Raw genomic sequence first — 57671 nt, forward strand, 5'->3', positions numbered from 1 at the left:
GTAGGAGCGGGTTCACCCGCGAATGGGCCAGGCCTGCTGGCCAATCTCCACCAGCCGCTCGCCGTTGCCGCCGCCACCGTATTCGCGGGCAAACCCGCTCCTATGTATCCTACTGTTCGCGGCGAAATTTCCTACTTGATTATCAGGTCAAGTCCTACAGCTCCGCAGCCGATGGGCAGAGATGTGATGCCAGCCATGCGCCTGCATCCTTTCTCTCACTCGCTCGGAGATTCCCCATGCTTGGCTCCCTCAACCGCAAGCTCGGCAACATCAGTGTCGCCGCCAAGCTGGCCCTCGGCTTCGCCGTGGTCCTGCTGCTCACCCTGGCCACCACCATCACCGGCTGGCGTGCCCTGGATGGTGCCATCGTGCGCTCACAGCAACTCAGCGAAATAGGCCTGATCAACGACCTGACAAAAGACCTGCGCGCGGAACGCATCACCTACCGCGTGCTCAACGACGATGCCAGCAGAGCGCGCATCAGCAACATCCTCGACCAGCTCAACAGCATGCTGTCCACCCTGCAGCAACGCAGCAACGTCGATGAGTCACGGCAACTGCTGACGGAAAAAATGGCACTGTTACAGCGCCTGCGCGACAACTTCAGCGAACTGCAGCGCAGCGTCGCCAGCCGTGTGGCCCTGCGTGAAGCCCTGCAGTCGCAGGAACATGCACTCAGCGAGGCGATTGACGAACTGCAGACCCAGGCCTTGCTGAAAATGCCTGACGACAGTCAGCAAAGTGGCGTGCTGGGCCTTATGGACACCCTCAGCCGGCATGTCGAAGGTGCCAATCAGCAAAGCCTGGTTCCAGCCTACACCTTCGTCCCGGTCGAGGATTTTGCCAAAGTCGGTGATAGCGCCCTGGACGCCGCCGACAGTAGCCTTGCGCAACTGCTTGAAGGCCTTGCGCCGCTTAGCTTGCCACGTGCCATCAGTGAGCAATCTGGTGCCGAGCTGAGCAAGTACCGCGCCAGCCTGGATCAGTACCGCCGCGCCGCCGTACGTGTCGAGCAGTTGCAGAACAACATGGAAAACATGGGCAACGAGCTGCGAACGGTGAGCCTCGAACTGGGCAAACGCAAGGTCGAACAACGCGACAGAGAGGCCCTGGCCGCCCGGTCGCTGCTGACCAGTGTGGCACTGCTGGCAATGGTGGTAGGGGCGCTGGCCGCCTGGCTGATCACCTTGCAGATCACCCAGCCGCTGCGCCAGACGCTGGCTGTGGCCGCCCGCATCGCCAAGGGTGACCTGAGCCAGGTTGATACCGTGCAACGCCGCGACGAAATGGGCCAGCTGCAAACCAGCATGCGCGAGATGACCTTGAGCCTGCGCGAGCTGATCGGTGGCATCGATCAGGGTGTCGGTCAGCTGTCACAGGCCGCCACGCAGTTGGCGGCCAGTAGCGAAGACACCAAGCTGCGCATCAATCAGCAGCGCGAGGAAACCGACCAGGTGGCCACTGCCATGAACCAGATGAGCGCCACCGTGCAGGAAGTGGCACAGAACGCCGAACAAGCCTCGCTGGCCGCGACCAACGCAGACCAGCAGGCGCAGGTGGGTGACCAGGTAGTCTCCGAAGCCATCGGCCGTATCGAACAACTGGCCGGGCAGATGGACCATTGCCTGGCGGCCATGCAGCACCTGGCAGGCGAGAGCCAGCGGATTGGCAGCATCCTCGATGTGATCAAGTCGGTGTCTGAACAGACCAACCTGCTGGCGCTGAACGCAGCGATCGAAGCCGCACGGGCCGGTGAGGCCGGGCGCGGCTTTGCCGTGGTGGCCGATGAGGTGCGTGGCCTGGCCCAGCGCACGTCGACGGCGACCGAGGAGATCGGCCAACTGATAGACAGTCTGCACAACGGTACCGACGAAGTGACCCGTTTGCTGGACAGCAGCAAGAGCCTGACCGAACAGAGCGTGGATCTGAGCCGTAGAGCCGGGCACGCGCTGAGCCAGATCACCGACACGGTGTCGAGCATTCAGGGCATGAACCAGCAGATCGCCACCGCCAGTGAAGAGCAGAGCGTGGTGGCCGAGCAGATCAATCGAAGCGTGATCAATGTGCGGGATGTCTCGGATCAGACCAGTGCCGCCAGTGAGCAGACGGCAGCCTCGAGTGGAGAGCTGGAGCATCTGGGGCAGCAATTGCGGGGGATGGTGGGGCGGTTCAGCATCTGACATCACGTCGCCCTCTTCGCGGGCAAGCCCGCTCCCACAGGTACAGCACCCCCTTCAAGGCAGTGATGGACATGCAGGGGCGGGCTTGCCCGTGAAGAAACCGGCGCGGTTACAGCACCTGACGCAGGAATGCCTGCGCACGCGGGTCTTTCGGCGCAGCGAAGAACGCGGCCGGTGCCGAGTCTTCCAGCAGTTTGCCGTGGTCGAAGAACAGCACGCGGTCGGCCACTTCACGGGCAAAGCCCATTTCGTGGGTGACGCAAACCATGGTCATGCCTTCCTGGGCCAGGGTCTTCATCACGTCCAGCACCTCACCGACCATTTCCGGGTCGAGCGCTGAGGTCGGCTCGTCGAACAGCATCACTTTCGGGTCCATGGCCAGGGCTCGGGCAATCGCTACCCGCTGCTGCTGACCGCCGGAAAGCCGGGACGGGAATTCGTTGGCCTTCTGCGCAATACCGACCTTTTCCAGCAACGCCCGGGCCTTGGCCTCGCGGTCAGCCTTGTTGCGCTTGCGCACCACCTTCTGCGCCAGGCACAGGTTTTCCAGCACGGTCATGTGCGGAAACAGGTTGAAGTGCTGGAACACCATGCCGACTTCGCGGCGATAGGCATTGATGTCGGTCTTGGGGTCGGCCAGTTGCAGGCCATCGATGGCCACATGGCCTTGATCGAAATGCTCCAGGCCGTTGAGGCAGCGCAGGAACGTCGACTTGCCCGACCCCGACGGGCCGAGCACCACCACCACTTCGCCCTTGGCGACCTGAGTGGTGACGTTATCCACAGCCCTTACCACCTGGCCACGGGTGTCGAAGACTTTCAGCAGGTCACGGACTTCAATCACTTTGCGCAAGCCTCCGCTCGAGCCGGCTGGCAATGTGCGACAGCGGCAGGTTGATCAGCAGGTACAGGCCTGCCACGCAGAACCAGATCTCGAAGGTTGAGAACGAGGTGGTGATGGCCTCACGGCCACTCTTGGTCAGTTCGGTGATGGCGATCACCGACACCAGCGAGGTGTCCTTGACCAGGCTGATGAACTGGCCGGCCAGGGGCGGCAGCACGCGCTTGAACGCCTGCGGCAAGATCACATGGCGCATCGACTGGCCAGCGTTCAGGCCCAGCGACCGGGCAGCCTCGTTCTGGCCCTTGGCGATCGACTGCACGCCAGCGCGGACGATTTCGGCCACGTAAGCACCGGTGAACAATGCCAGTGCCGCCACCCCGGCAAACTCGCGGGACAGGTTGAGCACGGTGCCGATGAAGAAGTAGAAGATGAAGATCTGTACCAGCAGCGGCGTGCCGCGCACCAGTTCGACATACACGGTCGACAGGTCGCGCAGGGTCGGGTTGTTGGACAACCGGCACAATCCGGCGAACAGGCCGATCACCAGGCCCAGCGCCCCGGACACCACCGAGATCCACAAGGTGGTCCACAGGCCCCACGCAAGCGGGCCAGCGGCCCAGTGGCGGGTTACGCCAATCTGGTCGCCTTCGGCAACATCGTCGCCGCGGCTCAGTTGCAGGCTGTCCTTGGCCACATCGAGCACTTGCTCGGCACCACTTTCATCCTTCAGCGTGACGCGGGCGTTGTCACCGGAGATGACGATTTCCTGCACAGTGCCGTAACCGGCAGCGCGTTGTGCGTCCTCGGCCTTGTAGGCGAAGTACTGCGGTACGCGGTTCCAGCGCCACTCGTAGGAAATCATCGAGGTGGCCATGTAAAGGCTGAGCGCCAGGCCCACCAGGACCAGGGCGGTCAACCCATGCCAGGGCCACTGGGCTTTCTTGTGTTTGATCACGTGGGGTACTTCCGTAAATGCGAACGCGCAGGGTTTGCCTGCGCGTCGGGGTCATAAAGCCGGGCTTGTGGCCTGGGCCTTATTCCATTTCCTTCAGCCAGTCCTTGTTCTTGAACCACTTGTCGTGAATACGATCGTAGGTCCCGTCGTGCTTGATCTGGTGCAGGAAGTTGTTGATGAAGTTGATGCTGTCGTAGTCGCCTTTCTTCAGGCCGAAGGCCAGCGGCTCGTAGGTGAAGGGCTCGTCGAGGAACAGCAGCTTGCCGGCGCCAGCTTTATCTACCGCCACCACGTTGTACGGCGCGTCATAGACAAAGGCGTCAGCCTTGCCGTTGACCACGTCCATGACCGCTTCCTGTTCGTTGTCGTAGCCGTGGTACTTGGCTTTGCTGATCAGCTTCCTGGCGACCATTTCACCTGTGGTGCCCAACTTGGAAGTGAGGCGGTACTTCTCGTTGTTCAGGTCTTTGTACGACTTGATCTCGCCAGCCAGTTCCTTGCGGATCAGCAGGGTCTGGCCAACCACGATGAAGGGTTCGCTGAAGTTCAGGCGCAGGTTGCGCTCCTGGGTCAGGGTCATGCCGCTGCCGATCATGTCGAACTTGTCGGTCAGCAGGGCCGGGATGATGCCGTCATAGGCGGTGGACACCGCCTCGAACTTGACGCCCATGGACTTGGCCATGGCCTTGAGGATATCGACTTCGAAGCCGATGATTTCGCCACGTTTGTTGGTCATCTGGAACGGCATGTAAGTCGGGTCCATGCCCACCCGCAGGGTGCCGCGCTTGACCGCGTCATCGATGGCGCCCGCCTGGGCCGCAGTCACGGCGACCAGGGCGGTCACACCGACCAGCAGTCGCGAAAGGTATTTCTTGATCATCACCAAGTCCCCTAGCAATAAAAGTAGCGAATCTTATTGTGTTGGCACGGCCGTACTGGCCGAAGCGTCGTATCGGAGAGGGATGCTAACGCATGGCGGCCCGAGGACCTAGAGCCGCGGGGGGACTTTGTTGGCCAAAATGGGGGGCTAGGGCAAAAAGCTTCGCGGGTGAACCCGCTCCTACAAGGGAATGCGTATCCCTGGTAGGAGCGGGTTCACCCGCGAAGAGGCCCTGTCAGGTACCCTTTAGGATCAGGTCCATCGGGGCGTCGATCCGCCGCGAACAGGCCCGATCAGGCGCCGACGAGGCTCGGTTGGCCTGCGTTTTCCGGATGCAACGGCAACAGCGGCGAATGCGGGTCATTGTTGATCGACGCACGCCACACATCGATCCATGCCGCATTGTGCTCGGCCCACACCTGCTCGTGCAGGCGGCTCAGTGCCACCGGATCGCTGAGCAGGGCCAGGCGCGTATTGAGGTCCAGGCCTTTCGGCCCGACTTCAATCGCCTTGGCAACGCGCTCGGCACGCAACGCTTCGATCGGTGCCGCCTGGCCATGGCGGGCAGTGGCCATGGCGCAGGCCAGGGCATTCTGCCGCGGGTCGACCACGGCCCGCACGAAGCCATCATGCAAGGCATGCCAGCGGTTTTCGTGGGTGTACTGGTCGGTCGCCAGCAGCTCTTGTGGGGTGGCGTATTCCTCGGGGATGAGGAACAGCTTCTCGTCCTTGGCCGCCAGGCCCAGGCGGGTGCGGCTGGAAATCACCGATACCGGGATCGACAGCACCAGCGAACCGACGATAGGCGCCAGCCACCACAGGAAGCTCGGGTTCAACCACGCCACCAGTGCGGCCCAGGCAATGCCCAGCAGCGTCTGCGGGCCATGCCGGCGCACGGCTTCGCCCCACGGCGTGGAGTCGTCGTCACGCTGCGGCGAATTCCAGGTCGCAGCCCAGCCGAGGAACGCGGCCAGCACGAAGCGGGTGTGGAAGATCATGCGGACCGGTGCCAGCAACATGGAGAACAGCATCTCCATCAGCATCGACAAGGTGACCTTGACTCGCCCACCGAACTCGACGGCGCCCTTGGCCCAGATCAGGATGACGCTAAGCAGCTTGGGCAAGAACAGCAGCACGATGGTGGTGGAGAACAGCGCCACAGCCTTCTCCGGGTGCCACTGCGGCCACAGCGGGTAAAGCTGGTACGGCTCGATGAAATACTGCGGCTCCATCAGCGTGTTGGTCGCCAACAGCGCTGTCGACAGCACCAGGAACAGGAACCACAGCGGCGCCGACAGGTAAGACATCACCCCCGTGAGGAACACCGCACGGTGAACCGGGTGCATGCCCTTGACCAGGAACAGGCGGAAGTTCATCAGGTTGCCGTGGCACCAGCGGCGGTCGCGCTTGAGCTCGTCGAGCAGGTTTGGCGGCAGTTCTTCGTAGCTGCCCGGCAAGTCGTAGGCAATCCACACGCCCCAGCCGGCACGGCGCATCAGCGCAGCTTCGACGAAGTCATGGGAAAGGATGGCACCGGCGAACGCGCCCTTGCCCGGCAACGGCGCCAGGGCGCAGTGCTCGATGAACGGCTTCATGCGGATGATCGCATTGTGGCCCCAGTAGTGCGACTCACCCAACTGCCAGAAGTGCAGACCGGCAGTGAACAGTGGGCCGTACACGCGGGTAGCGAACTGCTGCATACGTGCATACAGGGTGTCCATGCCCGAGGCTTTCGGCCCGGTCTGGATGATGCCGGCGTCCGGGTTGGCCTCCATCAGGCGCACCAGGCTGCTCAGGCACTCGCCGCTCATGACACTGTCGGCGTCGAGTACAACCATATACTTGTACTCGCCACCCCAGCGACGGCAGAAGTCGTCGAGGTTGCCGCTCTTGCGCTTCACCCGGCGCCGACGGCGGCGGTAGAAGATGCGACCAAAGCCTTTGGTTTCGCGGCACACATCCAGCCAGGCCTGTTGCTCGGCCACGGCAATGTCAGTGTCGTTGGTGTCGCTGAGCACAAAGAAGTCGAAACGGTCGAGGTTGCCGCTGGCGGCCACCGACTCGAACGTTGCGCGCAGGCCGGCGAACACCCGCGGCACGTCTTCGTTGCAGATCGGCATCACCAGCGCTGTGCGCGCCTCGGGCGCGATCGGCTCGTTGCCTGCACTGCTGCCCGAAATCTTGTATTTGTCGCGCCCGGTGAGCAGCTCGAGGAAGCCCATCAGCGCGGTCCAGAAGCCCGCCGACACCCAGCAGAACAGGATGCCGAAGAGGATCAGGATGGAAGTCTGCAGGGCATACGGCCACACCTGCACCACCGTGTCCCACAGCGACTGGCTGAGGATTTCGTCGAGGTCGACGAACGACCAGCCCTGATACGGCAGGATGCCTTTCATGTACCAGCCGGCGACGATAGTCTGGCCGATCATCAGCGCCAGCAGGATGTAACGGCGGATCGAGCCGACCGTGCGCCAGCGGGCCGGTGGCAGTTCGCGTTTGGGCGGCTGCGGGGCGTTGGTGCGGCCGGTCATGCGTCGCCACATGCGGATCAACACATTGGTGCGCCACGGCTCGGGCACAACCTTGGTGCGCTTGATCGGCGGGGCGATCTTCAGGCACAGGCGGCCGCTGCCATCGACGCCGAGCATTTCGGCGTCTTCAAGTTCGGCGGCGCTGCCCACGGTCAGGCGCGGGCCCACCGAGGCCTGCACGGCCTCGGCAGAGCTGGCGGCCGGTTTGGCCGCCAAGCGTTGGTGCAGCTCACTGAACGAAGTGCAGCTGGCAAGTTCAGCCCGCTGCTCGTCGGTCAGAGGTAGGTGGGCCAGGTACTCGCCAAGCGACTCCGGCCTTGCGCTTGAGTTACTCATCGGCAGGCAACTGATAGCTCCAGGTCTCGGTCAACACCTTCTCGGTGGTGGCCGGTGCCCCGTTGGTGGACGCCGCATCGGCGGCAGGTTGTTCGGCCTTGACGGCTTTCTCGGCCTTGGCATGCTTGGCTGCGGCCTTGTCCTGCTTGGCGTCCTGGGCAGGCTTGGCGGGCTCGACCGGTACATCACGCACCAGCGCGGCACGCATTTCGGTCAATTTGTTGGCTTCCTTGACCTTCAAGCGCAGGGTCAGGCGCCAGCCCTTGGTCTCAGGGTTATAGCGCAGATTGTTCTCGACCACCTCGGCATTGTCGCCCACGCTGATCTGGCTACGCACGGCGGTGTCTTCCGGCAGGGCGGCCAGGGCCGGGCCGGCGAAGTCGACCAGGAACGCCACACTGCCGTCTGGCTGGCGGATCAGGTTGGATTGTTTGACGTCACCGGTGGAACGCAGGGTCTGCTTGACCCAGCCCAGATCAGGGGCCTGGAACTTCGGCTCGTCAATGGTCCAGTGCATACGGTAGGCGTACTCGAACGGTTTACCTGGCTCCGGCAGTTTCTCCGGGCTCCAGAAGGCCACGATGTTGTCGTTGGTCTCGTCGGCGGTCGGGATTTCGACCAGGTCCACGCTACCCTTGCCCCAGTCACCCTTCGGCTCGATCCAGGCGCTTGGGCGCTTCTGGTAGTTGTCGTCGAGATCTTCGTAGTCGCTGAACGCGCGCTGACGCTGCATCAGGCCGAAACCACGCGGGTTCTCGACGCTGAAGTTGCTCACGGCCAGGTGTTTCGGGTTGTTCAGCGGGCGCCACAGCCACTCGCCATTGCCGGCGTGAATCGACAGGCCTTCGGAATCGTGCAGTGCCGGGCGGTAGTTGAGTACCTTGGACGGCTGATTGGGGCCGAACAGGTACATGCTGGTCAGCGGCGCAATGCCCAAGCGGCTGACATGCTCACGCAGGAACACGCGGGACTGCACGTCGACCACGGTATCGTTGCCCGGACGCAGGATCAGCTTGTAGGCGCCGGTGGAGCGCGGCGAATCCAGCAGCGCGTAGATCACCAGGTGCTTGTCGGCTGGCTTGGGTTTTTCAACCCAGAACTCGGTGAAGCGCGGGAACTCTTCGCCCGATGGCAGTGCGGTGTCGATGGCCAGGCCACGGGCAGACAGGCCGTACACATGGCCCTTGCCGACTACGCGGAAATAGCTGGCGCCAAGCAGGGTCATGATCTCGTCCTGCTTGTCAGCCTTGTTGATCGGGTACAGCACGCGGAAACCGGCGTAACCGAGGTTTTTGGTGGTTTCCGGGTCGTGCGGCACGTCACCGAACTCGAAGCGGTCCGGGTCGTACTTGATTTCCCGGACCTTGGTGGCGGTGACCTCGTTGATTTTCACCGGGGTGTCAAAGTGCATGCCCTGATGATAGAACGACAGTTTGAACGGAGTCTTGTCCTTGGCCCACTCGGCCTTTTCCTGCAGGAACCGGATTTTCTGGTAGTCCGCAAACTTCATGTCGCGGAACACGGCCGGCAGGTTGCTTTTTGGTGCGTCGTACTTCTGGCCGGCCAGATCCTTTGCCTTGGCTGCAACATCGTCAAGATTGAATGCCCACAGCTGGCCCGCGCTCATCAGGCCAACCATAGCCACACTGGCCATCAGCGCCTTGCGCAGCCGAACGCCGGGGATTCTTGATGCTTTTTGGGGACTAACAATCACGAGCAACCCTCGCCGAAAACAGATCATGAAACCAACGGCCAGCGACAAATGCCGGGTTGGCGAGCACTGTTCGGACCCCGTGAGGGCGTAATGATTCCCCAAACGGATCCAGACAATGCTCGAGTCAGAGTGAAACGGACCTGCGAACGCAGGTCCATGCAGCGCGCGATTATCCAGCAGGTTGCGTGACAACGCATCAGGCTGGAGCAACTATTTATCGTACAAAACCCCTTGTTTTCCTGCGAACAAAGGGGTTTTTGACCTCATATTTGTAACATAAATGTTACAGGGCCATCATTGACCAGGTGCACCTGCATGTCCGCACCGAAGCGGCCGCTGGCCACGTCGGCGTGCTGAGCCTTTGCCTGTTGCAAAAGATAGTCGAACAACTCGGCGCCGAGGGCCGGTGGCGCCGCTGTCGAGAAGCTTGGGCGCATGCCGTTGCGGGTGTCGGCCGCCAAAGTGAACTGTGACACCAGTAGCAGGCCACCCCCGACATCCTTGAGCGACAGGTTCATCTTGCCCTGCTCGTCACTGAATACACGGTAGTTCAGCAGCTTGTGCAACAGCTTATCGGCCTGTTCGCGGGAATCGTCAGGCTCGACCGCCACCAGCACCAGCAACCCCTGGTCGATGGCACCGACCACCTCCCCCGCCACCTCAACCCGCGCACCGCGCACGCGCTGCAACAGGCCCTTCATGCTTCTTCCAGGGGCAGGTCGAGCAGGCGTCGGGCCATCTGGTCGGCGGCACGCACCAGGGCATCGGTGATGCCAGGCTCGGAAGCCGCGTGACCGGCGTCACGGATCACTTTCAGCTCACTGTTCGGCCAGGCCTGGTGCAACGCCCAGGCGTTGTCCAGTGGGCAGATCACATCGTAGCGCCCATGCACGATCACCGCCGGCAAGTGGGCGATCTTGGGCAGATCACGGATCAGCTGGTCTGGTTCGAGGAAGGCGTTGTTCATGAAGTAGTGGCATTCGATGCGAGCGATCGACAGCGCCCGCTGCGGTTCGGAAAAGCGGTCGACCACCAGCGGGTTGGGGCGCAGGGTGGCGGTACGGCCTTCCCAGGTGGACCACGCCTTGGCGGCGTGCATCTGGGCGATCTGGTCGTTACCGGTCAGGCGCTTGTGGAAGGCTCTGACCAGATCGCCGCGTTCCTCCGGTGGAATCGGTGCGATGTAGTCCTGCCAGTAGTCGGGGAACAGGCGGCTGGCGCCCTCCTGGTAGAACCACTCGATTTCCTGCGGCCGGCACAGGAAAATGCCGCGCAGAATCAAGCCATGCACACGTTCGGGGTGAGCCTGAGCGTAGGCCAGGGCCAGGGTCGAGCCCCAAGAACCACCAAACAGCACCCACTTGTCTATGCCAAGGTGTTCGCGAATGCGCTCCAGGTCTTCGACCAGGTGCCAGGTGGTGTTGTTCTCCAGGCTCGCATGGGGCGTGGAGCGGCCACAGCCGCGCTGGTCGAAGGTGATGATGCGGTACAGGTTGGGGTCAAAGTAGCAGCGGCTCTGGGCGTCGCAGCCAGCGCCAGGGCCTCCATGGATGAACACCACGGGCAAACCTTCCGGCGAGCCGCTTTCGTCGACATAAAGCACATGCGGCGCTTCCACGGCCAGATCGTGCCTGGCGTAGGGTTTGATCTGCGGGTAGAGGGTCTGCATTGCGCACTCCGTGTGAGGATTATTCGGCCGTGGGCCATCATAAACCTGAATTGCGCTTTCAGCACCGTCCTTGCTGACGCGTTCGAACGGCGCGAATTGACCATTGCGCAGATTTCCGACAATGGCCTCCCACGGCGCCTGGCGACGCCGATAGCGTCGCCGCCTTCACTCAACGCTTGTAATGCTCGTCGCCCCACGCCAGCAGCGCTTGCAGCAGTTGCCTCAATACCGCTTGCGTCGGTTGCGCCAGATCTTCCCGGTAGGCAAACGGCTCGATTTCCTCCATATACGTGCTTTGCGCCAGCTCCAGTTGCACAGCATGGATATGGTTGGCCGGGTCGCCATAATGCCGGGTGATGTACCCGCCTTTGAACCGACCGTTGAGCACATGGCTGTAACCTTGCACCTCGGCGCACACCCCCTGCAGCCGCTCAGCCAGTGCCGGATCGCAACTGGCGCCGTTGAAAGTACCCAGGTTGAAGTCCGGCAACTTGCCATCGAACAGGTGCGGGATCAGCGAACGGATCGAATGGGCATCCCACAGCAGCGCATAGCCAAACTGCTCACGCAAGCGGTCCAGTTCACGACGAATGGTGGCGTGATAAGGACGCCAGATCTGCTCCAGATAGCGTTTACGTTCTTCGCCAGACGGCGCCAGCCCATCCTTGAACAGGGGTTCGCCACCGAACAACGTCGCCGGGTACAAGCCCGTGGTGGCGCCGGCGTACAGTGGCTTGTCGTCGTCCGGCCGGTTCAGGTCGATGACGAAGCGTGAATACTCTGCAGCCACCACGCTGGCGCCCATGTCACGGGCAAAGTCGTACAGCTGCGGGATGTGCCAGTCGGTGTCCGGCAAGCTTTGCGCCTGGTCGACCAGGCCGTCGCGCACGGCATCGCTCAGGCGCAGGCCAGCGTGCGGCATGCTGATCAGCAGCGGCAGGCGACCTTGGTGAAAACTCAGTACCTTGTCCATCGTGCCTCGCTCAGTTGGAGATTTCATGGCCCATGCGCACTACACGCTTGGGCAGGTCGCCACCCAGCCAGTAGGCCAGGTCGGCGGGGCGTTCGATCTGCCAGGCGACGAAGTCGGCCACCTTGCCCACTTGCAGCGAGCCGTGGCTGTCACCCAGGCCCAGCGCCGTGGCGGCGTGGACCGTAACGCCGGCCAGGGCCTCTTCCGGCGTCATGCGGAAGCAGGTGCAGCCCATGTTCAGCATCAACCGTAGCGACAACCCTGGCGAGGTGCCGGGGTTAAGGTCGCTGGCCAGGGCAATCTTCACCCCGTGCCGACGCAATGCATCCATTGGCGGCAGCTGGGTTTCACGCAGGAAGTAGAAAGCACCCGGTAGCAGCACAGCGACCGTGCCGGCGTTTGCCATGGCCACGGCGTCTTCCTCTGTCATGAACTCTAGGTGGTCAGCCGACAGTGCCTGGTAACGCGCGGCCAGGCTTGAGCCGTGCAACGATGACAGCTGTTCGGCATGCAGCTTGACCGGCAGGCCCAGTTCGCGTGCCTTGATGAACAGTCGCTCGACCTGGGCCGGCGAGAACGCGAGGTGTTCGCAGAAGGCATCCACCGCATCTACCAGGCCTTCGGCGGCCAGGGCCGGCAACATTTCATCACAGATGTGCGCGATGTAGTCATCGGCCCGGGCTGCGTACTCCGGGGGCAAAGCGTGCGCTGCCAGGCACGTGGCACGCACCGTCAGCGGCAGCTCGTCAGCCAGGCGCCGGGCCACTCGCAGCATCTTGCGCTCGTTGGCCAGGTCCAGGCCGTAGCCGGACTTGACCTCGATGGTGGTCACGCCATCGCGCATCAGTGCCTGAACGCGCTGGCGAGCACTGGCGAACAACTCGTCTTCGCTGGCCGCACGGGTAGCCCGCACAGTGCTGGCGATACCGCCACCCTGTGCGGCGATTTCGGCATAGCTCACGCCCTGCAGGCGCTGCTCGAACTCGCCGCTGCGGTTGCCGCCGAACACCGCATGGGTGTGGCAGTCGATCAGCCCAGGGGTGACCCAGGCACCACCCAGGTCAACCGTGCAGTCAGCTTCGACGGGCGCCAGCTCGGCGCGCGGGCCTATCCACTCGATCAGCCCGGCGCTGGTGACGATCGCCGCATCCTCGATGGCCGAGTAGCGGCCGTCGGCCATGGTTGCAACATGGCAATGCTGCCAGAGGGTTCTCATGCACAATCTCCTATGCTAGCGGTGCAGCTCGGCCGGCTCCGCTACCGGCTGGCCCTGCCCTGCGCGCGGCTTGCACCACAGCAGGTAGGACGCCACCAGGAACACCACCCAGAGCACGCCGACGATCAATGCCGCCTGGGTGTCCGGGAAGTAGCCGAGCACGCCAAAGATGAACACCATGAACGCAATGGCCATGGCCGGGCCGTATGGCCAGAACGGAACCGGAAACTTGAGCTGGGCCACTTGCTCGCGGCTCATGCTGCGGCGCATGGCTACCTGGGTGAGCAGGATCATCAGCCACACCCACACCGTGGCGAAGGTGGCGATCGAGGCAATCAGCAGGAACACATTTTCCGGGATCAGGTAGTTGAGCAATACGCCGATCAACAGCGCAGCGCCCATCACCACGACGGTCATCCACGGTACGCCATGCTTCGACAACTTGCTGAAACCGCGCGGGGCGTGGCCTTGCTGGGCCAGGCCATACATCATGCGGCCAGCACCAAAGATGTCGCTGTTGATGGCAGAGATGGCAGCGGAAATCACCACGACGTTCAACACGGCAGCGGCAGAGCCGATGCCCAGGTTGCTGAAGATCTGCACGAACGGGCTGCCCTGGCTGCCGATCTGCGGCCAGGGGTACAGGCACATCAGCACGAACAGGGTAAGTACGTAGAACAGCAGGATACGCAGCGGCACCGCGTTGATTGCTTTGGGAATGACGCGCTGCGGGTCCTTTGCCTCACCGGCGGTGACCCCGATGATCTCGATACCGCCGAAGGCGAACATCACCACGGCAAACGACGCAATCAAGCCACCCACGCCGTTAGGCATGAAGCCGCCATGGTCGAACAGGTTGCTCATGCCCACGGCATGCCCGGTACCCACCTGGCTGAAACCGAAGGCCATGATGCCGAGGCCGGCCAGGATCATCGCCACGATGGCACCGACCTTGAGCAGCGACAGCCAGAATTCCATTTCGCCGAACACCTTGACGTTGCACAGGTTGAGGCCACCGATCAGGAAGACGATGCCCAGCACCCAGATCCAGCGGGCTACCTCCGGGAACCAGAAGCCCATGTAGATACCGAACGCGGTGACGTCGGCGATGGCGACGATGACCATCTCGAAAGCGTAGGTCCAGCCGAGGATGAAGCCAGCCATTGGGCCGAGGTAGGTCGTGGCGTAGTGGCCGAAGGAGCCGGCCACCGGGTTGTGCACGGCCATTTCGCCAAGGGCGCGCATGACCATGAACACGGCAGCGCCGCCGATCAGGTAGGCCAGCAGCACGGCCGGGCCTGCCATCTGGATGGCCGAGGCCGAGCCGTAGAACAGGCCGGTGCCGATGGCGGAGCCAAGGGCCATGAAACGGATGTGGCGGGCACTTAACCCGCGCTTGAGACCTTGAGCTTGTTGCATGTCACGTCCTTGAATTGTTTTTGTGGTCGTGAGATTGAGGGGCTGCTGCGCAGCCCATTCGCGGGCAGGCCCGCTCCTACATGGATTTGCCTATCGCAATTTGTGTAGGAGCGGGCTTGCCCGCGAAGGGCCGCCAAGCGGCCCCAAGGGGCATCACAGGCTTGGCAGCACACCCGTCGGCAGCAAGCCGGTCAGACTACCCTTGGCCAACAGTTCCACGGCCTTCTCGATATCCGGCGCGAAGAAACGGTCACGGTCGTAGTGCGGCACCTCGCTGCGCAGCGCCTGGCGCGCCTGCTCCAGTTTTGCCGAAGTCTTCAGGCCTTTGCGCAGGTCCAGGCCCTGGCAAGCGCCCAGCCATTCGATGGCCAGCACGCCACGGGTGTTTTCGGCCATTTCCCACAGGCGCTTGCCGGCCGCCGGGGCCATCGACACGTGGTCTTCCTGGTTGGCCGAAGTTGGCAGGCTGTCGACGCTGTGCGGGTGCGACAGGGCTTTGTTTTCGCTGGCAAGGGCGGCAGCGGTGACCTGGGCGATCATGAAGCCGGAGTTGACCCCGCCGTTTTCTACCAGGAACGGCGGCAGCTGGGACATGTGCTTGTCCATCATCAGCGAGATGCGGCGCTCGCTGAGCGAGCCGATTTCAGCGATGGCCAGGGCCAGGTTGTCGGCGGCCATGGCCACCGGTTCGGCGTGGAAATTGCCGCCGGAGATCACATCACCTTCGGCAGCGAACACCAGCGGGTTGTCCGACACGGCGTTGGCTTCGATGCCCAGTACCTCGGCGGCCTGGCGCAGCTGGGTCAGGCAGGCACCCATGACCTGCGGCTGGCAGCGCAGCGAGTACGGGTCCTGGACCTTGTCGCAGTTTTTGTGTGACAGCGACACTTCACTGGAGTCGCCCAGCAGGTCGCGGAAGCAGGCGGCGGTGTCAATCTGCCCACGCTGGCCACGCACTTCGTGGACACGCGCATCGAACGGCGAACGCGAACCCAGCGCAGCTTCGACGCTCAGGCCGCCGCAGGCGATGGCAGCGGCATACAGGTCTTCGGCCTGGAACAGGCCACGCAAGGCATAGGCGGTGGAAGCCTGAGTCCCATTGAGCAGGGCCAGGCCCTCTTTGGCGGCCAGGGTCAGCGGTTCAAGGCCGGCAATCGCCAAGGCTTCGGTGGCCGGCAGCCACTGGCCCTTGTAGCGGGCCTTGCCTTCGCCCAGCAGCACCAGCGACATATGCGCCAGCGGTGCAAGGTCACCGGAGGCGCCTACCGAGCCTTTCAGCGGGATGTGCGGGTAGACTTCGGCGTTGACCAAGGCAATCAGCGCGTCGATGACTTTGCGACGGATGCCGGAGAAGCCACGGCTGAGGCTGTTGATCTTCAGCACCATGATCAACCGCACCAGGTCGTCATCCAGCGGCGCGCCGATGCCGGCGGCGTGGGACAGCACCAGCGACCGCTGCAGGTTTTCCAGGTCATGGCTGGCGATGCGGGTCGAGGCCAGCAGGCCGAAACCGGTGTTGATGCCGTAGGCGGTACGGTCTTCGGCAATGATCTGTTCGACGCAGGCGACGCTGGCGTCGATGGCCGGCGCGGCGCTGGCATCCAGTTGCAGGCGCACGGGCGCGGCGTGAATCGCACGCAGCTGGGCCAGGGTCAGGGTGCCAGGCTTGAGGGTGAGTTCGGTCACTTTGCTACTCCAATCGCGTAGAGCGGCAGGCCCGTATCCAGGTGCCTGCGCGCTCCTTCTTGTTGTTCAGTATCACCCCTTGTGGGGGGCGGTCCAAAGCGAGGCGATCAACCAGTGATCATCGGCAGGTCCAGGCCCTGCTCCTTGGCGCAGTCGATGGCGATGTCGTAACCGGCATCGGCGTGGCGCATGACGCCTGTCCCTGGGTCATTGGTCAGTACCCGGGCGATGCGCTCGGCGGCCTCATCGGTACCGTCGCAGACGATGACCATGCCCGAGTGCTGCGAGAAGCCCATGCCCACGCCACCGCCATGGTGCAGCGACACCCAGGTGGCGCCGCCTGCGGTGTTCAGCAGGGCGTTGAGCAGCGGCCAGTCGGAAACAGCGTCCGAACCATCACGCATGGCCTCGGTTTCGCGGTTCGGGCTGGATACCGAGCCGGAATCGAGGTGGTCACGGCCGATCACCACCGGTGCCGACAGCTCGCCGCTGCGGACCATTTCGTTGAAGGCCAGACCCAGCTTGGCGCGAAGGCCCAGCCCCACCCAGCAGATACGTGCCGGCAGGCCCTGGAAGCTGATGCGCTCGCGGGCCATGTCCAGCCAGCGGTGCAGGTGGGCGTCGTCAGGGATCAGTTCCTTGACCTTGGCGTCGGTCTTGTAGATGTCCTCGGCTTCACCGGACAGCGCCGCCCAGCGGAACGGGCCGACCCCGCGGCAGAACAGTGGGCGGATATAGGCCGGGACGAAGCCTGGGAAGTCGAAGGCATTGGCCACGCCCTCTTCCTTGGCCATCTGGCGGATGTTGTTGCCGTAGTCGAAGGTCGGGATACCCTGCTTCTGGAAGTCCAGCATGGCCTGTACGTGCACGGCCATCGACTGTTTGGCGGCCTTGACCACTGCAGCCGGTTCGGTCTGCGCACGGTCGCGGTACTGCTCCCAGGTCCAGCCGGCAGGCAGGTAGCCGTTGAGTGGGTCGTGGGCGCTGGTCTGGTCGGTGACCATGTCCGGGCGCACGCCACGTTTGACCAGCTCTGGGAGGATTTCGGCGGCATTGCCGTGCAGGGCGATGGAGATGGCCTTGCCTTCGGCGGTGTACCTGGCGATGCGTGCCAGGGCGTCGTCGAGGTCAGTGGCCTGCTCGTCGACGTAGCGGGTTTCCAGGCGGAAGTCGATACGGCTCTGCTGGCATTCGATGTTCAGCGAGCAAGCCCCGGCCAGGGTCGCGGCCAGTGGCTGCGCGCCGCCCATGCCGCCCAGGCCAGCGGTGAGTACCCACTTGCCTTTCAGGCTGCCGCCGTAGTGCTGGCGACCGGCTTCGACGAAGGTTTCATAGGTGCCCTGGACGATGCCCTGGCTGCCGATGTAGATCCAGCTGCCGGCGGTCATCTGGCCGTACATGGCCAGGCCCTTGGCGTCCAGTTCGTTGAAGTGTTCCCAGTTGGCCCAGTGTGGCACCAGGTTGGAGTTGGCGATCAGGACGCGCGGTGCGTTGCTGTGGGTCTTGAACACACCGACCGGCTTGCCCGACTGCACCAGCAGGGTTTCGTCGTCTTCCAGGCGGGTCAGGGTTTCAACGATCTTGTCGTAGCAGGCCCAGTTGCGCGCAGCGCGGCCGATACCGCCATATACCACCAGCTCTTTCGGGTTTTCCGCGACCTGTGGATCGAGGTTGTTCATCAGCATGCGCAGTGGCGCTTCGGTCAGCCAGCTTTTGGCGGTCAGCTTGTTGCCACGTGGGGCACGGATTTCAACGTCACGGTATTTGTTGTTGTCGGTCACGGGAAAGGTCCTCTGCGGTCGTCCGCGGGCGGGTATGTCGTGGTCAATATACAAACACACCTTTACTTGTACGTACAAGCATGGACAACCAAAATAATCGGACCTTGCCGTTCCTACCTTGACTTCTTGGGGGTAAAGCGAGCGCCGGTCCGGCTTGAGTTCTGCGGCGGTGCGTAGATCGAGCGCCGGTCCGGCTTAAGTTCTGCGGTGGTGCGTAGATCGAGCGCCGCCCGCGCGGCGCTCGATCTCACAGGCGCAGAATGTGTCGAGGCGGACACCTGGCGGCGCTCGATCTCACAGGCGATAAAAACCTACAGCCAGACCCTCAGCACTCAATCAGTTCAATCAGGCAGAACCGCCCCTGAACCTCCAGCCCAAGCAATTCGTCATTGCCATCCAGCCGCAAGCAGTCGAACAACCCCAACCGCTGCGTCTCGCGCCCGGAAATAGTGACTTCGACCAGGCTGCTGGCAGCAAACAACAACACCGTCGACGCCGAGCTGTACACCCGGCTGGTGCCATCCAGCCACTGCAACCGCGCCCGATATCGCTGCGGCGAATAGATCAGATTGAAATCGCGGATCGGCCCGCCCAGCAACTTGCAGCTGACCTGGTTCTCGCCGCTGAAGGCAAACGCATCGAACGCCAGCAATGGCCGGCTGGCCTGGCCGTCGACCAGCAGCCGCATGCCGTCGCCCTGCAGCACGGTGATGATCCGTTGGTAACCGACGAAGGCGGAAAAGCCGCCCGACTCCTCGATATCGGCAATCGACAGACGCCAGCCAAAACCGTCCAGGCCCTCGCCACTGTCGCGGGTAATCTCTTCGGTGAAACCGCCACCGTTCTTCCACGGCATGCGCGGGTAATCGTGCGCACGCATCAACTGCAGCTGACTCATTTGCTGAAACGTCCTTCCAGGCGATGACGGGAACCGGGGTGGATCAGCCGTGCAGCGGTCACCGGCTGACGACCGGACCAGGTGCGACGACGAATCAGCAGGCAAGGCTCGCCCTGCTCGATCTGCAACAGGCGGCATTCTTCCGGCTCGGCCAGGATCGCCTCGACCACGTGCTCGCCTTCGGTCAACGGCGCCACCTGGGACAGGTAGGCGTAAGGCGTCTGCCGAGTAAAGTCCTGCTTGAGGTAGTCGGGGGCGATGGCCGCGTTGACGTAACGGTCCTCGATCTGCACCGGCACGCCGTTCTCGAAATGCACGATCAGCGAGTGGAACACCCGCTGTCCTTCGCGCATGTCCAGGGCCAACGCCCGTTCGGAGCCGGCCGCTTCCTCGGCAAGCGTGATCACCTGGCAGCTATGCTGGTGGCCACGGGCGGCGATTTCGTCAGCGATGTTGTTGACCTCGAACAGCGCCGAACGGCCCTTGGGCTCGGCCACGAAGGTGCCGACCCCCTGCATGCGCACCAGCAGGCCTTCGGCGGTGAGTTCACGCAGGGCGCGGTTGATGGTCATGCGGCTGAAGCCCAGCTCGTTGACCAGCTCGCTCTCGGAGGGTACCCGATGATGCGGTGGCCAGCTGCCGTTGTCGATCTGCTGGATGATCATCTGTTTGACCCGGGCGTAGAGCGGCGCCGGGCCCTCGCCCATCTGGGCAACCAGCGCGGAGACAGGAGGTGTCGGCACGGCGATGGATCCTTGTGCAAATGAAATGAGCGGTAGCTTGCCGCAGTTTACCCGGCAGGCAAACGCCTGTATATGTATATACAAGCTAACAATAACAGGATTCCACCGATGTCTGCCTACTTCGCCGAACGCGCCCTGCTACCTACGGGCTGGGCCAGCCATGTGCGTATCGAGGTCGCCAGCGATGGCCATGTGGCCAGCATCGAGCCAGGCGCTTCGGCCGAAGGCGCCGAGCGCCTGGCCGGCCCGCTGCTGCCCGGCATGCCCAACCTGCACTCGCATGCCTTCCAGCGCGCCATGGCAGGCCTGGCGGAAGTTGCTGGCAACCCCAACGACAGTTTCTGGACCTGGCGCGAGCTGATGTATCGCCTGGTCGGGCAGATCAGCCCACAGCAGCTTCAGGTCATCGCTCGCCAGTTGTACATCGAGATGCTCAAGGCCGGCTACACCTCGGTGGCCGAATTCCATTACGTGCACCACGACCAGGCCGGCAAGCCCTACGCCGACCCGGCCGAGCTGTCGCTCCGCATCAGCGCAGCCGCGGCCGATAGCGGCATTGGCCTGACCTTGCTGCCGGTGCTGTACAGCCATGCAGGCTTTGGCGGCCAGGCGCCGAACGACGGGCAGCGGCGCTTCATCAACTCCACTGAACAGTACCTGCAGTTGCAAGCGCAACTCGCCCCGCTGCTGGCCGCGCAACCCGCGCAGCACCTGGGCCTGTGCTTCCACTCGCTAAGGGCGGTAACACCTGGGCAGATCGCCGAAGTGCTGGCGGCCAGCGACAGACAGTGCCCGGTGCATATCCACATCGCCGAACAACAGAAGGAAGTTGACGACTGCCTGGCCTGGAGCGGCCTGCGCCCGCTGCAGTGGCTGTACAAGCACGTGGACGTGGACCGCCGCTGGTGCCTGGTACACGCTACCCATGCCGAACCGGACGAAGTAACTGCCATGGCCCGCAGCGGCGCGGTGGCCGGGTTGTGCCTGACCACCGAAGCCAACCTGGGCGACGGGATTTTCCCGGCAGTGGATTTCCTGGCACAGGGCGGGCGCATGGGTATTGGCTCGGACAGCCATGTGTCGTTAAGCGTGGTGGAGGAACTGCGTTGGCTGGAATATGGTCAGCGCCTGCGGGATCAACGGCGCAACCGCCTGTATCGCGGCGACCAGCCGATGGTCGGGCGCACGCTGTATGACGCGGCGCTGGCCGGTGGTGCGCAGGCACTGGGGCAGGCGGTCGGCGAGCTGGCGGTGGGCAAGCGCGCCGATTGGCTGGTGCTCGATGGGCAGGACCCGTACATCGCCATGGCGGAGGGTGACGCCATTCTCAACCGCTGGCTGTTTGCCGGCGGCGATCGCCAGGTACGCGATGTGATGGTGAATGGGCAGTGGGTGGTGCGCCAGGGGCGGCATGCGCAAGAAGAAGAAAGCGGGCGGGCGTTTGCCAAGGTGTTGCGCCAGCTTTTGGACTGAGCGTACCGGGGCTGCGTTGCAGCCCTTCGCGGGCAAGCCCGCTCCCACAGGTTGGTGGACTGCCCCACAAAGCGTCTTGGGGGTAGCCCAGGGTTCAGCGCAGAACCTGTGGGAGCGGGCTTGCCCGCGAAGGGTTGCCACGCAACCCTAAAAAACTCAGTGCATCTTTACTATTTGCTGATCGGACGCCCGCCAGATCAAGCGGCTGGTGTCATACCCCTGCTGCCGCGCCCTGGACAGCAAGTTCTCGCGCTCCCAGGCCGGCAGTGTCGGCGTGCGCGACAGAATCCAAAGGTATTTGCGGTCCGGGCTGCCGACGATGGCCGTACGGTAGTGGTCGTCCACATAAAGAATCCAGTACTCACCCCGCGCCACGCCTGGCACCAGCTTGGTGAACCAGTTATCGAACTCGACCCAAAGCTTGTCGGTGTGCCCCGGCTCCTGGATATTCGCATGCCCTTCGGCGCGCAGCCATTCATCACCCATGGTGCGGCAGCGGTTGAGCACGCCATAACTGCCATCAGGCTTGAGGTTGTAATGCGCCTCGGACTGCTCGCAGCCTTCCTGGTAGCGCATGGGCAGGCGCGCCAGCTCGTACCATTTGCCCTGGTAGCGCTTGAGGTCGACATGGCCGGCGGTTTTAGGTGCCAGCGGGTCGTGCGAGGAACCTGCACAACCGCCCAGCAGCAACGCCAGGCATACCCCCATCAGCAGGTACGCACGCCTCATTTGAGACCCTGCCCGGAGTACATCAGCACCTTGTCAGCTGCGTACTGCACGCTGATGAAGCTCTTCTCGTCCCCCCAGGTGCAGCTGCTCATGCCCAACGCGCCAGAACACTCGGTCGGCGTGCCGAGCAACTGCTCGACCTCGGCCTTGCTCATACCGGCCTTGATCTTGGAATAGTTTTCCTGGTTGATCTTGCTGCAGGCAGTCAGAACGACGCACAGCGACAACAGGGCGAGGGAACGCAACGACATGAAGGGACACTCCTGAAAGATGATACAGGCGAGTGGCCTGCAGTGACCTTCGACGTGAAAATCCCTCCCAGGTTCCCTGCCCCACCCCCCTTGCCCCTACACCATTGGTCGGATGGCCACTACTGTGCGATTAATCACAAAGCATTAGTCATACGCCCAATAAAAAGGCCGCCCCTGTTGGAGCGGCCTTGCGTCGCGATGGCCTGCACAGCAGGCCTCCTGGGCGTTAGAACCTGGACCCAGGCTCCAGCAAAAAGTCCATCTCTTCACTGGTACTCGGCCGCTCCAGCACCAGGTTGCGGTGCGGGAAACGCCCGAACCGGGCAATTACCCGCTGGTGCTGCTCGGCATAGTCGAGGAAGCCTTCGAACAGCCGGCGGTTGGCCTCGGGCTGTTCGTCCAGCAGCATTTGATAGCGTTCCACGCACAGGTTCTGCCAGTCCAGCACTTCGGCATGCTCCAGCACCAGCAGCACGAACACCCGCTGGATCGGCAGCAGCTGGTAGTCCCAGCCCTTCTGCAGGCCCTGCATGGCCACCACCTGGGCACGCCGGTCGCCCTCGAAGGCACGCGGCGTGTCGCGGTAGATCATGCGTGGCAGTTGGTCCAGCAAAATCAGCAGGCCCAGCCAGCCCTGCGGACTTTGCTGCCACTCCTCGAGCCCACCCGCCAGGGCGTGCTCGACGAGATCGCCAAACAGCGCATAGGCGTCGGCATCGTGATGCTTGCCGAACCACAGCGTGCTCTTCTCGTCAGCCACGGCCTGGGCACTGGTGCCCCAACCGAACCACCACTCCAGCAACGGCTGCCAAGGTGCGAGCATGACTTACTCCTTGTGGTAGGCGGTGACGCGCTCGACCTCTTCCTTCGAGCCGAGAATCACCGACACGCGCTGGTGCAGGCTTTCTGGCTTGATGTCGAGGATGCGATCGTAACCGTTGGTGGAAGCGCCGCCGGCCTGTTCGATGATGAACGACATCGGGTTGGCTTCGTACATCAGGCGCAGCTTGCCCGGCTTGCTTGGTTCGCGGGCGTCACGTGGGTACATGAACAGGCCGCCACGGGTCAGGATACGGTGCACGTCGGCCACCATCGAGGCGATCCAGCGCATGTTGTAGTTCTTCTTCAGCGGGCCGGTCTCGCCTGCCAGCAGTTCGCCCACATAGCGCTGTACCGGGGCTTCCCAGTGGCGCTGGTTGGACATGTTGATGGCGAACTCGGCAGTGGTTTCCGGTACGCGGATGTTTTCGTGAGTCAGCACGAAGCTGCCCAGTTCGCGATCCAGGGTGAAGCCCTTGACGCCATTGCCCAGGGTCAGGACCAGCATGGTTTGCGGGCCGTAGATGGCGTAACCGGCAGCAACCTGCTCGGTACCTGGCTGCAGGAACGCTTCTTCGTTGAGGCTTTCGTTCTGGCTCAGGTACTGGTTAGGGCAACGCAGAACCGAGAAGATGGTACCGACCGACACGTTGACATCGATGTTCGACGAACCGTCCAGCGGGTCGAAGACCAGCAGGTAGGCGCCTTTCGGGTACCTGCCCGGGATCTGGTAGGCGTTGTCCATTTCTTCGGAAGCCATGCCAGCCAGGTGGCCGCCCCACTCGTTGGCTTCCAGCAGGATATCGTTGGAAATCACGTCCAGTTTCTTCTGGACCTCGCCCTGCACGTTTTCAGTGCCCATGCTGCCCAGCACACCACCGAGGGCGCCCTTGGACACGTGATGGCTGATTTCCTTGCACGCACGCGCTACCACTTCGATCAGGAAGCGCAGATCGGCAGGGGTATTGTTGCTGCGGGTCTGCTCAATCAGATAGCGACTCAGGGTAACGCGGGACATGTATGGCTCCGAACGGATTGGGGGGGATGAAAAACCCCCGCAGTTTACAGGGAGAGTGACGGGCTAGCGAGTGATGAGACTCGCCACGGCTCTCTGACGGCACAATAGGTCGGTAGTTCAGCGCGCGCCAGGCCGGTGGTCTGGTTGTGGGGCCATTCGCGGGCACGCGCGCTCCCTGGTTGATGAAAGCCCTGCAGGAAGCGGGTCTACCCGCGAACAAGCCAGCACAGGCCTACCTCAATCCAGCGCCTTCCAGATCTCGGTCGCATACTCACGGATAGTCCGATCCGACGAGAACCAGCCCATCCGCGCGGTATTGAGCACCGCTTTGCGCCACCACTCCTGCGGCGTGTGCCACAGATCCTCGACCCGCCGCTGGGCATCCCAGTAGGCATCGAAATCGGCGCACACCAGGAAGCGGTCGTAGGCCACCAGGCCGTCGATCAACCCGGTGTAACGAGAGGGGTCGTCGGGCGAGAACACACCACTGCGAATAGCCTGCAACACATCGCTCAAACGGTTGGAAGCGGCTATGGCGGCGTTGGCACCAAAGTCACCGGCACGCTTGCGCGTTTCAACCTGCTGCGCGGTCAGGCCAAAGATGAACATGTTGTCAGCCCCCACCTGTTCGCACATCTCCACATTGGCGCCATCCAGGGTGCCGATGGTCAGTGCACCATTGAGGCCGAACTTCATGTTGCTGGTACCGGAAGCTTCGTAGCCCGCAGTGGATATCTGCTCGGAAAGGTCCGCCGCCGGGATGATGCTCTCGGCCAGGCTGACGTTGTAGTTGGGCAGGAACACCACTTTCAGCAGGCCGCGCACCGTCGGGTCGTTGTTCACCACCCGGGCGATGTCGTTGGCCAGCTTGATGATCAGTTTGGCCTGGTGGTAACTGGCCGCAGCCTTGCCAGCGAAGATCTTCACCCGCGGCACCCAGTTGGTGCCAGGGTCATTGCGTATGGCCTGATACAGTGCAACGGTGTGCAGCAGGTTGAGCAACTGGCGCTTGTATTCGTGAATGCGTTTGACCTGAACATCGAATAGCGCCTCGGGGTTGACCGTGACACCGATGCGATCCTGAATGATGCTGGCCAGGGCACGCTTGCTGTGCAGCCGCTGGGCAGCGAACTGCTTGCGGAAACCGGCTTTGTCGGCGAACGGCACCAGGCCCGCCAGACGCGTCTGCGGGTCGTCCTTGAGTTCCGGCCCAAGCGCCTCGACCAGCATCTCGGTCAACTGGGGGTTGGACTGGTACAACCAGCGGCGGAAGGTAATGCCGTTGGTCTTGTTGTTGATCCGTTTCGGGTAGAGCTTGTGCAGCTCGGAGAATACCGTGCTCTTCATCAACTTGCTGTGCAGCGCCGACACGCCGTTGACGCTGTGCGAGCCAAGAAACGCCAGGTTGCCCATGCGCACCCGTCGGCCGTTGTCCTCCTCGATCAGCGAAACCGCGCGCAGCACGTCGAAATCGTGCAGGCCTTTGGCCCGCAACGCATCGATATGGTAGGCATTGATCAGGTAGATGATCTGCATGTGCCGCGGCAACATGCGCTCCATCAGCGCTACCGGCCAGGTTTCCAGGGCTTCTGGCAACAGGGTGTGGTTGGTGTAGGCGAGCGTGCCGACGGTCAGCTCCCAGGCCTTTTCCCAAGGCACTTCGTGCTGGTCCACCAGCAACCGCATCAACTCCGCCACCGCAATCGAAGGGTGGGTGTCGTTTAGCTGGATGGCCGCTGCATCGGGCAGGTTGAGCAGGTCCTTGTGCATGTTCAGGTGGCGCCGCAGCAAGTCCTGCAGCGAAGCCGAGACGAAAAAGTACTCCTGGCGAAGGCGCAGCTCCTGACCAGCCTCGGTACTGTCGGCCGGGTAGAGTACCCGCGAAATGCTCTCGGCACGCGCCACTTCAGCCACCGCCCCCAAGTGGTCACCGGCGTTGAAGCGCTCCAGGTGCAACTCTTCCAGCGCACGGGCACGCCACAGGCGCAGGGTGTTGACGCTGGATCCGCGCCAGCCGACCACCGGCGTGTCGTAGGCTACCGCCCGCACCGTCTCGCCAGGCCACCATACCTGGCGCTGGGCACCGCTTGCATCGTGCACCGTTTCGACACTGCCGCCGAAACTGATCGGGTAGATCACCTCGGCGCGCTCGAACTCCCAGGGGTTGCCGAAATCCAGCCAGTTTTCGGTCTGTTCCTGCTGCCAGCCATCGACCACGGCCTGACGGAACAACCCATGCTCGTAGCGGATGCCGTAGCCATGGGCAGCGATACCCAAGGTAGACATGCTCTCCATGAAGCACGCCGCCAGACGGCCAAGGCCGCCATTGCCCAGCGCAGCATCCGGCTCGAGCAGGCGAATGCGCTCGAGGTCCACATCCAGCCCCTCCAGCGCATCGCGCGCGATGTCCAGCAGGCCCAGGTTGCTCAGGCTGTCGTACAGCAAGCGCCCGATGAGAAACTCCAGGGAAAGGTAGTAGACCCGTTTCTGGCTACGCCGATAGGCCTGCCGGGTGTGATCCATCCAGTGGTCGACCATGTGATCGCGCGCAGCCAGGGCAATGGCCTCGAACCAGTCATGGTCGAAGGCATGCTCGGGGTCCTTGCCGACCGCGTAGGTCAGCTTGTTCAGTACAGCGGCGCGAAAATCCGCGACTTCGGCGTCACGTGCTTTGGGTTCCTGGGACATGCGGCATCCTCGGGCAAGTTGACGAAAGCGGAGGGAGAGTGATGAGACTAGACCCTTCGACAGGGAGCGACAGTTACGGTTCGCAGTTTTCATGCCCACTCTGCGATTCCGGCAAAAGGTTGTTCATAAATTGAACAATTCCGGTATCATCGCGCGCCCCAAGACCGTGATCCACCTTATAAAGATGAAAACGACCCTGATCGCCGCCGCCGAAGTCGACCGCCTGGAGACTTGGCAGCGCTACGCCAGCCACATGTGCCACGGCTGCCATTCGACCTGCTGCACCCTGCCGGTAGAGGTGAAGATCAAGGATCTGATCCGTATCGGCGTGGTCGACGAGTTCGAAAAAGACGAACCACCCAAGAACGTGGCCAAACGCCTGCAAAAAGAAGGCATCATCGAGCGCTTCAACCAGAAGTCGGGCATCTTCACCCTGACCCGGATGAGCAACGACGACTGCATGTACCTGGATCGTAAAAGCCGCCTGTGCACCATTTATGACAAGCGCCCGGATACCTGCCGCAACCACCCCAAGGTCGGGCCGCGGCCGGGGTATTGTGCTTACAAGCCCAAAGTGGTTGGGCGCTGATCTATTGCCTGCACCGGCCTCTTCGCGGGTAAACCCGCTCCTACAGGTACTGTGGAGGTCTTGACCTTTGTGGAAATCCTGAGCGGGTTTACCCGCGAAGAGGCCGGTACCACCAGCACAAAAAACCCAGACAAACTAAAACGCCCCCGGCCTTTCGACCGGGGGCGTTTTCATTCAGCCTGAGCTAACTCAGTTCTTGGCTTTCTTGGCTGCGCGGGTACGCTCGCCTTCGTCCAGGATCTTCTTGCGCAGACGGATCGACTTAGGAGTCACTTCGCACAGCTCGTCGTCCTGGATGAACTCCAGGGCCTGCTCGAGGGTGTGGCGAACTGGCGGCACCAGGGCGATGACTTCGTCTTTGCCCGAAGCACGCATGTTGTCGAGCTTCTTGCCTTTGGTCGGGTTCACGCCCAGGTCGTTGTCACGGCTGTTCAGGCCGATGATCTGACCGTTGTAGATCTCCTGGCCGTGCTCAACGAACAGCTTGCCGCGAGCCTGCAGGGTTTCCAGCGAGTAGGTCAGTGCCTTGCCGGTCTCGACCGAAACCAGTACGCCGTTGAGGCGGCCGGACATCTGGCCCGACTTCATGGTGTCGTAGCGATCGAAGATCGAGGTCAGGATGCCTGCACCGTTGGTCAGGGTCAGGAACTGGTTACGGAAACCGATCAGACCACGGGCTGGAATGTTGTACTCCAGACGAACACGGCCCTTGCCATCCGGAACCATGTTGGTCAGGTCGCCTTTACGCAGACCCATTTCTTCCATGACCTTGCCCTGGGATTCTTCAGGGATGTCGATGGTGACGTTCTCGAACGGCTCCTGCTTGACGCCGTCGACTTCGCGGATGATCACTTCAGGACGGCCCACGGCCATTTCGAAGCCTTCACGACGCATGGTTTCGATCAGCACCGACAGGTGCAGCTCACCACGGCCCGATACCTTGAACTTGTCAGGGGAGTCGGTTTCCTGAACGCGCAGGGCAACGTTGTACAGCAGTTCCTTGTCCAGACGGTCCTTGATGTTACGGCTGGTGACGAACTTGCCTTCTTTACCGCAGAACGGCGAGTCGTTGACCTGGAAGGTCATCGAAACGGTCGGCTCGTCAACGGTCAGCGGCTTCATCGCTTCTACCGCATCCGGGGCGCACAGGGTGTCGGAGATGAACAGCTCATCGAAACCGCTGATGCAGACGATATCGCCAGCCTGGGCTTCTTCGACGTCAACGCGGTGCAGACCGTGGTGACCCATCAGCTTCAGGATACGGCCGTTACGCTTCTTGCCGTTGGTGTCGATGGCGACAACCGGGGTGTTCGGCTTGACACGACCACGGGCGATGCGGCCAACACCGATAACGCCGAGGAAGCTGTTGTAGTCCAGTGCAGAGATCTGCATCTGGAACGGGCCTTCGCGGTCAACAGACGGAGCCGGTACGTTGTCGATGATCGACTGGTACAGCGCGGTCATGTCTTCGCCCATGGCGGTGTGGTCCAGGCCGGCAATGCCGTTCAGGGCCGAGGCGTAGACCACTTTGAAGTCCAGCTGTTCGTCGGTGGCACCGAGGTTGTCGAACAGGTCGAAGATCTGGTCCAGAACCCAGTCAGGACGCGCGCCTGGGCGGTCAACCTTGTTGATCACGACGATTGGCTTCAGGCCGGCTTCGAAGGCCTTCTTGGTCACGAAGCGGGTTTGCGGCATCGGGCCGTCCTGGGCGTCGACCAGCAGCAGCACGGAGTCGACCATCGACATTACACGCTCAACCTCGCCACCGAAGTCGGCGTGGCCGGGGGTGTCGACGATGTTGATGTGGTAGCCGTTCCAGTTGATGGCGGTGTTTTTCGCCAGAATGGTAATACCGCGCTCTTTTTCCTGGTCGTTGGAGTCCATGACGCGCTCGTCGTTGAGCTCGTTACGCTCCAGAGTGCCGGACTGACGCAGGAGTTTGTCGACCAGAGTGGTTTTACCATGGTCAACGTGGGCGATGATGGCGATGTTACGCAGATTTTCGATCACAAGTGTATCTCGATCAGAGGATTCGGTTGCCGCCCAGTGTAGGCGGCCAATATGTACTGTTTAAGGCTCAGCGGGCCCGGCGGTCGGGAGGGCGATGGCGAATACTGCCGCCATACAGCCCCGGCATCTTATGTCGGACGATAAACACGCACATTGGCATGTCCCTCACTGAGCAGGTGGTGTGCGTGCAAACGGCTCATCACACCCTTGTCGCAATACAGCAAGTACTGGCGCGTAGGGTCCAGGTGCTTGAACTTGCTGTTGATGGCGTAGAACGGCATGGCCTGGACCTCGATACCTTCCAGCACCAGTGGTTCGTCTTCCTGGGCATCGGGGTGGCGAATGTCGATGACGATCTGGCCAGGCAGCGCCTCGGCCACTTCCTCGATTTCGATGTCCTTGCCCAGCTCATCGATCACATGGTCGATGGAAATGAACTTGGCGCGCTCAAGAGCGCGCTCCAGCACGGCCATGTCGAACTGCTTTTCTTCGTGCTCCATGCGGTGACGCTTGGCATGGGTAGTCGGGTTTACCGAGATCACGCCGCAGTATTCCGGCATGTGCTTGGCAAAGTCCGCGGTGCCGATTTCGGTGGCCTGGTCGATGATGTCCTGCTTGTGGCTGGCCAGCAGCGGGCGCAGCACCAGCTTGTCGGTGGCCGAGTCGATGATCGACAGGTTCGGCAAGGTCTGGCTGGACACCTGGGAAATCGCTTCGCCGGTCACCAGCGCGTCGATCTGCAGGCGGTCGGCCATATGGGCGGCGCCGCGCAGCATCATGCGCTTGAGGGTCACGCCCATGTAGCTGTTGTCGACCTTGTTGAGGATTTCGCCAACCACTTCTTCGAACGGCACGCTGATGAACAGTACACGCTGGCTGCTGCCGTACTTCTTCCACAGGTAGTGGGCCACTTCCATCACGCCCAGCTCATGGGCACGGCCGCCGAGGTTGAAGAAGCAGAAGTGGGTCATCAGGCCGCGGCGCATCATCTGGTAGGCCGCAACGGTGGAGTCGAAACCACCGGACATCAGCACCAGGGTCTGCTCCAGGGCGCCCAGCGGATAACCGCCGATGCCGTTGTGCTGGTTGTGGATCACGTACAGGCGCTGGTCGCGGATTTCGATGCGCACCAGCACTTCAGGCTTCTTCAGCTCGATCCCGGCTGCGCCACACTGCTGGCGCAGCTGGCTGCCGACGTAACGGTCGACGTCCATCGAAGTGAAGTCATGGTGGCCACCGCGCTTGCAGCGCACGGCGAAGTGCTTGCCGGCCAGCAGGTGGCCGAAGTGGTGCTTGCACTTGGCGACGATGTCGTCGAAGTCACCCAGCGGGTATTCCTCGACCTGCAGGAAGTGGGTGATACCCGGCGTGCAGGTGAGGCGCTCGATCATCTCGCGCTGGACTTTTTCGTCTTCGACGCGGGTAACCACTTCGAGATTGTCCCAGACACCATCGACCGCGAGCTCAGGGTCGAGATCCTTGAGCACGTTGCGGATGTTCTTGCCAAGCTGGCGGATGAAGCGCTTGCGCACCGGCCGGCTTTTGATGGTGATTTCTGGGAAGACTTTGACGATAAGTTTCATTGGTTAACAGCGCGCGCAGGGCCTGCCGAAAATGAGGGGCGCGAATTATATCGGAAATTGCTCAGGATTTGACCAACTTTTGATCAGAAGCTTTGAGATAAATGCAGAGAGCGGGTTTTGCAGTGCCTGTTCCGGCCCTTTCGCGGGTGCCCCCGCGCCTACAAGCAGTGCAAAGCCCGTAGGAGCGGGTTTACCCGCGAAGAGGCCCTGGAAGCTGGCACACTACTCATGCCACGCACCCTATTGGTGCGAGATGATCAAAAAACGCATCGTAAGGGTGCACTTTTGCCCGCCACCCCAACGCCAAATGCCCGCAAACGCCCCCTTTTATCCCAGCCTCGCCATTTTCGGGCACTGGCATGCAATTTGCTCCCTTGTGAGGCAGGTAAGCTTGGCCGACTATCCGCGCCCGGCAACACCCTTTTTCCAGGGCAGCGGCCCACCGCGCTCTAGACCATCCGGAGGACAACATGTCGAAGTCGGTTCAACTCATCAAAGATCATGACGTCAAGTGGATTGATCTGCGTTTCACGGACACCAAAGGCACTCAGCACCACGTGACCATGCCGTCGCGTGATGCGCTGGACGAAGACTTCTTCGAAGTCGGCAAGATGTTCGACGGTTCCTCCATCGCTGGCTGGAAAGGCATCGAAGCCTCCGACATGATCCTGATGCCGGTTGACGAAACCGCCGTTCTGGATCCGTTCACCGAAGAGCCAACCCTGATCATTACCTGCGACATCGTCGACCCGTCGAGCATGCAGGGCTACGATCGTGACCCACGTGCAATCGCCAAGCGCGCCGAAGAGTACCTGAAGAGCACCGGCATCGGTGACACCGTATTCGCCGGCCCAGAGCCTGAGTTCTTCATCTTCGACGAAGTGAAGTTCCAGTCGGACATCTCCGGCTCGATGTTCAAGATCTTCTCCGAGCAGGGCTCGTGGATGACCGGCGCTGACGTGGAAGGCGGTAACAAAGGCCACCGTCCAGGCGTGAAAGGTGGCTACTTCCCGGTTCCGCCGTTCGACCACGACCACGAAATCCGTACTGCCATGTGCAACGCTCTGGAAGAAATGGGCCAGACCGTTGAAGTTCACCACCACGAAGTGGCGACTGCCGGCCAGAACGAAATCGGCGTCAAGTTCAACACCCTGGTGAAGAAGGCTGACGAAGTACAGGCGCTGAAATACGTCGTGCACAACGTTGCCGACGCTTACGGCCGTACCGCCACCTTCATGCCGAAGCCACTGTACGGCGACAACGGCTCGGGCATGCACGTGCACATGTCGATCTGGAAAGACGGCAAGAACACCTTCTCGGGTGAAGGCTATGCCGGCCTGTCCGACACCGCCCTGTACTTCATCGGCGGTATCATCAAGCACGGTAAGGCCCTGAACGGCTTCACCAACCCGTCGACCAACTCCTACAAGCGTCTGGTTCCAGGCTTCGAAGCCCCGGTAATGCTGGCCTACTCGGCTCGCAACCGCTCCGCCTCGATCCGTATTCCTTACGTTGGCAGCCCGAAAGCCCGCCGTATCGAAGCACGCTTCCCGGACCCATCGGCCAACCCGTACCTGGCCTTCGCGGCCCTGCTGATGGCTGGCCTGGACGGCATCCAGAACAAGATCCACCCAGGCGACGCGGCCGACAAGAACCTGTACGACCTGCCGCCAGAAGAAGCCAAGAACATCCCGCAAGTGTGCGGCAGCCTGAAAGAAGCTCTGGAAGAGCTGGATAAAGGCCGTGCGTTCCTGACCAAGGGCGGCGTGTTCTCCGACGACTTCATCGATGCCTTCATCGAGCTGAAGAGCGAAGAAGAAATCAAGGTGCGCACCTTCGTGCACCCGCTGGAATACGAGCTGTACTACAGCTGCTGATCTGATTGGCGCCCTGCGCCGATGACCTGATCACAACGGCCTCCTTCGGGAGGCCGTTTTCGTTTCTGCGCACCAAGCAGAAGCACTGCAACCCCGCCTGTCACGCTATGCTCTATCTTGGTGCACTAATTCACACCATGCCCTCATTTGCTCACCAATCTGGTTCAAATTAAACGTTTCACCAAGACTTTCTGGTCCGAATTTGCGCAGTTTCAGGCCTTTCTCGGCAAATTCCGCTTCTTTTCGGCGCTTTGGTTTGTTTCTTGCATTTTCTTATCAAGAGTCTCGCATCAGTGGATCCACCCCGCGTCCGGCCCTGGCCATAACAGTGCCAGGCAAGCGCCAAAAGAGGTCAACGACGCCTTATGACCATCAGCGATGCACAGCACCGTCTGCTTCTGGACAACCTGACCACTGCCACGTTGCTGCTCAACGCCGAGCTGCGCCTGGAGTACATGAATCCGGCCGCAGAAATGCTACTGGCCATCAGTGGCCAGCGCAGCCATGGGCAGTTCATCAGCGAACTGTTCACCGAATCGACCGAGGCGCTCAGCTCGCTGCGCCAGGCGGTCGAGCAGGCGCACCCGTTCACCAAGCGTGAAGCGCAGCTTACATCGCTGACCGGGCAGACCATCACTGTCGACTACGCGGTAACGCCGATACTGCATCAAGGCCAGACCCTGCTGTTGCTCGAAGTGCATCCGCGGGACCGGCTGCTGCGCATCACCAAGGAAGAGGCCCAACTGAGCAAGCAGGAAACCACCAAGATGCTGGTACGCGGCCTGGCCCACGAAATCAAGAACCCCCTTGGCGGCATCCGCGGAGCGGCCCAGCTACTGGCCCGCGAACTGCCCGAGGAAGGGCTGCGCGATTACACCAATGTAATCATCGAAGAGGCTGACCGTTTGCGTAACCTGGTCGACCGCATGCTCGGCTCGAACAAGCTGCCTTCGCTGGCCATGACCAATATTCACGAAGTGCTGGAGCGGGTGTGCAGCCTGGTCGATGCCGAAAGCCAGGGGTGCATCACTTTGGTGCGCGATTACGACCCGAGCCTGCCGGACGTGCTGATCGACCGAGAGCAGATGATTCAGGCCGTACTCAACATCGTGCGCAACGCCATGCAGGCGATCAGCGCGCAGAATGAGCTGCGCCTGGGTCGCATTACCTTGCGCAGCCGCGCCCTGCGCCAGTTCACCATCGGCCACGTGCGTCACCGCCTGGTAGCGCGGGTAGAGATCATCGACAACGGCCCGGGCATCCCGCCGGAACTGCAAGACACCCTCTTCTATCCCATGGTCAGTGGTCGCCCGGACGGTACCGGGCTGGGCCTGGCCATTACCCAGAACATCATCAGCCAGCACCAGGGCCTGATCGAGTGTGAAAGCCACGCAGGCCATACCGCCTTCTCGATTTACCTGCCTCTGGAACAAGGAGCCACCGCCTCATGAGCCGAAGTGAAACCGTCTGGATCGTCGACGATGATCGCTCCATCCGCTGGGTCCTGGAAAAAGCCCTGCAACAGGAAGGCATGACCACCCAGAGCTTCGACAGCGCAGACGGTGTCATGGGGCGCTTGGCACGCCAGCAACCCGACGTGATCATTTCCGACATCCGCATGCCTGGCACCAGCGGCCTCGACCTGCTGGCGCAGATCCGCGAGCAGCACCCGCGCCTGCCGGTCATCATCATGACCGCCCACTCCGACCTGGACAGCGCCGTGGCCTCGTACCAGGGCGGTGCCTTCGAGTACCTGCCCAAGCCATTCGATGTCGACGAAGCGGTATCGCTGGTCAAGCGCGCCAACCAGCACGCCCAGGAGCAGCAAGGCCTGGATGTGCCACAGAACCTGGCGCGCACCCCGGAAATCATTGGCGAAGCCCCGGCGATGCAGGAGGTGTTCCGTGCCATCGGCCGCCTCAGCCACTCCAACATCACCGTGCTGATCAACGGCGAGTCCGGCACCGGCAAAGAACTGGTGGCCCACGCCCTGCACCGACACAGCCCGCGCGCAGCATCGCCGTTCATTGCCCTGAACATGGCCGCCATCCCCAAGGATCTGATGGAGTCGGAGCTGTTCGGCCATGAGAAAGGCGCCTTCACAGGTGCTGCCAACTTGCGTCGGGGTCGTTTCGAGCAGGCCGATGGCGGCACGCTGTTCCTCGACGAAATCGGGGACATGCCCGCCGACACCCAGACCCGCCTGCTGCGCGTGCTGGCCGACGGCGAGTTCTACCGCGTGGGCGGCCACGTGCCAGTCAAAGTCGACGTGCGCATCATCGCCGCCACCCACCAGAACCTGGAATCACTGGTGCAGGCCGGCAAGTTCCGTGAAGACTTGTTCCACCGTCTTAATGTCATCCGTATCCACATTCCGCGCCTGGCCGACCGCCGCGAAGATATCCCCGCCCTCGCCCGCCACTTCCTTGCCCGGGCCGCCCAGGAGTTGGCAGTCGAGCCGAAGATCCTCAAGCCGGAGACTGAAGAGTTCATCCGCAACCTGCCATGGCCGGGCAACGTGCGGCAGATGGAGAACACTTGCCGCTGGATTACCGTGATGGCCTCCAGCCGCGAAGTGCTGATCGGTGACCTGCCGCCAGAACTGCTGAACCTGCCACAAGACGCCGCGCCGGTAACCAACTGGGAGCAGGCCCTGCGCCAGTGGGCCGACCAGGCCTTGGCGCGCGGGCAGACCAACCTGCTGGACAGCGCAGTGCCGAGCTTTGAACGGATCATGATCGAGACGGCACTCAAGCACACCGCCGGACGCCGGCGGGATGCCGCGCTGTTGCTGGGCTGGGGGCGTAACACCCTGACGCGCAAGATCAAGGAATTGGGGATGAATGTGGCTGGTGGGGATGATGAGGAAGGTGATGACCACTGAGCTCTGAATTAGCCTTCTAGATTGCTGGGGCTGCTTTGCAGCCCATCGCGACACAAGGCCGCTCCCACGGGATCACCTCTGCCCCAAGGCTGATGCGATGGACACACATCGGGGTCGTCGTAGGAGCGGGTTCACCCGCGAAGAGGCCGGGCCTGCTGGCCAATCTCCACCTGCCGCTCACCATTGCCGCCACCATCGTATTCGCGGGTAAACCCGCTCCTACCACGATCCTGTGGGAGCGGCCTTGTGTCGCGATGGGGCGCAAAGCGGCCCCAGCCATTTCAGCCGTCTGAATGCACCGTTCCTGTGCCGGCTGCACCTCTCGAAGGCACAAATACCCTTAAAATCCGGCCAAATCACCCGCAAAGCCCAGTATTCACGGCTTTTGCAAAACTGGCACGCCCCCTGCAACAAGCAATACATCTACAGTTTCGGGGGCCCTGGTACAGGCAGGCCGGGTGAACCCCTCTTTTATACGCAGCACCGCCCGTTTTGGGGACCTCGGTACAGGCAGGCCGGGACATCCCCCCTTTATACGCAGTACCCCTTTTGGGGACCCTGGTACAGGCAGGCCGGGATATCCCCTCTTTTATTCGTGCAGTTTCACTTGCACCCGCCAGCGCCCAGCGTCCTCTGCACCGGCCCATTCGCCGTGCAGGGGGCGCGCGGCCACCACCGTCAGCAACAAACCTTCCTTGGTGTGCTGTACCCGCCAGCTCACCGGCTTGCCTTGCAGGCTAAGCTGCCCTTGCTGAGCCTTGCCCTGGGCCTGGAACAGCAACGCCACCGTCCCTTCCACGTTCTCGCCATGCAGCTTGGGCTCTTCGTTGAACCAAAGCTCCAGGCCATCCTGCATCACCTGCACCTGTTGCAACTCACGCTCGTCGGGCGTAGTCAGGCGACCGATCATCAGCCCCACCATCAAGCCGACGATCGCCAACGACAGCATCACCCGTGGGAAGGACTTCGAACGCACGTCCGGTTCAGGAGTAGAATGCCCGTCATCTTCACGCTTGGAGCCGTGCATGTTTCACGTCATCCTTTTTCAACCAGAAATTCCGCCGAATACCGGCAACATCATTCGTCTATGCGCCAACAGCGGCTGCGCCCTGCACCTGATCGAACCCATCAGCTTCGAACTGGATGACAAGCGCCTGCGCCGCGCAGGGCTGGACTACCACGAGTATGCCACGCTCAAGCGTCACGAGAGCTTGGCCGGATGCCTGGAAAGCCTTGGCAACCCACGGTTGTTTGCCTTTACCACCAAGGGCTCGCACCCGTTCCACGAAGTGGCCTTCCAGCCGGGCGACGCCTTCCTGTTCGGGCCGGAGAGCCGCGGGCTGCCGGCCGAGGTGCTGGACAGCCTGCCGGCCGAACACCGCCTGCGCCTGCCGATGCGGCCGGGGTGCCGTAGCCTGAACCTGTCCAATACCGTGGCGGTGACGGTGTATGAGGCGTGGCGGCAGAACGGGTTTGCCGGGAGCTGATGTGTCGCCTGTGCCGGCCTTTTCGCGGGTAAACCCGCTCCTACACAGGTCGAGGGAACGGCGCGATCGCCTGTAGCAGCGGGTTACCCGCGAAGAGGCCCGCACAGGCAAAAAAAAGCGCCCCGAGAGGCGCTTTCTTGATACCGGCAGTTATTACTGCACAGTAGGCGCTTCACCCGCTTCCTGCATACGCTGCATTTCTTGCGCGTACAGGGCGTCGAAGTTGACAGGCGACAGCATCAGCGCCGGGAACGAACCGCGAGTCACCAGGCTATCCAGGGCCTCACGGGCATAAGGGAACAGGATGTTAGGGCAGAACGCACCCAGGGTGTGGCTCATCGAAGGCGCATCGAGGTTGGCGATCAGGAAGATACCGGCCTGCTGCACTTCAGCAATGAAAGCCACTTCGTCACCGTTCTTGACGGTAACCGACAGGGTCAGCACGACCTCGTGGAAGTCGCCTTCCAGGGATTTCTGCTTGGTGTTCAGGTCCAGGGCAACACTTGGCTCCCAGGTCTGACGGAAGATCTGCGGGCTTTTCGGGGCCTCGAACGACAGGTCGCGCACATAGATGCGTTGCAGGGAGAACTGAGGGCTGTTGTCTTCTGCAGCAGCGCCGTTGGTCTGTTGGTCAGTCATGTCAGATCCTTATCCTAATGTTTTTGAATGCAGTGCAAATCAGGCCGCCAGCAGCGCGTCGAGCTTGCCGGCGCGCTCCAGGGCATAGAGGTCATCGCATCCACCGACATGGGTGCTGCCGATCCAGATCTGCGGCACCGACGTACGGCCGGCTTTCTGACTCATCTCGGCGCGAACCTGCGGCTTGCCGTCGACCTTGATTTCCTCGAAGGCCACGCCCTTGCTCTCGAGCAGGTACTTGGCGCGCATGCAGTAGGGGCAGTAGTCGCTGGAATAGACGATGACAGGCTTCATATCACTTCACCAGGGGCAGGTTATCGGCTTTCCAGCTGGAAACGCCACCGCTCAGTTTGGCGGCGTTGTAACCAGCTTTGAGCAGCTCGCGGCAAATAGTGCCGGACTGCTGGCCCATCGCGTCGACGACAATCAGGGTCTTCTCTTTATGTTTGCCCAACTCGGTCATGCGGTTGGCCAGTTTGTCCTGCGGGATGTTCACCGCACCGACGATATGACCAGCGGAGTATTCCTTGGCCGGGCGAATGTCGACCACCAGGGCCTTCTCGGCATTGACCATGGCTGTCAGTTGGCCGTTGGTCAGGCTCTGGCCACCACGACGGATCTCGTTGACGAGCAGCAGGACCAGCAGAATGAGGAAGATCGCAACCAGGATGTAGTGATCTGTCGCGAATTGAATCAGGTGAGCAACCATCAGCGGTGTTCCAGGCGATTGAAAATGCCGGCCAGTATACACAGCCCCTTGGTGCCACCAAAGCCCGACGGGCCGGCCACAAAACCACCTTCATGTGGCGGCCACAGGTGCGCCGGTCAGTGGAATGGGACGAATATTCGCCGCGGGTGGCGTATTTGCCCTAAAATGCGTGTCTTTATCATCTTTGAACAACCGTGAGTTTGATTGATGACGAGCACGCCCAAACCCCTGGTCCTGATTATCCTGGATGGCTTCGGCCATAGCGATATCCCCGAACACAATGCCATCTTTGCCGCCAATAAACCGGTCTATGACCGCCTGTGCGCCACCCAGCCGCATGGCCTTATTTCCGGCTCGGGCATGGATGTCGGCCTGCCGGACGGGCAGATGGGCAACTCCGAAGTCGGTCATATGAACCTCGGCGCAGGTCGTGTCGTCTATCAGGACTTCACCCGGGTGACCAAGGCCATCCGCGACGGCGAGTTCTTCGAAAACCCGGTGCTGACCGGTGCTGTGGACAAGGCAGCCAGTGCTGGCAAGGCCGTGCACATTCTCGGCCTGCTGTCCGATGGTGGCGTACACAGCCACCAGGACCACTTGGTGGCCATGGCCGAATTGGCCGCCCAGCGTGGCGCCGAAAAGATCTACCTGCATGCCTTCCTCGATGGCCGCGACACCCCGCCACGCAGCGCGCAGTCGTCCATCGAACTGCTCGATGCCACCTTCGCCAAGCTGGGCAAGGGCCGCATCGCCAGCCTGATCGGCCGCTACTACGCCATGGACCGCGACAACCGCTGGGACCGTGTCAGCGCCGCCTACAACCTGATCGTCGACAGCGCTGCCGAGTACACCGCTGACACGGCCCAAGCAGGCCTTGAAGCAGCTTACGCCCGCGACGAGAGCGACGAATTCGTCAAGGCCACGCGCATCGGCGAAGCCGTCAAGGTCGAAGATGGCGATGCCGTGATCTTCATGAACTTCCGCGCCGACCGTGCTCGCGAACTGTCGCGTGCATTTGTAGAGCCAGACTTCACGGAATTCGCCCGTGCGCGCCTGCCAAAGATGGCGGCGTACATCGGCCTGACCCAGTATTCGGCGAAGATCCCGGCACCAGCAGCCTTTGCGCCATCCAGCCTCAACAACGTGCTGGGCGAATACCTGGCGAAAAACGGCAAGACCCAGCTGCGCATCGCCGAAACCGAGAAATATGCCCACGTCACCTTCTTCTTCTCTGGTGGCCGCGAAGAGCCGTTCGAAGGCGAAGAACGCATCCTGATCCCGTCGCCGAAGGTCGCCACCTATGACCTGCAACCGGAAATGAGCGCACCAGAGGTGACCGATCGCATCGTCGAAGCCATCGAACAGCAGCGCTTCGACGTCATCGTGGTCAACTACGCCAACGGTGACATGGTCGGCCACACCGGCGTGTTCGAAGCGGCAGTCAAGGCCGTCGAAGCGCTGGATACCTGCGTAGGCCGCATTGTCGACGCGCTGGACAAGGTCGGCGGCGAGGCGCTGATCACCGCCGACCACGGCAACGTCGAGCAGATGGAGGACGAGTGCACCGGCCAGGCGCACACTGCACACACTACCGAGCCGGTACCGTTCATCTATGTTGGCAAGCGCAACGTGAAAGTGCGTGAGGGCGGCGTGCTGGCCGACGTGGCACCGACCATGCTGAAGCTGCTGGGGCTGGAAAAGCCGGTGGAAATGACCGGTACTTCGATTCTGGTCGACGCCTGAATGGCAACGAGGGGCTGCCTTGCAGCCCCAATTGCACATGAATTCCAGACAAACGCCCCCCTGCATCCGCAGCGAGGCGTTTTTTTTGCCTGCCCACGCGGGCATACTAGGCCAGTCTCCATCCTTGGTACGCCAAACCCCATGCTTCGCGCCCTGATCCTCCTAGCCTTGTCTTGCCTGCTCAGCCCGGCCTTCGCCGATGAGCGCGCGCAGACCCAGCAGCAACTGGATGCCACCCGCCAGGACATTGCCGAGCTCAAGAAAACGCTGAGCAAGCTCCAGGAAGAAAAGGCCGGTGTGCAAAAGGACCTCAAAACCACCGAAACCGACATCGGCAACCTCGAAAAGCAGGTGGAGGCCCTGCAGCAAGAACTAAAAAAGACTGAAGGCGAGCTGGAGCGCCTTGATACCGAGAAAAAAAAACTCCAGAGCGCCCGCGTTGAACAACAACGACTGATCGCCATCCAGGCCCGTTCGGCCTACCAGAACAACGGTCGCGAGGAATACCTCAAGCTGCTGCTCAACCAGCAGAACCCCGAGAAATTCGCCCGCACCCTCACCTATTACGACTACCTGAGCAAGGCGCGCCTGGAGCAATTGCGCACCTTCAACGAGACCTTGCGCCAACTGGCCAACGTCGAACAGGAAATTTCCAGCCAGCAGCAACAGCTGCTGGCCCAGCGCGCGGACCTCGACAGCCGCCGCCAGGCGCTGGAAACCGAGCGCGCCAAGCGCCAGCAGGTATTGGCCAAGCTCAACAGCGATGTAAAGGACCGCGGTCAAAAGCTACAAGCGCGCGAACAGGACCAGGCCGACCTGGCCAAGGTCCTGAAGACCATCGAGGAAACCCTCGCCCGCCAGGCCCGTGAAGCTGAAGAAGCGCGCAAGAAGGCCCTGCTGGCGCAGCAGGAAGCGGAAAAACGCCGCAAGCAGGCAGCGCTGGCCGCCGCCGCTGCCCGCGACCAGGCCCGTGAGCCAGCGGAGCCGCCGAAAAAGGCCCGCACCACCCTCGGGCCGATGGTTTCCAGCGATGGTGCGAACTACGGCGGCGCATTTTCTGCTGCGCGGGGCAAACTTCCATGGCCAGTCAATGGTCGACTGCTGGCTCGTTTCGGCGATGCCCGCGGCAGCGACGCCCGTGCCAAATGGGACGGAGTGATGATCAGCGCCACCCCGGGCACTCAGGTACGCGCCGTGCACGGCGGGCGCGTGGTTTTCGCGGACTGGTTGCGCGGCGCCGGGCTTCTGGTCATTCTCGACCATGGCAACGGTTACCTGAGCCTGTACGGCCACAACCAGAGCCTGCTCAAGAATGCCGGTGACATCGTCAAGGCCGGTGAAGCCATTTCCACCGTTGGCAACAGCGGTGGTCAGGAAGCTGCAGGCTTGTACTTCGCTATCCGCCAGCAGGGCCGCCCTACCGACCCTTCGCAGTGGTGCCGAGGCTAGTCACATTTCTACGGCGCAGCCTGAGTGCTGCGCCGATGCTCCCCAGGGAGCGCTTACAGGATCAGGAGTTCGTTCGACATGCTGCACTCGCCTCGTCTCACCCAGCTGGCCCTGTCCATCGCCCTGGCGGTAGGCGCGCCCCTGGCCACCGCCGCAGAGCCGGCCAAGGCCGCCGCAGTGCCAGCCACCGAGGTGACCGCCAAGGCGCCACTGCCGCTGGAAGAACTGCGCACCTTCGCCGAGGTCCTGGACCGTATCAAGGCCGCCTATGTCGAACCGGTAGACGACAAGACCCTGCTGGAAAACGCCATCAAGGGCATGCTTAGCAACCTTGACCCGCACTCGGCCTATCTTGGCCCCGAGGACTTCCAGGAACTGCAGGAAAGCACCAGCGGCGAGTTCGGCGGGCTGGGCATTGAAGTAGGCCAGGAAGACGGCTTCATCAAGGTGGTCTCGCCAATCGACGACACCCCGGCCTCGCGGGCCGGCGTGCAGGCTGGTGACCTGATCGTCAAGATCAACGGCGCCCCGACCCGCGGCCAGACCATGACCGAAGCGGTCGACAAGATGCGCGGCAAGGTCGGCGAGAAAATCACCCTGACCTTGGTGCGCGACGGTGGCACCCCGTTTGACGTGAACCTGACCCGTGCGGTCATTCAGGTCAAGAGCGTGAAGAGCCAGCTACTGGAGAACGATTACGGCTACATCCGTATCACCCAGTTCCAGGTCAAGACCGGTGACGAAGTGGGCAAGGCGCTGGCCAAGCTGCGCAAGGACAACGGCAAGAAGCTGCGCGGGGTAGTGCTGGACCTGCGCAACAACCCAGGCGGCGTGCTGCAGTCGGCGGTGGAAGTGGCCGACCACTTCCTGACCAAAGGCCTGATCGTCTACACCAAGGGCCGCATCGCCAACTCCGAGCTGCGTTTCTCGGCCAACCCGGCCAATGCCAGCGAAGGCGTGCCGTTGGTGGTGCTGATCAACGGTGGCAGTGCATCGGCATCGGAAATTGTCGCTGGCGCCCTGCAGGACCAGAAGCGCGCCGTACTGATGGGTACCGACAGCTTCGGCAAAGGCTCGGTACAGACCGTGCTGCCACTGGCCAACGACCGCGCCCTGAAGCTCACCACTGCGCTCTACTACACCCCCAACGGCCGTTCGATCCAGGCCCAGGGCATCGTCCCGGACATCGAAGTGCGCCAGGCCAAGCTCACCGCCGAGGCCGACACCGAAAACTTCAAGGAAGCCGACCTGCAGGGCCACCTGGGCAACGGCAACGGCGGCGCCGACCGCCCGACGGGCAGCAGCAAGCGCAAGGAACGCCCGCAGGATGACGACTTCCAGCTGAGCCAGGCACTGAGCCTGCTCAAGGGCCTGAACATCACCAAGGGCGACTGAGCCACCCTATGCGTTATCTGCTGTGTCTGTTGTTTTGCCTGATGGCCGGAATCGCGCAAGCGGCGCCGGCCAACAAGGCCTACATGAGCATCATCATCGACGACCTGGGCCAGAGCACCGAGCGTGACAGCCGTACCCTGGCCCTGCCCGGGCCGGTGACCATGGCGATCATGCCCGACACCCCGCATGCCACCGACTTTGCCCGCCAGGCGCACAAGGCCGGCAAGACGGTGATCCTGCACATGCCCATGGACCCGGCCACCGGCCCCTATGCCTGGCACCCGGGCATCGCCATCGAAGAGCTGGCGCGGCGCCTGGACGCAGCATTGGTCAAGGTGCCCTACGCCGCCGGCATCAACAACCACATGGGCAGCCGCATGACCGCACAGCGTGAACCCATGGCGTGGTTGATGGGCGAGCTGCAGCGGCGCCAACTGTTCTTCGTCGACAGCCGCACCAGTGCCGCCACGGTCGCCGCGGCCGAGGCTCAAGCACACGATGTGGCGCATGTGTCGCGGGATGTATTTCTGGATGACGTGCGCACACTGGAAGCCATCGACGCTCAGTTGCAACAGGGTATCGCGCTGGCCCGCAAGCAAGGCTCCGCGGTGTTGATCGGCCACCCATACCCGCAGACGCTCGCGGTGCTGGAAAGTCAAATTCCCCGGCTCAAGCAGTTGGGTATCGAACTGGTCACGCTGCAACAGATGATCGCCACACGTGGCAACCAGGCCATGCCTGCACACGGTAAGCATGGCCGTTACAGCAATCGCTAGCATTTGCTGATCACGGGCAACCGCTGGGCCACCCGGGCGAATGTTCAGAGGTTGAACGGAATGACATCCCTGGCCTGTGCGTAGGTCAGGTTACCCCGATAAATGCTCAGTACCTGCCCCTCGCTCGCCGCCTTCATTTGCTCGCGATACCCCATCTTGCGCTGGCTCCACAGCTTGAGATGGCCTTTGCCAAACGCCGTGGGCGCCGCCTGCGAGTCGGCAAAGTGGAAATGCGCGGCCCACAAGGGTCTACCCTTGGCCTCGCCGGGAGCCCGCAACAGGCTGATCCGGTACTCGTCCAGATAGCCATCGGAGACCACCTGCCGAGGCCCGACATATTCCACTGCAAGCAGCCCCTGTTGATGGAGAAAATTCAGCCCTCTGGAACCTGGATAGCGCGTCTTGCTGTAAAGCGCTACCAAACAGTCCCGGCGGGCCTGACGCAACTGAATCAGCGCATCGTCCATGCCCGCCAGCAGTGCGTGCTCTGCGTTGGCATCGCTGAGCTGTTCACGCAGCTCGGCCACTTCGTTGATCTGGCCGTCCAGCATCGACATCAGGCCCATGTCGTCAGCATCCTTGGCAACCAGGGCTCTGGCTTGAGCGATGACATTTTCATTCTGTGCCAGCATGGCCTCGGCCAGTTCCCGGTTGTTCCTTTCGGACTCCGGGGTAGAAGTCCGCAACGGCTGTTCCGGTTCGCCCGCGGCTACCTCTTCAACCCAGGTGTTTCCCTGCTTCTGGAAGCGATGCAGCGCGCTCTTGTTGAAAGCCGCTACAACTTGCAGCACCGCCTGCCCGTCGACCACCGATTCGCTGCCAATGACTATCTGACCAGCCCGCGTATGGGCCACCTGCAGGCTCTTTCGTGAATAGACCGCACGACGTGTGCCACGAACCTGCCCGTCCGCCTGCTCGCGCATGGCCTCGACCAACGCCTCACCGGCTATGGTTTTCAGTTCCACCATCTGTTGCTTGTAGGCCTCAAGGCGCTGGACATCGATGAGCTTGCTGCCGAGTGTCTTGATCCGTTCGGCGTTGAGAATCGCCGAGAGGTATTCGTCCCACGCACTTTGCAGTACCTCGATTCGTTCGGCGACAGGCAAATCACAGAACATCAGCAGATGATGCGTTTGTGCGGCCACCCGCAGACGCTGACTGGCGAGCGCATGGCGGAAGATCATGTAGTGCTGGGTAGGCGTGCCTTTGTGCCACTGCAGGGCCAGCTCGACCAGGCCCATGGCCTGGAAAAACCGGATGTTGATCGTGGTCGTCTTGCGGCTCTCGATAATGCTCGAGACGGTCAGCGTGGTATTGACGTAAGGCACTTGCATGTCGATATCGGTGATGGCCAACAGGCGATCCAGCTGGCTGGAGACATTGATGATCCTGGGCTGCTCTTCAAGCAACTTCTCCAACATCGTCCGGAACCTGGCATACAACTCGGCCTGTTTCTCTGGCGGTGCCTCATTGAGCGCATTGGTGAGTTGATCGTATTCCCTGAACCCACCCAAGGCCAGGAGCTCATCAATGAAGAACATGCCAAAGCTGATCAGGTTCTTGCGGACCTGGCCCAAGAGTATCCGTTGATCTCTCACGCTGCCGCCCTGCGTCGAGGCGCTCGTCTTGTCGAGCACGTAGATAATGTTGCGTTCAGCCTCGAGATACCCCTGGAATAGACTGTCGTTCAACGCCAGGCGCCGGGTGCGCAGCGCATTCGTCTGCTCGTGCAACTGCTGGAGTTTGCGCTTGAACAACTCGGTAGCCTGCTCGAATTGCGCACGTTCGCCCGGGTCGGTTGGTGGCGCCTTTTGCAACCGATCCTCGACTTTCTTTACCGGATCACGCAAACCGACAACCTGCTCGCTCAACGCGTTGAAATCCTTCGTGGCAGCCTCCGCGGCCAAGAGAAGCCGCTCTATCTCGGCCTGAGCCTTGGCGATCGGCCCGCTTAGTTTCTTGCGCAGTCGCTCGCGGGCCAACTCGCCGGAGCGATCATTGCCACCGTGCAATCGCGAATTATTGAGGCGCCAGACATTGCCGTCGCGCATCAGGTATGGCCCAACCGTGCCGTCCGGACCGATGATGCGAAACGCTGCGTTATCAAGGCTGACTCGGTAGACATCACCGTCCAGAGACACATAGAAATCATCCCCAATCCGCACCAGGCCAGCAGCCACGCCCTGCGTCTGCGGTTCACGCCCCGCCAGCGAAACGCTGGTCGCCAACGCCCGCATTTGACCGCGCTGGGCACTCGACAGGCCGTTGAGCCCCCCAGCCCCACGCCAGGAAAAGTCCAGGTGGGTGTTGGCCATCGCCTGCAGCCTGTCGACCGAGGCACTGGGCTCCCGCGTTGCTGTGGAAAGGTTCGCCAACTCGATCCCGTTGCCTGGAGGTGGCCCCTGGAGCAGCGATGGCGGCAGGTCGCCAGAAACGGCCGGCGCTGCCAGTTTCGGCGTCTGCAGGTGTATCAGCGCCAGCAAGGTGTTGTTCAGCACATCGACCATCGCCTGGATTCGCTCGTCGAGATGCGGGCTGGCCAGCCCCTGCACATCGTTGATCAGGCTGCGCATGCCGATGTAAAGCCAGGCAACCGAGGTGAGCGGCCCCGGTAACACCGGAAACACAACATTCAGCAGCTCCCAGGAAAATGCCGTGACCAGCCGCCAGCGCACCTCGCTGTTACTCATGGCGCTGCGATCCGCCAGCTCCAGCAACATCCGGCCCTTGGCTTCGAACATCTGCCGATCCACGTCCTGCGCCCAGAACTGCAGCGCCAACTGAACAGGCTGCGGTTTCGCCGGGAGGGTGTAAGGGTCGAGCAGCCATTGGGGCAGGTGCGGCTCCCGGAAGCCGCCGTTGTCGTAGACCCCGCGCTGAGCTTGCTCGATCCACAGCAGCACGCTGTCCTGCAACGCCCCCGGGCGGCTGATCGCATCCAACAGCGCCTGAGCGCTGTCGAACTGAATCAGCGCCTTGTCGGTGTACAGCGGGCAATACAACAGATGAGCACCCAGCTCGATGAGTTCGATCACGTAGAAACCATGCGCCACGTCGACCCTCTCTGATGTCGGCGAGCGTTTGAACGCAAGCGGTGCAATCCGCACAGCCGCTGCACCTTCCTGGCCACTACGGCAGAATTCTGCCAGGGCGCCGTAGGCGAACTTGTCGAGCCGCTTGACTGCCCGCGCCCGCGCGGCATCGAACATCAGGGTAATACGCCAGCGTATGGCAAATGCCGAGATGTGTTCGGCGCGGCTCGCCGAGCGATCGAGCATCGACTGTACATGACGTGGATACGTGCCGCCGATGTCGACTCGCTGCACCAGCTCACGGACGTAATCAATGGTCATCCACTTCATGATCAGCTGGTTTTCCCGGTGCGCGATGTGTGTCACCACCCCTCCTGCTGTGGCATCCAGGCGGCCGATCGCCAGTTGCGTCAGGGTCAACTTCTTTTCACCGGTCTTCTGGCCGAAGCCCAGCCCGTGACCGTCACTGACAAAGGTCTCGACGCTGAGGATAAGGTCATCAGGAAAGTAATTGGCGTCTACCGGGTGGTCATGCAGCATCGCTTCGCGCAGGCGTGTCGCCGCATAGGTGTGCAAGTCCGGCAGACCGTCCTGAATGCCCTGGTCTGGGCTGTGCTGTTGCAGTAGCGACAAGTCGAGCATGGCTTGCAGGTAGGCGGTCTGGCTATCCGTATCGGCTCGCGACAGGCCCTTGGGAAGCGCCAGGCCCAGCCCACCGGTGCCCTGGTCACTGAACTCGGCAAAAAAGGACGCGGGCTCGCAGGCCAAATGGCAGTAATGCTCCAGTTGGTCGACGCTGTCGATCGCACTCCAGCGCAGGCGGGCCAAGCGTTCGAGCAAGATTTCCAGCAACAGGGCGCTGTACAGGGCGAAAGCGTCGCCCTCCACAGTCAGGCCCTGCCAGCTCAACTCATCAAACCGGTAACGTCCAGCCATCTGTATTTGCAACGCCGCGCCGAATGAAGCCTGGGCGTCAAAACTGCGGACCAGGCCTTCGGGAGAACACCAGAGTGTCAGTTCGCGAACTTCACTGGAGGCGGTAATCAGCAAGCCGGGCAACAGCTCATGGAAAGTGTCTTCGCCCTGACGTAACGCTACCCGCACCAGCTGCACATCGAGCCCGGTGCGGTTGCCCATCATCAGGTCACGCAGCAGCTTGCGTTGTTCGTCGTCCAGCGCTTCGTCTTTCAGGCCATCGAGCAGGTTGGCGCGCAACAACTGCTGCAACCACAGGTCGCGGTCGATCGTGGCGTCGCCGTTCCAATAGTCGATCTGCGCTTGCTGGAAGTGCCATAGCAGCATCGGCAGCAATGCGTTGAGGCCATCGGTCAGGCGCGCGGGCTCGATCAAATCGCCCTCGGCAGTTTCGAGGCTCGACTCGATGGCGAAAAAGCGCCGGGGCGGGTTCAGGCTAAGGCGGTAGTCACCCGCTGGGGCGAGGTCCAGTGGTTTAGCCGCAAGCAGGGCCTGCAGCACCACATCCACCAGCGGCTGAGGGTGCCAGACGCCATCCGGATGCATGGACATCAGGTACAGCGGTGCAGCCGAGGTCATCTCAGGGCGATGTACGCCAACCAGAGGATAGTGCTCCAGGATCACCTTCATGACCTGTTCCCCTGCGACCTGGCGGAGCGTGGGACGGCTGGCGAACTGGGCGGCGACTGCGTGTTTGAGGTTGTGCGCGTGAGTGGCGGGCATGACCAGGACTCGTTATGGAATGAACCACAAAGCGTCCTGGAGATGTTATCGAAAGAGGTGCTACATATTACTGCTGGCAGGCCGCGGCACCTGGCGGTGCGGCGACCTGCCGGGCAGTCAGCTATAGACGCGGCCAAGCACCTGGCGATGGCTCTCGAACTGGTCGAGCACATCACGCACGATCTGGTCTGGGGCAAAGCCCATCAGGTCGTATTCCTGACTGCCGTCATGCAGGTAGACCTCGGCGCGGTAGAAGCGCTGGCGCAGTTCAGGCTCACCCTCGACCGGCGCCTCGCTCGGCGCGGCCATATAGCCGTCAAGGCTCACCTCATAGACGAACGGGTTGCCTTCTTCCATCATCACCCGCAAGCCCATCAGGTTGCGCGACTGGCCAACGCGGGTTTCCACCTCGAAGCCCAACGTCTGCAGCTGTGCAGCGGCTTCTTTCAACGCCGGGCTGACCTGCTTGTCCATGAAACGCTGCACCACGGCCTGGGTCGGCTGCAGTTCCAGCTGGGTCAGGCGCTCGCTGAAGCCGCGACGGCCGCGGGCGGCCAGTTCGGCGCGCTCCTGCTCGATCACCACGTCCTGCTTCATGGCCTTGTACAGGCCGAACATGAACAGCACCAGCACCACCGAGAACGGCAGGCCCGCCAGCACGACCATGGTCTGCATGGCCTCGAAGTTACCGGCAAACAGCAGGCCGATGGTCACCAGGGTGATCACCACGGACCAGAACACCACCATCCAGTGCGGGGCGTCTTCGTCGACCTTGCCGCCTTTGCACGACAGGTTGGCCATCATCACCGCGCCGGAGTCGGCCGGGGTGAGGAACAGCACGAAACCGACGAACACCGCCACACCAATCACGATCTTGGCCGCCGGGAAGTATTCCAGCAGCTGGTAGATCGACATCGACGGCTGTTCCAGCGCAGTCTTGCCCAGTTCCACAGCGCCCTGGTTGATCACCAGGTCCAGTGCGGTATTGCCGAAGATCGACAGCCAGGCCAGGGTGAAGCCCAGCGGAATCAGCAGCACGCCCATGACCAACTGGCGCACGGTACGGCCCTTGGAGATACGCGCAATGAACATGCCGACGAACGGGCCCCAGGAGATCCACCAGGCCCAGTAGAACACGGTCCACAGACCCAACCAGCGCTCGGACTTGCCGGCTTCGCCTTCATACACATAAAGGTCGAAGGTTTTCAGCACGATGCCGTTGAGGTAGTCACCGACGTTCTGCACGAGGCCATTGAGCAGGTGCAGGGTTTCGCCGCCCAGCAATACGAAAATCAGCAGGCCGCTGAACAGCACGATGTTCAGGTTGGACAGGCGACGAATGCCGTTTTCCACACCCGAGACCGCAGCCACGGTGGCCACACCGGCCATGACCAGAATCACCACCAGCAGGTTGGTCTTGCTGTGGTCCATGCCGAACAGGTATTCCAGGCCCGAAGAGACCTGCATCGAGCCGATACCCAGGTTGGTCACCAGGCCAAGCAGGGTGACGAACATGCCGAAGATGTCGACGGCATTGCCGGCAGCACCCTTGACCCAACGCTCGCCCACCAGCGGGTACAGCGCCGAGCGCAGTGCCAGCGGCTGGTTGTGGCGGTAAGCGAAGTAACCCACGGCCAGGCCGACCAGGGCATAGATCGCCCAGCCGTGCAGGCCCCAGTGCAGGAAGGTCAGCTGCAAGCCCTGGCGAGCGGCCTCGAGGCTGGCCGGTGTGCCTTCCGGGGGATTGAAATAGTGGTCCAGCGGCTCGGAAGCGCCGAAGTACAGCAGCGAAATACCGATACCGGACGAGAACAGCATGCCGGCCCAGGCGCCATAGCTGAAGTCCGGCTGGTCGTCCTTGCCACCCAGCTTGAGGCTGCCGTAGTCGGAGAAAGCCAGGTAGACGACGAACAGCAGGTATCCGCAGATGACCAGCATGTAGTACCAGCCAAAGGTACGCGTCAGCCACTTCTGGGCCACGCCCAGCACTTGGCCGGCAGTTTCGGGTGCAGCGATCAGCAAGGCAGTCAGAACAAGGATCATCAGCGCGGAGGTGAAGAACACCACGCGGTTGACCCGTACCCTCTCGGCGGGGGGCTTGATAAGTGAGGCAGAACTCATTGCACGAATGCTCCGGGCAGTGCGGCTGTGGAGGCTAATCAGTCTTTCCCGAGCAATTGGTGGAATATCCCCACTGCATCAGGTGTTATAAAAGAACCCTGGAAACCGTGATCCCGAATCGATACGTTGCCAAAAACAGACAGGTGGCCTGCTGAAAATGCCACGCCTCAACGGAGGTGCGCGCATTCGTCACAGAGCACCCCGCCCGCTCCAAGGGCCTGCCGCAGGACCAATGACCGTACGGCAGAATCTGCATTTCGCATCGCTCACGCCCGTCAACGCCTTGTATTCCGGGGGTTACACGATTTCCTGGGGTGTCAATCCGTGCCTTCTCGACCGCCTGAAAAACTGTCAATGGCACAAATTGTCGCAGAGCTTATTCTTTATTGATTGAACGTTCAATCAAAACAAAATAGACTGGCCTTCGCCGAGTCAGCCGCCTGTCGTCTGCTCGCAGGCCTGAGGAGATAGCAAGATGCCCAAGGTCGGTATGCAACCCATCCGGCGCCAGCAGTTGATCGAAGCCACCTTGCAGGCGGTCGATCAGGTCGGACTGGGGGACGCCAGCATTGCGCTGATTGCCCGTTTGGCCGGTGTGTCGAACGGCATCATCAGTCACTACTTTCGGGACAAGAACGGCCTGATCGCAGCGACGATGGGTTACATCATGAGCATGCTCAACGAAGGCGTCAGAGCACGTCGCCAGGCCCTGAAAGACGACAGCCCGCGCGCTCACCTGAAAGTGATCATCGAGGGCAACTTCGATGCCAGCCAGGTAAACGGCCCGGCAATGAAAACCTGGTTGGCCTTCTGGGCTTCCAGCATGCACCAGCCCGATTTGCACAGGTTGCAGCGGATCAACGACCACCGCTTGTATTCCAACCTGTGCTGCCAGTTCCGCCGCGTCCTGCCGCTCTACCATGCGCGCAAGGCAGCCCGCGGTCTGGCAGCCCTGATCGACGGTTTGTGGCTGCGTGGCGCCCTGTCGGGTGATGCATTCGACACCGACCAGGCGGTACGGATTGCTTACGAATACATGGAACTACAACTGGCCAAGCAGCACACCCTGGGCACAAACGACCAGGCTGCTGACCATGCGCGCAGGGCCCTTGCCAACCCGGCAGGAGCATGACGCGCAAGCCAAACCACACACTGCACTTGCGAGGACACTATGGCCCGTTTCGGAACGCAAAAACTCTACATTGATGGCGCTTACGTCGACGCTGGCAGCGATGCCACTTTCGAAGCCATCAACCCGGCCACTGGCGAAGTCCTCGCCCACGTACAGCGTGCTACCGAGGCAGACGTCGAGAAGGCCGTGGAAAGCGCCGAGCGTGGCCAGAAGATCTGGGCCGCGATGACCGCCATGCAGCGTTCGCGCATCCTGCGCCGCGCCGTCGACATCCTGCGCGAGCGCAACGACGAGCTGGCCATGCTGGAAACCCTGGACACCGGCAAGTCTTACTCCGAAACCCGCTACGTCGACATCGTTACCGGCGCCGACGTGCTGGAATACTACGCAGGCCTGGTACCGGCCATCGAGGGCGAGCAGATTCCGCTGCGCGAATCGTCCTTCGTCTACACCCGCCGCGAGCCGCTGGGCGTGACTGTGGGCATCGGTGCCTGGAACTACCCGATCCAGATCGCCCTGTGGAAATCTGCCCCGGCCCTGGCCGCTGGTAACGCGATGATCTTCAAACCGTCGGAAGTCACCTCGCTGACCACTCTGAAACTGGCCGAGATCTACACCGAAGCCGGCCTGCCAAACGGCGTGTTCAACGTTCTGACCGGTAGCGGCCGCGAAGTCGGCACCTGGCTGACCGAGCACCCGCGCATCGAAAAAGTGTCGTTCACCGGCGGCACCACCACCGGCAAGAAAGTCATGGCCAGCGCCTCCAGCTCTTCGCTGAAGGAAGTGACCATGGAACTGGGCGGCAAATCGCCACTGATCATCTGTGCCGACGCCGATCTGGACAAGGCCGCTGACATCGCCATGATGGCCAACTTCTACAGCTCGGGCCAGGTGTGCACCAACGGTACCCGCGTATTCATCCCAGCTGAAATGAAGGCGGCCTTCGAAGCCAAGATCGCCGAGCGCGTTGCCCGCATCCGCGTTGGCAACCCGGAAGACGAAAACACCAACTTCGGCCCGCTGGTCAGCTTCCAGCACATGGAAAGCGTGCTGGGCTACATCGCCAAAGGCAAGGAAGAAGGTGCCCGCGTCCTGTGCGGCGGCGAGCGTCTGACTGCCGGTGACTTCGCCAAAGGTGCCTTCGTTGCCCCGACCGTGTTCACCGACTGCACCGACGACATGACCATCGTCAAGGAAGAGATCTTCGGCCCGGTGATGAGCATTCTCACCTACGAAACCGAAGAAGAAGTGATCCGCCGTGCCAACGACACCGACTACGGCCTGGCCGCCGGCGTCTGCACCAACGACATCACCCGCGCCCACCGCATCATCCACAAGCTCGAAGCCGGTATCTGCTGGATCAACGCCTGGGGTGAATCGCCGGCCGAAATGCCGGTAGGTGGCTACAAGCAGTCGGGCGTCGGCCGTGAAAACGGCGTCAGCTCGCTGGCTCAATACACTCGCATCAAGTCGGTCCAGGTCGAGCTGGGCGGCTATACCTCGGTTTTCTGAACCCTGTCTAGCCACGCCCGTGCCACCGCGCACGGGCGTACCCGCTCCCCGATCACCGCCAACACGAGGGTACTTTCATGTCCCAAGAATTCGATTACATCATCGTCGGTGCCGGCTCGGCCGGTAACACCCTGGCGACCCGCCTGACCGAAGACGCCGGCGTCACCGTCTTGCTGCTGGAAGCCGGTGGCCCCGACTACCGCTTCGACTTCCGCACCCAGATGCCAGCCGCCCTGGCCTTCCCGCTGCAAGGCCGCCGCTACAACTGGGCTTACGAGACCGACCCAGAGCCGCACATGGACGGCCGCCGCATGGAATGTGGCCGTGGCAAGGGCCTGGGTGGCTCGTCGCTGATCAACGGCATGTGCTACATCCGCGGCAACGCCATGGACTTCGACGGCTGGGCAGAACTGCCAGGCCTGGAAGACTGGACCTACCTCGACTGCCTGCCGTACTTCCGCAAAGCCGAAACCCGTGACATCGGCCCTAACGACTACCACGGCGGTGACGGCCCGGTCAGCGTTGCTACGCCAAAGGCCGGCAACAACCCGCTGTTCCACGCCATGGTTGAAGCTGGCGTGCAAGCCGGTTACCCGCGCACCGAAGACCTCAACGGCTACCAGCAGGAAGGCTTCGGCCCGATGGACCGTTCGGTGACCAAGAATGGCCGCCGCTCCAGCACCGCCCGTGGCTACCTGGACCAGGCCAAGAAACGCCCGAACCTGACCATCGTCACCCACGCCCTGAGCGACCGCGTGCTGTTCGACGGCAAGCGCGCCGTAGGCGTGACCTACCTGGTCGGCGACAGCGAAGAGCGCGTTGAAGCCCGCGCCCGCAAGGAAGTGATCGTCAGCTCTGGCGCCATCGCTTCGCCGCAGCTGCTGCAGCGCTCCGGCGTCGGCCCGCGCGCCCTGCTGGAAAGCCTCGACATCCCGGTTGTGCACGACCTGCCGGGCGTTGGTGAAAACCTTCAGGACCACCTGGAACTGTACCTGCAGTACGCCTGCACCCAGCCGGTATCGCTGTACCCATCGCTGCTGTGGTGGAACCAGCCGGCCATCGGTGCCGAGTGGTTGTTCAATGGCACCGGCATCGGCGCCAGCAACCAGTTCGAGGCCGGTGGTTTCATTCGTACCCGCCCTGAATTCAAGTGGCCGAACATCCAGTACCACTTCCTGCCGGTTGCGATTAACTACAACGGCTCCAATGGTGTGAAGGAACATGGCTTCCAGGCGCACATGGGCTCCATGCGCTCGCCTGCCCGTGGCCGCATCCAGGCCAAGTCGAAAGACCCACGCCAGCACCCGAGCATCCTGTTCAACTACATGTCCACCGAGCAGGACTGGCAGGAATTCCGTGACGGCATCCGCCTGACCCGTGAAATCATGGCCCAGCCAGCGCTGGACCCATACCGTGGCCGCGAAATCAGCCCGGGCCCCGACGTGCAAACCGACGAGCAGCTGGACAAGTTCATCCGCGAGCACGCCGAAACCGCCTTCCACCCATCCTGCTCGTGCAAGATGGGCACTGACGACATGGCCGTGGTCGATGGCGAAGGCCGCGTGCATGGCATGCAGGGCCTGCGCGTGGTCGATGCGTCGATCATGCCGCTGATCATCACCGGTAACCTCAATGCCACCACGATCATGATTGCCGAGAAGATTTCGGACAAGATCCGTGGTCGCAAGCCACTGCCGCGCAGCACCGCCAAGTACTACGTGGCAGGGGATGCACCAGTGAAAGGCAAGCCGATGCGTGAAGTGAAGCAGGGCTGAGGCCTTGATCAGGGGCCGCGCAGCGGCCCCTTTCACGTTTGCTCAGGCGGGCAGCGCAAAGAAAGCTTCCCTGCCACTGATCTGCCTGACCAGCCGCTCTCGCCCCGCTGTCGCGGTGGCATGGTGGCGAAGCACATGGCCCGCCGCCCGGCGCGCCAGATTGTGCAAATCAGGAAATTGCCCGAGCAGGCACTGAGCCACCTAGGCGAGGAAAATGGTTTCTTTGCCATTCATGTTACTCAGCTGCCTGACAGTGGGCGAACATTACAGCCGCACGCCGCAACGACGATGCGGTATCGCTTTACAGCCTGCGTCGGCCTCAGGTTAGAATCGATTGGCACGCGACCTGCTAGCTTTTGCTGAAAAATGCGCTACCAAGTCCCTCCCCCTCGCTGTCTCGGAGTACCTGCCTTTGGATGCAAGCACCATCAACAGCCTGTTTCTGATCGGCGCATTGCTGGTGGGTGCAAGTATCCTGGTCAGCTCGCTGTCGTCGCGCCTGGGTATCCCTATTCTGGTCATCATCCTCGCCGTCGGCATGCTCGCCGGTGTCGATGGTGGCGGCATCATCTTCAACAATTACCCAACCGCCTACCTGGTGGGCAACCTGGCACTGGCCGTCATCCTGCTTGACGGCGGCCTGCGCACGAGGGTAGCAAGCTTTCGCGTAGCGCTTTGGCCGGCGCTATCGCTGGCCACGGTCGGGGTAATGATCACCACCGCCCTCACCGGCCTGGTCGCCGCCTGGCTGTTCCAGCTCAGCCTGATCCAGGGCCTGCTGATCGGCGCCATCGTCGGCTCCACCGACGCCGCTGCAGTGTTCTCGCTGCTCGGCGGCAAAGGCCTGAACGAACGGGTTTCTGCTACCCTCGAGATCGAGTCGGGCAGCAACGACCCAATGGCGGTGTTTCTCACGGTCACCTTGATCGACATGATCGCCAGCGGCGAGACCGGCCTGCATTGGAGCCTGCTGGGCCACGTGCTGCGTGAGTTCGGTATCGGCGCGCTGGTGGGCCTGGGCGGCGGCTGGCTGATGCTGCAACTGGTCAACCGCATCAATCTGGCCGGCGGCCTGTACCCCATTCTGGTAGTGGCCGGCGGCCTCGTGGTGTTTTCGCTGACCAACGCCCTGCATGGTAGCGGCTTCCTCGCCGTATACCTGTGCGGCCTGGTGCTGGGCAACAGGCCGATCCGTAGCCGCCATGGCATCCTGCATATGCTCGACGGCATGGCCTGGCTGGCCCAGATCGGCATGTTCCTGGTGCTGGGGTTGCTGGTCACGCCGCACGACCTGCTGCCCATCGCCCTGCCAGCACTGGGCCTGGCGCTGTGGATGATCCTGGTGGCGCGGCCACTGTCGGTGGTTGCTGCCCTGCTGCCGTTCAAGGCTTTCCACGGCCGTGAAAAGGGCTTCATTTCGTGGGTCGGCCTGCGCGGTGCGGTACCGATCATTCTGGCGGTGTTCCCGCTGATGGCGGGCCTGCCAGACGCCCAACTGTTCTTCAACCTGGCCTTCTTCATCGTACTGGTATCGCTGCTGGTGCAAGGCACCAGCCTGCCGTGGATGGCCAAGCTGTTGAAGGTGACGGTACCGCCAGACCCGGCGCCGATCTCCCGTTCCGCCCTTGAGGTGCACATCACCAGCGAGTGGGAAATGTTCGTCTACCGTCTGGGCGCAGAAAAATGGTGCATCGGTGCCGCCCTGCGCGAACTGAAAATGCCCGAAGGCACGCGGATTGCCGCGCTGTTCCGTGGCGAGCAACTGCTGCACCCGTCGGGCAGCACCGTGCTGGAAGTTGGCGACATGCTCTGCGTGATCGGCCACGAGCACAACCTGCCTGCCTTGGGCAAACTGTTCAGCCAGGCGCCGCAACGTGGCCTGGACCTGCGTTTCTTCGGCGACTTCGTGCTCGAAGGCGATGCCGAACTGGGTGCAGTGGCGGCGTTGTACGGCCTGAAACTCGATGGCCTCGACGCGAAAATGCCGCTGGCGCAGTTCATCCGACAGAAGGTCGGAGGCGCTCCAGTAGTAGGGGACCAGGTCGAATGGCATGGCACGATCTGGACCGTGGCAACCATGGACGGGAACAAGATCCAGAAAGTAGGCGTCAGATTCCCCGAAGGAACGCGACCCGGACCAGGATTGTTCCTCTAAACTTCGTTTCAGCCGGATCCACAAGTAGCCTGCCTATGTCCCTGCGCGTGTACCTTCGCACAGCCCTGCTCGGGTTGTGCCTGTCCCTTTCTTTTGCGGCTACCGCGGCAGAAGCCCCGACCACCGCCAGCATCCAGAACAGCCTCGACAAGATCGCCGAGCGCAAGCTGCCCGAGGCAGACCAGAAGGCGCTGCAGCAGGTGCTCGAACAAACGTTGAGCCTGCTTGCTGCCAAGGAAGATAGCGAGAAGAAGCTTGCTGCACTGAAGCAGCAGTTGAGCAGTGCCCCCAAAGAGACCAGT

The 57671-nt window shown here is 62.1% G+C and carries 43 protein-coding genes and 1 pseudogene (1 of these 44 running past the window's edge); 17 read left to right on the top strand and 27 right to left on the bottom strand.

What is annotated here, in order from left to right:
- Positions 1 to 236: 236 nt before the first annotated feature.
- Both ACF8EF_RS20995 and ACF8EF_RS21000 read left to right on the top strand, forming a co-directional pair.
- Positions 237 to 1277: pseudogene (locus tag ACF8EF_RS20995) on the top strand (methyl-accepting chemotaxis protein); the annotation flags it as partial.
- Positions 1278 to 1475: 198 nt separating this feature from the next.
- On the top strand, positions 1476 to 2180 hold the full coding sequence (locus ACF8EF_RS21000; RefSeq protein WP_392460894.1) for a methyl-accepting chemotaxis protein: 705 nt from the start codon (positions 1476 to 1478) through the stop codon (positions 2178 to 2180).
- Positions 2181 to 2289: 109 nt separating this feature from the next.
- Here ACF8EF_RS21000 and ACF8EF_RS21005 read toward each other — a convergent pair whose 3' ends face one another.
- From ACF8EF_RS21005 to hutC, 14 genes are all read right to left on the bottom strand, one after another.
- Positions 2290 to 3024, bottom strand: a complete 735-nt coding sequence (locus ACF8EF_RS21005) for an amino acid ABC transporter ATP-binding protein (RefSeq protein WP_003249271.1) — start codon at positions 3022 to 3024, stop codon at positions 2290 to 2292.
- A complete protein-coding gene (locus tag ACF8EF_RS21010) occupies positions 3017 to 3979 on the bottom strand; it encodes an amino acid ABC transporter permease (RefSeq protein ID WP_209969536.1) in 963 nt (320 codons plus the stop codon). The genes ACF8EF_RS21005 and ACF8EF_RS21010 overlap by 8 nt, the downstream gene beginning before the upstream one ends.
- A gap of 79 nt (positions 3980 to 4058) precedes the next feature.
- Complete coding sequence (locus ACF8EF_RS21015; protein ID WP_033730273.1) at positions 4059 to 4856, bottom strand: transporter substrate-binding domain-containing protein; 798 nt, start codon at positions 4854 to 4856, stop codon at positions 4059 to 4061.
- A gap of 296 nt (positions 4857 to 5152) precedes the next feature.
- Entirely contained in the window at positions 5153 to 7726 is a 2574-nt protein-coding gene (mdoH, locus tag ACF8EF_RS21020; RefSeq protein WP_176684824.1) for a glucans biosynthesis glucosyltransferase MdoH, read from the bottom strand.
- Entirely contained in the window at positions 7719 to 9440 is a 1722-nt protein-coding gene (locus ACF8EF_RS21025) for a glucan biosynthesis protein G (RefSeq protein WP_392460880.1), read from the bottom strand. The genes mdoH and ACF8EF_RS21025 overlap by 8 nt, the downstream gene beginning before the upstream one ends.
- A 263-nt stretch (positions 9441 to 9703) precedes the next feature.
- Positions 9704 to 10141, bottom strand: coding sequence for a D-aminoacyl-tRNA deacylase (dtd, locus tag ACF8EF_RS21030; RefSeq protein ID WP_176684823.1), 438 nt, complete (start codon positions 10139 to 10141; stop codon positions 9704 to 9706).
- A complete protein-coding gene (gene pip / locus ACF8EF_RS21035; protein ID WP_003249260.1) occupies positions 10138 to 11109 on the bottom strand; it encodes a prolyl aminopeptidase in 972 nt (323 codons plus the stop codon). Before pip ends, dtd begins: the two co-directional genes overlap by 4 nt.
- 169 nt (positions 11110 to 11278) lie before the next feature.
- A complete protein-coding gene (gene hutG, locus ACF8EF_RS21040) occupies positions 11279 to 12082 on the bottom strand; it encodes an N-formylglutamate deformylase (protein WP_392460881.1) in 804 nt (267 codons plus the stop codon).
- Positions 12083 to 12092: 10 nt separating this feature from the next.
- Complete coding sequence (gene hutI, locus ACF8EF_RS21045) at positions 12093 to 13298, bottom strand: imidazolonepropionase (RefSeq protein ID WP_392460883.1); 1206 nt, start codon at positions 13296 to 13298, stop codon at positions 12093 to 12095.
- 15 nt (positions 13299 to 13313) lie between these two features.
- Positions 13314 to 14717 (bottom strand): amino acid permease, encoded by a 1404-nt coding sequence (locus ACF8EF_RS21050; RefSeq protein WP_176684820.1) that lies wholly within the window; start codon positions 14715 to 14717, stop codon positions 13314 to 13316.
- Positions 14718 to 14870: 153 nt separating this feature from the next.
- Positions 14871 to 16403 carry a histidine ammonia-lyase gene (hutH, locus tag ACF8EF_RS21055; protein WP_176684819.1) on the bottom strand — a complete coding sequence of 511 codons (1533 nt, stop codon included), beginning with the start codon at positions 16401 to 16403 and terminating at the stop codon, positions 14871 to 14873.
- A 107-nt stretch (positions 16404 to 16510) separates the two neighbouring features.
- Positions 16511 to 18184, bottom strand: coding sequence for a urocanate hydratase (gene hutU, locus ACF8EF_RS21060; protein WP_176684818.1), 1674 nt, complete (start codon positions 18182 to 18184; stop codon positions 16511 to 16513).
- Between the two features lie 325 nt (positions 18185 to 18509).
- Positions 18510 to 19082, bottom strand: coding sequence for a HutD family protein (locus tag ACF8EF_RS21065; RefSeq protein WP_176684817.1), 573 nt, complete (start codon positions 19080 to 19082; stop codon positions 18510 to 18512).
- A complete protein-coding gene (gene hutC / locus ACF8EF_RS21070) occupies positions 19079 to 19789 on the bottom strand; it encodes a histidine utilization repressor (RefSeq protein ID WP_176684829.1) in 711 nt (236 codons plus the stop codon). The genes ACF8EF_RS21065 and hutC overlap by 4 nt, the downstream gene beginning before the upstream one ends.
- Positions 19790 to 19933: 144 nt before the next feature.
- Between hutC and ACF8EF_RS21075 the strand changes: the two genes are divergently transcribed.
- Positions 19934 to 21298 carry a formimidoylglutamate deiminase gene (locus ACF8EF_RS21075; RefSeq protein WP_392460884.1) on the top strand — a complete coding sequence of 455 codons (1365 nt, stop codon included), beginning with the start codon at positions 19934 to 19936 and terminating at the stop codon, positions 21296 to 21298.
- Positions 21299 to 21454: 156 nt separating this feature from the next.
- Here ACF8EF_RS21075 and ACF8EF_RS21080 read toward each other — a convergent pair whose 3' ends face one another.
- The 5 genes from ACF8EF_RS21080 to ACF8EF_RS21100 all read right to left on the bottom strand — a co-directional run bounded on the left by ACF8EF_RS21080 (position 21455) and on the right by ACF8EF_RS21100 (position 26803).
- Positions 21455 to 22027 (bottom strand): lipocalin family protein, encoded by a 573-nt coding sequence (locus ACF8EF_RS21080; RefSeq protein ID WP_176684815.1) that lies wholly within the window; start codon positions 22025 to 22027, stop codon positions 21455 to 21457.
- Positions 22024 to 22278: an outer membrane protein assembly factor BamE gene (gene bamE, locus ACF8EF_RS21085; RefSeq protein ID WP_009681214.1), complete on the bottom strand. Its 255-nt coding sequence runs from the start codon at positions 22276 to 22278 to the stop codon at positions 22024 to 22026. The genes ACF8EF_RS21080 and bamE overlap by 4 nt, the downstream gene beginning before the upstream one ends.
- Positions 22279 to 22504: 226 nt before the next feature.
- A complete protein-coding gene (locus tag ACF8EF_RS21090) occupies positions 22505 to 23101 on the bottom strand; it encodes a DUF924 family protein (protein ID WP_176684814.1) in 597 nt (198 codons plus the stop codon).
- A gap of 3 nt (positions 23102 to 23104) precedes the next feature.
- Positions 23105 to 24115 (bottom strand): class 1 fructose-bisphosphatase, encoded by a 1011-nt coding sequence (locus ACF8EF_RS21095; protein ID WP_176684813.1) that lies wholly within the window; start codon positions 24113 to 24115, stop codon positions 23105 to 23107.
- Positions 24116 to 24352: 237 nt separating this feature from the next.
- Positions 24353 to 26803, bottom strand: a complete 2451-nt coding sequence (locus ACF8EF_RS21100) for a glycogen/starch/alpha-glucan phosphorylase (RefSeq protein ID WP_176684812.1) — start codon at positions 26801 to 26803, stop codon at positions 24353 to 24355.
- 184 nt (positions 26804 to 26987) lie between these two features.
- Here ACF8EF_RS21100 and ACF8EF_RS21105 point away from each other — a divergent pair, with 184 nt between their 5' ends.
- The gene (locus tag ACF8EF_RS21105; protein WP_049870388.1) at positions 26988 to 27392 is read left to right on the top strand and encodes a YkgJ family cysteine cluster protein; all 405 of its coding nucleotides are present in this window, start codon (positions 26988 to 26990) and stop codon (positions 27390 to 27392) included.
- Between the two features lie 189 nt (positions 27393 to 27581).
- On the opposite strand, the gene typA is transcribed toward ACF8EF_RS21105, so the two are convergent.
- Together typA and thiI are read right to left on the bottom strand one after the other, a co-directional pair.
- The gene (gene typA, locus ACF8EF_RS21110; RefSeq protein WP_021783717.1) at positions 27582 to 29402 is read right to left on the bottom strand and encodes a translational GTPase TypA; all 1821 of its coding nucleotides are present in this window, start codon (positions 29400 to 29402) and stop codon (positions 27582 to 27584) included.
- Between the two features lie 128 nt (positions 29403 to 29530).
- Complete coding sequence (gene thiI, locus ACF8EF_RS21115) at positions 29531 to 30985, bottom strand: tRNA uracil 4-sulfurtransferase ThiI (RefSeq protein ID WP_003249221.1); 1455 nt, start codon at positions 30983 to 30985, stop codon at positions 29531 to 29533.
- Positions 30986 to 31455: 470 nt separating this feature from the next.
- On the opposite strand from thiI, the gene glnA reads away from it, so the two are divergent.
- The 3 genes from glnA (at position 31456) to ntrC (ending at position 35746) form a co-directional block, all read left to right on the top strand.
- Positions 31456 to 32862 carry a type I glutamate--ammonia ligase gene (gene glnA, locus ACF8EF_RS21120; RefSeq protein ID WP_021783715.1) on the top strand — a complete coding sequence of 469 codons (1407 nt, stop codon included), beginning with the start codon at positions 31456 to 31458 and terminating at the stop codon, positions 32860 to 32862.
- A 365-nt stretch (positions 32863 to 33227) separates the two neighbouring features.
- Entirely contained in the window at positions 33228 to 34313 is a 1086-nt protein-coding gene (gene glnL / locus ACF8EF_RS21125) for a nitrogen regulation protein NR(II) (protein ID WP_176684810.1), read from the top strand.
- Positions 34310 to 35746 carry a nitrogen regulation protein NR(I) gene (gene ntrC, locus ACF8EF_RS21130; protein WP_176684809.1) on the top strand — a complete coding sequence of 479 codons (1437 nt, stop codon included), beginning with the start codon at positions 34310 to 34312 and terminating at the stop codon, positions 35744 to 35746. The genes glnL and ntrC overlap by 4 nt, the downstream gene beginning before the upstream one ends.
- A 589-nt stretch (positions 35747 to 36335) precedes the next feature.
- Here ntrC and ACF8EF_RS21135 read toward each other — a convergent pair.
- Positions 36336 to 36773 carry a hypothetical protein gene (locus ACF8EF_RS21135; protein ID WP_392529340.1) on the bottom strand — a complete coding sequence of 146 codons (438 nt, stop codon included), beginning with the start codon at positions 36771 to 36773 and terminating at the stop codon, positions 36336 to 36338.
- Between ACF8EF_RS21135 and trmL the strand changes: the two genes are divergently transcribed.
- A complete protein-coding gene (gene trmL, locus ACF8EF_RS21140; protein ID WP_003249209.1) occupies positions 36772 to 37233 on the top strand; it encodes a tRNA (uridine(34)/cytosine(34)/5-carboxymethylaminomethyluridine(34)-2'-O)-methyltransferase TrmL in 462 nt (153 codons plus the stop codon). The two genes, ACF8EF_RS21135 and trmL, sit on opposite strands and share 2 nt — an antisense overlap.
- Before the next feature lie 153 nt (positions 37234 to 37386).
- Here trmL and secB read toward each other — a convergent pair whose 3' ends face one another.
- Genes secB through ACF8EF_RS21155 form a run of 3 tightly spaced genes read right to left on the bottom strand, consistent with a single transcriptional unit; the run spans position 37387 to position 38581 of the window.
- Positions 37387 to 37872, bottom strand: coding sequence for a protein-export chaperone SecB (secB, locus tag ACF8EF_RS21145; protein ID WP_003249206.1), 486 nt, complete (start codon positions 37870 to 37872; stop codon positions 37387 to 37389).
- Between the two features lie 39 nt (positions 37873 to 37911).
- A complete protein-coding gene (gene grxC, locus ACF8EF_RS21150) occupies positions 37912 to 38166 on the bottom strand; it encodes a glutaredoxin 3 (RefSeq protein ID WP_003249204.1) in 255 nt (84 codons plus the stop codon).
- Position 38167: 1 nt separating this feature from the next.
- Positions 38168 to 38581 (bottom strand): rhodanese-like domain-containing protein, encoded by a 414-nt coding sequence (locus ACF8EF_RS21155; protein ID WP_392460886.1) that lies wholly within the window; start codon positions 38579 to 38581, stop codon positions 38168 to 38170.
- A 207-nt stretch (positions 38582 to 38788) separates the two neighbouring features.
- Between ACF8EF_RS21155 and gpmI the strand changes: the two genes are divergently transcribed.
- The 4 genes from gpmI (at position 38789) to ACF8EF_RS21175 (ending at position 43944) form a co-directional block, all read left to right on the top strand.
- Complete coding sequence (gpmI, locus tag ACF8EF_RS21160) at positions 38789 to 40324, top strand: 2,3-bisphosphoglycerate-independent phosphoglycerate mutase (RefSeq protein ID WP_176684806.1); 1536 nt, start codon at positions 38789 to 38791, stop codon at positions 40322 to 40324.
- A gap of 141 nt (positions 40325 to 40465) precedes the next feature.
- Positions 40466 to 41773, top strand: coding sequence for a murein hydrolase activator EnvC family protein (locus tag ACF8EF_RS21165; RefSeq protein WP_392460887.1), 1308 nt, complete (start codon positions 40466 to 40468; stop codon positions 41771 to 41773).
- Positions 41774 to 41851: 78 nt separating this feature from the next.
- The gene (locus ACF8EF_RS21170) at positions 41852 to 43168 is read left to right on the top strand and encodes a S41 family peptidase (RefSeq protein WP_176684804.1); all 1317 of its coding nucleotides are present in this window, start codon (positions 41852 to 41854) and stop codon (positions 43166 to 43168) included.
- 8 nt (positions 43169 to 43176) lie between these two features.
- Positions 43177 to 43944: a divergent polysaccharide deacetylase family protein gene (locus ACF8EF_RS21175; protein ID WP_176684803.1), complete on the top strand. Its 768-nt coding sequence runs from the start codon at positions 43177 to 43179 to the stop codon at positions 43942 to 43944.
- A gap of 44 nt (positions 43945 to 43988) precedes the next feature.
- On the opposite strand, the gene ACF8EF_RS21180 is transcribed toward ACF8EF_RS21175, so the two are convergent.
- Positions 43989 to 48674, bottom strand: a complete 4686-nt coding sequence (locus tag ACF8EF_RS21180; protein ID WP_392460888.1) for a dermonecrotic toxin domain-containing protein — start codon at positions 48672 to 48674, stop codon at positions 43989 to 43991.
- Between the two features lie 117 nt (positions 48675 to 48791).
- The gene (locus ACF8EF_RS21185) at positions 48792 to 50795 is read right to left on the bottom strand and encodes a BCCT family transporter (RefSeq protein WP_370844375.1); all 2004 of its coding nucleotides are present in this window, start codon (positions 50793 to 50795) and stop codon (positions 48792 to 48794) included.
- A 475-nt stretch (positions 50796 to 51270) separates the two neighbouring features.
- On the opposite strand from ACF8EF_RS21185, the gene betI reads away from it, so the two are divergent.
- The 5 genes from betI to mscK all read left to right on the top strand — a co-directional run.
- Entirely contained in the window at positions 51271 to 51927 is a 657-nt protein-coding gene (gene betI, locus ACF8EF_RS21190) for a transcriptional regulator BetI (protein ID WP_209969470.1), read from the top strand.
- Positions 51928 to 51966: 39 nt separating this feature from the next.
- Complete coding sequence (gene betB / locus ACF8EF_RS21195) at positions 51967 to 53439, top strand: betaine-aldehyde dehydrogenase (protein ID WP_176684799.1); 1473 nt, start codon at positions 51967 to 51969, stop codon at positions 53437 to 53439.
- Positions 53440 to 53516: 77 nt separating this feature from the next.
- Positions 53517 to 55214, top strand: coding sequence for a choline dehydrogenase (gene betA, locus ACF8EF_RS21200; protein ID WP_176684798.1), 1698 nt, complete (start codon positions 53517 to 53519; stop codon positions 55212 to 55214).
- Positions 55215 to 55626: 412 nt separating this feature from the next.
- Entirely contained in the window at positions 55627 to 57369 is a 1743-nt protein-coding gene (locus ACF8EF_RS21205) for a potassium/proton antiporter (protein ID WP_021783701.1), read from the top strand.
- Between the two features lie 35 nt (positions 57370 to 57404).
- A protein-coding gene (gene mscK / locus ACF8EF_RS21210) for a mechanosensitive channel MscK (RefSeq protein WP_392460889.1) crosses the window boundary here: on the top strand, positions 57405 to 57671 show its start. Its footprint extends 3042 nt past the window's final position; 267 of the gene's 3309 nt are visible here — the first part of the coding sequence; the start codon lies at positions 57405 to 57407; the stop codon falls past the right edge of the window.

This window comes from Pseudomonas sp. zjy_15, from assembly GCF_043101865.1.
Taxonomy (GTDB): domain Bacteria; phylum Pseudomonadota; class Gammaproteobacteria; order Pseudomonadales; family Pseudomonadaceae; genus Aquipseudomonas; species Aquipseudomonas putida_Y.

Coding starts and splice junctions, on each gene's coding strand:
- hutI (WP_392460883.1), bottom strand. CDS start 13,298: ATGAGAACCCTCTGGCAGCATTGCCATGTTGCAACCATGGCCGACGGC.
- bamE (WP_009681214.1), bottom strand. CDS start 22,278: ATGTCGTTGCGTTCCCTCGCCCTGTTGTCGCTGTGCGTCGTTCTGACT.
- ACF8EF_RS21075 (WP_392460884.1), top strand. CDS start 19,934: ATGTCTGCCTACTTCGCCGAACGCGCCCTGCTACCTACGGGCTGGGCC.
- ACF8EF_RS21155 (WP_392460886.1), bottom strand. CDS start 38,581: ATGGTTGCTCACCTGATTCAATTCGCGACAGATCACTACATCCTGGTT.
- dtd (WP_176684823.1), bottom strand. CDS start 10,141: ATGAAGGGCCTGTTGCAGCGCGTGCGCGGTGCGCGGGTTGAGGTGGCG.
- ACF8EF_RS21175 (WP_176684803.1), top strand. CDS start 43,177: ATGCGTTATCTGCTGTGTCTGTTGTTTTGCCTGATGGCCGGAATCGCG.
- glnA (WP_021783715.1), top strand. CDS start 31,456: ATGTCGAAGTCGGTTCAACTCATCAAAGATCATGACGTCAAGTGGATT.
- mdoH (WP_176684824.1), bottom strand. CDS start 7,726: ATGAGTAACTCAAGCGCAAGGCCGGAGTCGCTTGGCGAGTACCTGGCC.
- betA (WP_176684798.1), top strand. CDS start 53,517: ATGTCCCAAGAATTCGATTACATCATCGTCGGTGCCGGCTCGGCCGGT.
- ACF8EF_RS21090 (WP_176684814.1), bottom strand. CDS start 23,101: ATGCTCGCACCTTGGCAGCCGTTGCTGGAGTGGTGGTTCGGTTGGGGC.
- ACF8EF_RS21170 (WP_176684804.1), top strand. CDS start 41,852: ATGCTGCACTCGCCTCGTCTCACCCAGCTGGCCCTGTCCATCGCCCTG.
- ACF8EF_RS21000 (WP_392460894.1), top strand. CDS start 1,476: ATGAGCGCCACCGTGCAGGAAGTGGCACAGAACGCCGAACAAGCCTCG.
- betI (WP_209969470.1), top strand. CDS start 51,271: ATGCCCAAGGTCGGTATGCAACCCATCCGGCGCCAGCAGTTGATCGAA.
- ACF8EF_RS21080 (WP_176684815.1), bottom strand. CDS start 22,027: ATGAGGCGTGCGTACCTGCTGATGGGGGTATGCCTGGCGTTGCTGCTG.
- ACF8EF_RS21100 (WP_176684812.1), bottom strand. CDS start 26,803: ATGTCCCAGGAACCCAAAGCACGTGACGCCGAAGTCGCGGATTTTCGC.
- ntrC (WP_176684809.1), top strand. CDS start 34,310: ATGAGCCGAAGTGAAACCGTCTGGATCGTCGACGATGATCGCTCCATC.
- hutG (WP_392460881.1), bottom strand. CDS start 12,082: ATGGACAAGGTACTGAGTTTTCACCAAGGTCGCCTGCCGCTGCTGATC.
- ACF8EF_RS21050 (WP_176684820.1), bottom strand. CDS start 14,717: ATGCAACAAGCTCAAGGTCTCAAGCGCGGGTTAAGTGCCCGCCACATC.
- ACF8EF_RS21165 (WP_392460887.1), top strand. CDS start 40,466: ATGCTTCGCGCCCTGATCCTCCTAGCCTTGTCTTGCCTGCTCAGCCCG.
- thiI (WP_003249221.1), bottom strand. CDS start 30,985: ATGAAACTTATCGTCAAAGTCTTCCCAGAAATCACCATCAAAAGCCGG.
- ACF8EF_RS21105 (WP_049870388.1), top strand. CDS start 26,988: ATGAAAACGACCCTGATCGCCGCCGCCGAAGTCGACCGCCTGGAGACT.
- ACF8EF_RS21095 (WP_176684813.1), bottom strand. CDS start 24,115: ATGTCCCGCGTTACCCTGAGTCGCTATCTGATTGAGCAGACCCGCAGC.
- grxC (WP_003249204.1), bottom strand. CDS start 38,166: ATGAAGCCTGTCATCGTCTATTCCAGCGACTACTGCCCCTACTGCATG.
- ACF8EF_RS21185 (WP_370844375.1), bottom strand. CDS start 50,795: ATGAGTTCTGCCTCACTTATCAAGCCCCCCGCCGAGAGGGTACGGGTC.
- ACF8EF_RS21180 (WP_392460888.1), bottom strand. CDS start 48,674: ATGCCCGCCACTCACGCGCACAACCTCAAACACGCAGTCGCCGCCCAG.
- pip (WP_003249260.1), bottom strand. CDS start 11,109: ATGCAGACCCTCTACCCGCAGATCAAACCCTACGCCAGGCACGATCTG.
- betB (WP_176684799.1), top strand. CDS start 51,967: ATGGCCCGTTTCGGAACGCAAAAACTCTACATTGATGGCGCTTACGTC.
- ACF8EF_RS21135 (WP_392529340.1), bottom strand. CDS start 36,773: ATGCACGGCTCCAAGCGTGAAGATGACGGGCATTCTACTCCTGAACCG.
- hutC (WP_176684829.1), bottom strand. CDS start 19,789: ATGGGCGAGGGCCCGGCGCCGCTCTACGCCCGGGTCAAACAGATGATC.
- secB (WP_003249206.1), bottom strand. CDS start 37,872: ATGACTGACCAACAGACCAACGGCGCTGCTGCAGAAGACAACAGCCCT.
- ACF8EF_RS21065 (WP_176684817.1), bottom strand. CDS start 19,082: ATGAGTCAGCTGCAGTTGATGCGTGCGCACGATTACCCGCGCATGCCG.
- glnL (WP_176684810.1), top strand. CDS start 33,228: ATGACCATCAGCGATGCACAGCACCGTCTGCTTCTGGACAACCTGACC.
- trmL (WP_003249209.1), top strand. CDS start 36,772: ATGTTTCACGTCATCCTTTTTCAACCAGAAATTCCGCCGAATACCGGC.
- gpmI (WP_176684806.1), top strand. CDS start 38,789: ATGACGAGCACGCCCAAACCCCTGGTCCTGATTATCCTGGATGGCTTC.